This window comes from Paenibacillus apii (assembly GCF_011043685.1).
Classification (GTDB): Bacteria; Bacillota; Bacilli; order Paenibacillales; family Paenibacillaceae; genus Paenibacillus_AQ; species Paenibacillus_AQ sabinae.
In genome coordinates this window covers 171,877-229,547 of the sequence record NZ_JAAKGU010000009.1, presented here as the reverse complement: position 1 = coordinate 229,547, position 57,671 = coordinate 171,877, and the positions used below count along the sequence as shown (strand labels likewise).

Sequence of the window (57,671 nt, the reverse complement as noted above, 5' to 3'; positions counted from 1 at the left end):
GGTCGCGGCGGCGCCTGCCAGGCTGATGTCCCAGCGGGCCGTTGTGGATTATGCCGTACGTTGGCTGGAGCGGAGCCGTTAGGCGTTTCCGGCCGCTCAGGCTACTCATCCGCATGGCAAAAGGTCCAACCGGCCATTCCCGGTTGGACCTTTTGTCTTTGTAATGCAAGCCGGCCGCGCCCGTCCCGGCCCCGATCATCCCGAACCGATCCCTGGAATGGGGCGGGAACCGCGATAGGCCGCCTAACCTCCCGCGCCGTCTTACAGCGCCGTCTGCGGCGCGGGAATAACCTCCCGCCCGTCCATATACTTCCGCAAAGCCTGTGGAATATAAATCGAGCCGTCCTCCCGCTGGTGGTTCTCCAGCAGCGGGATAAGGATGCGCGGCGTGGCCACCGCTGTATTGTTCAGCGTGTGGCAGTATCGCGCCCTGCCGCCCGCGTCCCGGTAACGGATATTCGAGCGGCGGGCCTGGAAATCCAGCAGATTCGACGCCGAGTGCGTCTCTCCGTAGGCGCTGCGCCCCGGCATCCACGTCTCGATGTCATACTGCTTGTGCGTCTTCAGCGACATGTCGCCGGTGCAGACGGCCACGACGCGGTAGGGCAGCTCCAGCAGCTGCAAAATATGCTCGGCGTTCGCCAAAATCTCCTGCAGCATGCGCTCCGAAACCTCCGGGTCGTTCTCGCACAGGACAACCTGCTCGATCTTCGAGAACTGATGCACGCGGTACAGCCCGCGCACGTCACGTCCCGCCGAGCCGACCTCGCGCCGGAAGCAGGGCGATATCCCGGCCAGCCTCATCGGCTCCGTCAACTCAACCATTTCGTCGCTGTACAGCGAGACAAGCGGTACCTCCGAGGTGCCTGCAAGCCAGCGGTTCTCGCCGCTCAGCTCATAGGTCTGGTCCATCCCGCCGGGGAAGAAGCCCGTGCGTTCAAGCGTCTCCGGGCGGACGATTGCCGGCACGTCCATAACCGTGAACCCTCTGGCGGTCAGTACATCAAGCGCGAGCCGCTGCACGGCGAGATGCAGATATACCCCGGTTCCCTTGAGCGTATAGCTTCGGGGCCCGCCCGCCTTGACGCCGCGCGGAATGTCGATAATGTCATGCAGCTCGCCGAGCTCCACATGATCCCGGGGCTTAAAGCCGAAGGCCGGAGGCTCCCCGAAGCGCCGGACCTCCACGTTGTCGTTGTCGCTCTCGCCGATCGGCGTATCCTTCGACACGGGATTTGGAGCCAGGAGCATCAGCTCCCGGCATTTCTTCTCCGCTTCAGCCAGCCGCGTTTCCAGATCAGCCAACCTTCCGCCGATTTCCCTAACCTGTTCCTTGGCCGCTTCACCCTCAGCAAGCTTCTCCTGTCGCAGCAGCGACTCCACTTCTTTGGTCAGCGCATTGCGCCGCGTCCGCAGCTCTTCCGTCTCCCGGCGCCGCTCGCGCCGGCGGTCATCCCATTCCAGCAGCTCACCTAGCGGAAAATCGACCTTTTTCCACTTGGCCGTCTGTCTGACAAGCTCCGCATTTTCCCTGATCCAACCCATGTCCAGCATAACCGTTCGCTCCTTTTTGTAAAAAAATACAAAAAACGCCCTCATCCATGGGACGAGGAGCGTCAGCTCGCGGTGCCACCCAGGTTGACCGAATCCTAGCCTAAATCGGCATGTATTCGATCCTCTTTGGTCTTCGCGGTAACGGGCGAAACCCGGTAAACTTAGAGAGCGGTTATGATGCCGCCCCGGTCGCAAACGCCTCACGGTTGGATGCCGGTCATTGGCCTGATCGGGATGTGATGTTGCCGTTTAGTATAGCGCAGGGAGATGCGGATGGCAAGAAGGGAGGAGCAGAAGTATTGGATTGTCCGTGCAGAAGGCTTGGTAAAATGAGGGCATGACCAATACAGATTCCTATGTTCAATCTGATGCATTAGGGCATGTTTGTTTGGAACTGTCCGTCGGGTTGGCAAAACGGCTCAAGTGAAGTTTTTTTTCATCGAAAGCGTCGGTTATCATGAAGTTCCTGAGATTATGCAGGGATTTCAACTGTGCGGAATGAATTTGAGGTTGAACAAACCCCCAAAACTGCACATTTACAGGCGCGTTACCCGTGGCTGCTTCAAATGGAAAAAAAGATGCACTATTTCAGGTTTTCTGCCCTATCCTGCTCACCCGCGTCTCATTGAAGTTCGTATCGCATGGGTAGGTTTACCCGCCGCTCCGGTTAAAGCCGTAAACCCTTCTTTCTTGCGGAGTGCTATTCCAGACGAGGTTTGTCGAATTCGAACAGCTGTTCAGTAATTGATGCTTAAAGGAGCTTCTCGCCAAGGTCTCATTATTTGCCGACGCTTTCCAAGCTTCAGAGCCCGTCCGCGTTGACATGGGCAGTGTCCCTTTGTTACGATAATTAAAATTTAAGTATTATTGTCGGAATTACGGGCCGGCTAAAGCCCGAGCAGACAGAAGAGGTGGAAAAGTGGCCAAGATTGTGGTAATCAACGGGACGCCGTCCCTTGTATCGCGCATCAATGCGGTAATCGAGCACGCCGAGCATGCGCTTGAAGGCAAAGGGTTTGAAGTCGAGCGGATCAATGTGGCGGAGCTGCCGCCGGAGGATCTGATTCATACGAAGTTTGAGAGCGAAGCGATCGTCAAGGCGAACGGGCTTGTAGCCGAAGCGGATGCGCTCGTCATTGTAAGTCCAGTGTACAAGGCATCCTATACCGGAGTGCTCAAGACGTTCCTCGATCTCATTCCCCAGAAAGGCCTTGCCGGCAAAATCGTACTTCCGCTCTTCATGGGCGGCAGTCTGGCGCATCTGCTGACGATCGACTACGCGCTGAAGCCGGTGCTGTCCGTGCTCGGCGCGCGCCACATCCTGGGCGGCGTATACGCCGTGGATTCCCAGGTCGTGCGGAACGATCAGGGCGTGGTGGAGATCGCGGAGGAGCTGCAGCTGCGGCTGAATAATGTGCTGGAGGAATTCGCAGAAGAGACGGAGCTGAAAGCGGCGCGCAAGGCGCAGGGCTAACCAACTTGAACGAGGGGCCCTTGCCGGAAGCGGCTGCTCCATTTCTACCAGGTAAAGACATCCCGAAAAAGGGGTGTCTTTATTTTTTTATGCCCCGCCTCGCAAACGTATAGTACAAAAAGGATACTACTTAATTCATTGACATAGGAAAATAATCATGCTAGATTTCATAGTAAATTAGTAGGAATAGTATATATTTAAAGAATTGAAGAGGGGTAAAGGTCATGAGTTCATTGGTTAGAGTGCTTAAAGCGAGAAATGCTTGGGGATTTTTGGGACTCCAGCCGGGAATCGCTTTACTCAACAGGTTGTCTTTTCTGGGTAAGTTCACTCTGATCGGGATAGCTGTGCTTGTGCCGGTGTTTGTACTGGCCGGGCAATCCGCGGTCGAATCCCGAAGCTCGGTCGCGGTTACGAAGGTTCAGATCGAGGGACTGAAGGCAGTGGAAATAACGGGAGGACTTTTGAGGCTGATGGAGCGGCATTCGATCGTACAGGCAGGCACTTATGCGGGGGTGCCGGATAACGGAGAGCTAAAGAAGGCCGAAGCCGAGATCGACCGGTCGCTGGAGTCTCTTAAGACCCAACTGGCCGCCTTTCCAAGCGACGCTTCGCTTCAGGAGAAATGGAAGGCCTATCTGGACCAATGGAACGCGGTTAAAAAGGAAGGCCCCAATTTGAGACGCCTGGAAAGCCTCGACGTACATATGCAGCTGTTGAACCGGACGGTGGAGCTGATCGACCTTCTGGGGGTGAAGTCGGAACTCTTGCTGGAGAGCGATCCCGAATTGTTCCTGATCAAAGAAGAGACTCTCCGCAAGTTCCCTTCGTTCCTGCACCAGCTCGGATTGTTTCAGGTGGATACGTTGACCGCTGCAACGCAGACCACCATCGATGATGTGGTCAAGAACACAATAGCCGCCGACTGGGATTCCGTGCAGAGCGGCTGGAACCGTATTTATTCGCCGACTGGCGGCGCCGCAGGCCAGGATGATTCGCTCAAGGCGGTGAGAGCCGGGGATGCTGGGACGCAGGAGAGTGTAGCGCTTGCGCTGGACAAGGTGGAATCCGGAGTGCTGCTGCCGCTTAAGGTCGCTCTGAATCAGGGCGAATGGCTGGAGCTGTCGGAGAATGCGCTGAACCGTTCGTTTGCGCAGTGGGATGCACGAATCGGCTGGGTCAATGACCGATTGGAGCAGGAGGTTCAGGATCGTAACCGCCAGGTCTTCTGGACTGAGCTGATCGGAGGAGCGGCCATTCTGTTCTCGCTGTATCTGTTCACGGCGCTTTACCGGTCGATTACCCGGGTAGTGACCGAGATCAAGCAGACGGCTTCCCGGATGGCCGACGGGGATCTATCCGTCCGGTTTCATGTCAGTACCAAGGATGAGCTAAAGGTGATTGCCGACAGCTTTAATCATATAGCCGAGTCGTTCAAGTCCGTTCTGACCGAAATCGGCCAGTCTTCCAGCCAATTGGCGGCCTCTGCCGAGCAGTTGTCCCAAAGCGCCAAGCAAACCTCCAAAGCGTCTGGACATATCGCGGGAATTACTGAAAAAATCGCCGACGGCGCCGGTCTTCAGGTGCTGAAGGTGGAAGAAAGCGTACATACCATTCATGAGGTTGCCTCACAAATTCAGGAAATCTCTGAGCGCGCCATTTCGGTTGCCGAAACGACGGCCACCGCCTCTCTCAAATCGTCCAAAGGCGGAGAAGCCGTTCGTACCGTCACTGAACAGATGAAGTCCATCAACGGCTCCGTCGACAGGGTAGGGAAGGTAATTGCCCGGCTGTCGTCCATTTCCCAGCAAGTCGGGCAAATGAATGAGGACATTACGCAATTGTCGCAGCAGACCCATTTATTGTCGCTGAACGCCGCCATTGAAGCGGCCAGGGCGGGAGAGCACGGACGCGGCTTCTCGGTAGTCGCCGAGGAGGTCAAGAATCTGGCCGAGCAGTCTTCCCGTTCCGCCGAACAGATCGCCGGTCTCATACAGAGCATTCGAACCGATATCGGCCATGCGGCAAATTCCATGCAGGAGGCAACGAAGGAAGTGGATCTCGGCATGGAGCTTGTCCATACGGCGGGCAGCTTGTTCACCGAGATCGAACATTATGTCGATGAGGTGAAGAATCAGGTTCAGGAAGTATCGGCGGCCACCCAGCAAATCTCAGCCGGTACAGGGTATGTCGTGCAGTCGATTCAAGGCATCTCCGACGTAGCGAATACCACCGCATCCGGAACCCAGGACGTCTCCGCCGCGGCCGAGCAGCAGCTCGCATCGATGGAAGAGATGTCCTCGTCCTTCCATGCCGTAACCGATATGGCGGAAGGGATGCAGGTTCTGGTAAACCGCTTCCGGGTGTAAAAGTCTGTTTCCCGCCGCCCTGTCCCCACCGCCCTGTGAAATAAAGCTTGCAGCGCCGGCAAACGAACCCATTCTTTCGCTTTCAGCGGGAATGGGTCGTTTTTGGGTTTGAGACGTTTTGCGGCTGCGAGCTTTAGTCTAAGGGTTCCGTTGATTGTCTCGTCCCGGTATCGGCAGCTCTTTGTACCGCGTCGATCAATGTATGGACGGCCAGTGCCGTTTGGAAATCGGGAGCCAAGCGGGTGTTATTCTCCAGATCGCTGTAAATTTCCCTGTACAGTCCGGCCAGATTGAATGCGGGACCCGCTGGCAGACCCGAAGGCTGCAAAGCATACTGCGGGGGGATGGGCAGTTCGCCGAAGGCTTTGTTACCCGGCTGCGCTCCCTTCAGCGTGAACGAGTCGATCTGAAACATGAAGTTCTCGTTCGATTGCAGGACCAAGTCGCCTTCCGTCCCGTTTACTTCAATCGAAAAATGTCCGATGTGGGTGTTGCGGATGTGGGTATTTATAATCGCTCCACCCGCCAGTTTGCCGGTGATGACCACATGATCGGGCGAAGTGGCTTGAACGATCTCTCCTGTTTCTATCGTGGGTATCCGGTCGGCCTGCGTCTCCAGAACGGCCGATACTTCTGAGAAGGGGCCAAACAGATATGTTATTCCATCCAGCAAATGCCCGGCGGCTATTGTTAGATGGTTCGCTCCGTTTGTCTTGTCCAGCAAATAGACCCGGGATTGAGGGATCCGCTTTGACCGCGAAGGGAAGAGGGGCAGCGCGTAGCTGCAGTGTACGGCCCGGACTTCCCCGATGTATCCCTCGGCAATCAAGTCTTTCAGGTAGCGGACAGCCGGGTTGGCCCGGGACTGAAGTCCGGCAAAATGACGTACCCCCTTTTCTTCGGATGCATGGAGCAGGTGAGCCGCCTCAGCGGACGATCGTCCGAGCGGAAACTCGCAAAAGACGGATTTTCCGGCCTGCAGCGCGGTTTGTACCAGCTTCTCATGTTCGGGTACCTTAACCGCGATCGTTACCAGATCGACATCCGGATGGATGGCCAGCTCATACGGATCGGTAAAAGCATGGGGGATGCCAAAATGCTTCGCCGTTTCATCAGCGCTGTCTTGACGGGTCGTGCAGACGGCAGCCGCCTGAAATTCAGGAAGCGCGAGCAATGCCGGAAGGTGGGCAAGTGCTCCCCAGGAACCGTTCATATTCGCACCAATGACACCGACTCCCCGTTTGTTTATTTTCATAACGCCCAACTCCTTGTGAATGGAATGTTTGTTAGGTTAAAATGCGGCTATAACGTTACGATAGTACAAGTACTGAGTTAATGTAAGTGGGCACTTTTTTGTTCCCAGGCGGGAGTATGACGAGAAATATAACCGGGGATAGGGTCGAAAGAGGTGCATGCATCCCGGATACCGGAATAGCAGCAAGTATCCAATAACCGGGGACTTGCTGCTATTTTTTATAAACTGCGGTTACTTTGAGGAAATGCCGGCGGATTTCTATTCTTGTGCCACGGCTTCCAGTTCATTTTCAGTTCACATTGAACGGGTAGGATGTAGGCAGGAAGAGAAACGGATAAGTGGAGGATGAAGCATGAAATTATTAGAGATCAAAGATGTAAACAAATCGTACAAGCTGGCCGGAAAGGAAAAAATAGCGGTTCTCCACGGCGTAAATCTAAGCTTTGACAGCGGCGAGTTTGTGTCCATTCTGGGAGAGTCGGGCTCGGGAAAGTCAACGCTCATGAATATTATCGGCGGTATGGATTCGGATTACGAAGGTGAAGTGATCGTACAGGGGAAATCGCTGAGATCCATGAAAGAGAAGGAAATCGATGCGTACCGAAAAAATAAAATCGGGTTTATTTTTCAGAGCTTCAACCTGATTCCGCATCTGACCGTGCTTGAAAATGTAACCATTGCGATGCAGATGATGGATAAAAGCGAGAAGGAAAGAAACCGGCGCGCGCTGGAAATTCTGGAGGAAGTGGGCTTGAAGGGGCATGTGAAGAAGCGGCCAAATCAACTGTCGGGGGGGCAGAAGCAGCGCGTTGCCATTGCGCGGGCATTGGCGAACGATCCGGATATTATTTTGGCGGATGAACCGACAGGCGCGCTTGATCAAGAAACCAGTGAACAAATCCTTGACCTTCTTGATTCTATCGCGCAAAAGGGCGTTCTCATTATTACAGTGACGCATTCCCAAAGAGTGGCGGATTTCGGCAGCCGGATTGTGAGGGTAGAGGATGGGAGCATAAGGGAAGACCAGGCTTTAAAAGAGCGTTATCATTCGGAGAAGAAATTGGTAGATAAAAAAGGGAAGAGCTTAAGCTTTCTGGCTTCATTTAAACTGGCGATCCGAAATATGCAATTAAAGGCCAAAAGAAATATGCTTGTCGCTTTGGGAGCATCAATCGGTATATCCAGCGTCCTGTTGATGCTGTCGCTAGGGAATGGCGTAACCGGCTATATCAACGACCAGATTAATTCCAGCACGAATCCGCTTCTTATTGACGTGGTGAAGTCGACAGGCGGGAACGTTAAGGCGCAAGGTGGCCCCCCCGCTGAGAGGTTGGTAGGAGATCCGTTTACCGAAGAAGATGTGGCGAAGATAAGCGGTATTAAAGATGTGAAGAGCGTAGAGAAAGCAACGACCATCAGAGAGAAATCCAACATGGTATATGACAGTAAAAATTATGCACTTCCGGCCTTGCAGACCGTTACGGATTCGGTTACAGAGAGCAATATCGAAGCGGGAACACTTCCGTCCGGGAATGAGGTACTGTTATCAACGGGTTTTGCGCAGCGCTTAACCAATGAACAATCATTCGGCTCCCTCATAGGGAAATCCGTCAAATTATTTGTGAACGAAATGAGCTCAAGCAATCAGCCCGTTATCGTGGAACAAGAACTTACTGTCTCGGGAATCTATAAGCAGGCGGACCGGGGGCCGGTTGAAGGAGCGGATGCTTATGTGGCTTACAGCATGCTTGAAGAAGCCTATAAGCAGCACAATATCAGTTTGAGTCCGCTGCAGCTTAACGCTTATGCCGCAGATGTGAATGATGTGGAACAAATCAAAACGGATATCGAGAGCGCCGGATTTGTGACATCTCCCACCACCAAGCTAATGAAGCAGCTGACAACCTATATCAATCTGGCCTCCTGGGTGCTCGCCGCCATTGCAGGCATTTCCCTGCTGGTTTCCGGTATAATGATTCTGATCGTTCTGTATGTAAGCGTAGTGGAACGTACACGAGAGATTGGTATTTTACGTGCAATCGGCGCAAGGAAGAAAGATATTCAGCGCATTTTCTTTTCTGAATCGGCCCTGATTGGCCTGCTGAGCGGTGGAATTGCCATTGCGGGCGCCTTGCTGGTCAGCTTTGTGCTTAATATAATTCTTGACCGTGCATTTGGTGTAGAGCTGATTCAATTAACGCCCTCGTATATGCTCTTTGGATTAGGGATCAGCACTTTGATCAGCGTTATGGCCGGATTGCTCCCTTCATCCAAAGCGGCCAAGCTCGACCCTATGGAATCTCTTCGGTATGAATAGCATTTTGGAATCGGATGGAAACTGCAGGACTGGAGGACCCGGGAATGAACAAGATATTGGTTGTGGACGATGAGCCCCATATCCGTAAATTAATCAAGCTTTATCTGGAAAATAGCTCTTTCGATGTCATTGAGGCGGAAGACGGACAGGAAGCGCTGGATTACGTGGCGCATACCAAAGTCGATTTAATGGTTGTGGATGTCATGATGCCCCGCATTGACGGAATAGAGTTAACCGAAGCGATACGCGGATACTTGGATATCCCGATATTGATCGTTTCGGCGAAAGGCGAATCCATGGATAAAGTCAGAGGGTTCACAGCGGGGACGGACGATTATTTGGTCAAGCCGTTTGATCCGGTTGAGCTGGTTCTGCGGGTTAAATCTCTTCTGAAACGGTACAACATGACCGTTACCAAGACCATTCAACTGGATGGGATCACGGTGGACCTTGAATCGTTAACGGTGACTTCGCAGGCGATGACTGTACATCTGAAAAAGAAAGAATGCGAGCTGTTATTTATGCTGGCCGGTTCACCCGGCCGTATTTTTACCCGGACACAGCTAATCGAAAGTTTGTGGGGGATGGATTACGAAGGAGATGAGCGGACGGTCGATGTCCATATCAAACGTTTACGCCAGCAAATGGAGCCATTCCCTTCCGTGCTCATAACGACGGTTAGAGGACTCGGATACCGAATGGAGCCTATGGAGCATGTTTAGAAAAAGCCTGCGGCTCCAAATTATTGCCATTTTTGTTGCCATCGTGTTTATCAGCCTGTTTATAGCGTTCACGATCAGCCGGTTGTTTTCAATGAGAGAAGTGGCTGTTGATCAGCCTTTCCTGAAGATCGCGGAGGATGCTGCTTCGCTCTGGAGGATAACCGCGCCGGAATACCGCGACCGGTTGCCGGATATTTTATCCCATTATCATGTGCAGGCTAAAGTCGTGGAGGAACGCGGCAATCTTCCCTTTTCATTGAACGCCGAGGAGGCATCCCCGCTTTTTGATAAGGAATTGAAGAAGCCTGTATTTTTGAACACGAAGGAGGGGCCGATCCGTTTTATCGGTGTGCCGGATATTGATGGAGCCGGACATTCCATGATTCTTAAGGTGGACTTCAGCCGCTTTTTGGAGAGTATTCTTAAAGTATTGCTCATTGGTCTCATTAGTGTGCTGCTTATCGGAATTTTGCTCATTTTGCTGACCTCGCGTTACTTGGTTGAGCCAGTAAGCCGGTTGACGGGCGCGGCGCGGGAGATGGCCAAAGGAAATTTATCCTATCGTCTTGCACACCGAAGAAAGGACGAGATCGGAACATTGATGGACAGCTTTAATGATATGGCGAGCGAACTCCAGAATATCGATAAAATACGGGAAGATTTCGTCATTAATGTATCCCATGAAATCCAAAGTCCCCTGACCTCGATCCGGGGGTTTACCCGGGCGATGAGAGACGGCGTCATTCCGGCGGAACAGCAAAAAGAGCATCTTGATATTATTTATGAAGAGACCCTCCGTCTTTCCAGATTAAGCGAGAATCTACTCCGGCTGGCTTCACTGGATTCGGAGCATCATCCCTTTCATCCTGTAACCTACCGGTTGGACGAGCAGCTCCGCAGAGTGATTCTGGTATCCGAACCGTTATGGACAGAGAAGAATCTGGACGTGGAGCTGAATCTGCATATTTGCAGCGTTACAGCGGACCGGGATTTACTTGAACAGGTGTGGCAAAATCTGATTGCGAATGCAATACGATACTCCGATGCGAACAGTCTTATTGAAGTGTCGATGGAGAAATCGGATCAGGCCGTCGACATTCATATTAAAAATACAGGCAAAGGAATTCCGGACCGGGACCTTTCGTCTATATTTGAAAGATTTTATAGAGTGGATAAAGCCAGAACGCGTTCAACGGGCGGAAATGGATTGGGATTGTCCATTGTGAAGAAAATTATCGAGCTTCATCATTATAAAATAGCGGTCAAAAGTGAAGAAGGGAAGGAAACCTGTTTTACGGTTTCGATCCCTTTATAGATTTTTCAAGCTGACGGCGCTCAAGAGATTGAGCACCGTCAGCTTTTGTTTTCTGACAGCTTACAGATCGTCAAATCCGTTATCGTCGCCCACTTTGCCGTAGTTGCGGGATTTGGCTTCGAAGAAGTCGGTCTTCGTCGCGTTCAGCGCCTCATCGGAGAAAGGCTTGATCCACGGCATGCAGTTCACATCAACGCCTTCGTACGCTTTGTCCAGCCCCATCAGGGTGAGGCGCTTGTTGGCTATATATTTGATGTAGTCGCTCAGTTCGCGAAGGTCGATGCCGCGCACTTCTTGCAGCGTATAATGCGCCCAGTTCGTCTCAAGCTCAACGGCCCGGTCGATGGTCCGGTACACATAGTCCATATTTTCCTTGGTGTTCAGCTCCGGGAAGTCCTCAAGCAGCTGTTTGAACACTTCGGCAAAGAAGTAGCAGTGCTGGTTCTCGTCACGCTGGATGTAGGAGATCATCTGGCTGGTCGCCATCATTTTCTGGTCTCGGGCCAGGTTGTAGAAGAAGGCGAATGTGCTGTAGAAGAAAATCCCCTCCAGAATCAGGTCCGCCACCAGCGCCTGGAAAAAACTTTGCCGCGACGGGTTATCGCGGAACTCCTGGTAAATCTCCGAAATGAACTGATTGCGTTCCAGCAGAACGGGATCATGCTTCCAGTATTCGAAGATCTCCTTCTGCTCCCGCTCGGAAACGATCGAGGAGAGGACGTAGGAATAGGACTGGTTATGCACGACCTCCTGCTGCCCGATAATCGCCGATATCGCCTCTAAGGAAGAGTCGGTAAAATAACGCTTCACGTCGCCGACGAACATCGTCTGCATCGAATCAAGCACAGCGAGCAGGGAGATGTTGATCTTGAAGACGCGCTGCTCTTCGGCATCCAGCAGCGGGAACTGCTGGGCGTCCTTGGACATCGGGATTTCGTCGGCGATCCAGTGGTTCAGCAGCAGCACCTTGTACAGCTTGTACATGTGCGGCATGCGGATGTCGTTCCAGTTCAGAATGCCGGAGCATTCGCCTTCGATGATGCGGGTGGATTGGTTTGGGGCTTCGGTGTTGAATATTTTTTGCAGCTGCATGGCTGGTCACTCCTCTTATTACCCTTATCTTCTGCGAAGCTGAAAATGGCCGCTCGCAGAGTGGTCTAGATGCTCGGCACCCGGGCACCGGAGGGGAAGCTTGAAGCTGGAGAAGCGTCAGCGGTCGCCTTTATCCTCAGATTTCAACCGCTAAGCGGTTAAATCAAGAAATCAGAGGATAACAGCGATCGGAAGCTCAAGCATTCCCTGTAGGTGCGAAGCTGTGCCGAGTTTTGCTTGAACGGTGTGCTGAATTTTCAGCTTGCGCAGGACTCGCATTCCTCGATGGTCAGCGCGCGGCTGCGCACGTAATAGGTCGATTTGAGACCGCCCTTCCAGGCGTTCAGGTGCAGGTCCAGGAACTCGGTCGCCTTGATGTCCGGGCGCACGTACAGGTTAAAGCTTTGTCCCTGGTCAACATGGCGCTGGCGGGCCGAAGCCATGCGGATCGACCAGTTCTGATCGATCAGGAACGCCGTCTTGTAGTACCAGATCGTCTTCTCGGACAGATCAGGCGCCGGGTTGGCGATTTTGTACGTCGTCTTCTCCTCGTAGGAGAGCAGATCGTACAGCGGGTCGATACTGGCCGTCGAGCCGGCGATAATTGACGTTGAGCCGTTCGGCGCAATCGCGAACATCCAGGCGTTGCGGACGCCGTCACGCGCAACTTCTTCCTTCAGAGCACGCCACTTCTCGGTCGTGACGAATTTGCCTTCGCGTTCGCCGCTGGTGTAGCCGCGCAGTTCAAAATAAGCGCCCGTCTCCCAGTCGGAGCCGGCGAACTTCGGATAGCGGCCCTTCTCGCGGGCCAGCTCCATGCTGGAGCGAACGAGCAGGTAGTTGATGTGCTCGTACAGATGATCGTTATATTCTACGGCTTCCTCGGACTCCCAGCGGATGCCTTCCAGCGCGAGCAGGTGATGCAGGCCGAAGGTGCCAAGGCCGACGGCGCGGTACTGGCTGTTCGTATACTGCGCCTGAAGCACTTCGATATTGTTAATGTCGATGACGTTGTCCAGCATGCGAACCTGAATCGGAATAAGGCGCTCAAGCACCCCCGCCGGAACTGCGCGGGCGAGATGGATCGAGTTCAGGTTGCAGACGACAAAATCGCCGGGGATTTTGGAGATGACGATCCGCGTCTGGCCGTCCTTCGTCACCAGTTCCTCGTGCTCAACCACAGTCGGAGATTGATTTTGCATAATTTCCGTGCAGAGGTTGGAGGAGAACACCATGCCCTTGTGGCGGTTCGGATTGGCCCGGTTGACCGTGTCGCGGTAGAACATGTACGGCGTTCCGGTCTCAAGCTGCGATTTCATGATCCGCTTCATAATATCGATAGCTGGAACGGTGATGCGGGTCAGCTCCGGGTGGGCGGACGCTTCGGCGTATTTCTCGCGGAAGGAGCCTTGCCCGAACTCCTCGTCATAGAAGTCTTCCAGGCCAAGGGCGCGGCCGTTCCCGTCCTTCCAGCCCATGACCTTCTTCACTTCATGCGGGCAGAACAGATTCCACTGCCCCCGCGCTTCCACGGCTTCCATGAACAGGTCGGGCAGGCAGACGCCGTGGAAGACGTCATGAGCGCGCATGCGCTCGTCGCCGTTGTTGAGCTTGAGATCCAGGAAGGCGAGAATGTCCTTATGGAACACGTCGAGATAGACGGCGATTGCGCCCTTGCGGGTGCCGAGCTGGTCAACGCTGACGGCGGTGTTGTTCAACTGGCGAATCCAGGGGATGACGCCGGAGCTTGTGTTCTTGTGGCCGCGGATGTCGGAGCCGCGGGCGCGCACCTTGCCAAGGTAGACGCCGATACCGCCGCCCATTTTGCTTAAGCGGGCCACGTCCGTGTTGGAATCGAAGATGCCCTCCAGCGAGTCGTCAACGGTGTCGATGAAGCAGCTGGACAGCTGGCCGGCGACTTTTTTGCCCGCGTTCGACATGGTCGGGGTGGCTGCGGTCATGTAGATGTTGCTCATCGCCCAGTAGGCTTCCTTCGCCAGCTCCAGACGCTTCTCCGCAGGCTCCTGATGCATCAGGTACATGGCGATGATCATGTAGCGCTCCTGCGGCAGCTCCATGACGCGCCCATCGAAATCGCGGGCCAGATAGCGGTCGGACAGCGTGAGCAGCCCGATGTAGTCGAACAGCAGGTCGCGCGACGCGTCGATGCAGGCTCCCAGTTCTTCAATCTGCTCTTTCGTGTAGGCGGTTAGCAGTTCCTCGCGGTACACGCCTTTTTTGACGAGGCCTTCAATCAGCGGATACAGCGCGCCGTACGGCTCGTCCGGGTAGGCTTTGTAGCGGCGGTTTACCGCCGCTTTTTTGTAGAGGGAGGTCAGCAGGGAGCGGGCGGCGGCGAATTTCCAGTCCGGTTCTTCCTTGGTCACCAGCTCGAGCGCGCTCATCGTAAAAGCACTGCTGATCTCCTCGCCGCTGACCTCGTCGCGCCGCAGCTTGGCATTCACGCCGCGCAGCAGCGTCTCTTTATTCAGATTGTCCAGTCCACTAAGAATACGGTTGGCATAAACGGAAAGACGCATTTCATCAAAGGCAAGCTGACGGTTGTCGGGTTTCACTACGAGTTGGGGCATTCAGATCGCTTCCTTTCACTGCATAAAATTTTTATGGGATAAAGGGTAAAGGTCATGAATGAATAATGGACATAAGTAAGTATGAATGCGGACCTCTTGGGCAGCTGCAGTAGTATATATAATTTTCAATATCAAAAATTGATATATTTAAGCGCATAGTTAGGCCCGGTCCGGACCTATAAACCGGAATTTCTCCCGTTTATAAGCCCTTGAACGAGCATTGCACTGAGTTGAACGGGAAATCTTCCCTCATAATTTGCCGTTTCCGTCCAAAAGGGGAGAAAACGGGCAAATAAGCTGGAGAATTTCCGTCTTAATAACTCAAAGATACTTATATGATAAAAATAAACGGGAGAAATTCCCGCATATCCGCTATTGAAGGGTCCGAGCAAGGCCAAAAAGGGCCCGGGCAAGGTCAAAAGAGTCCACAAGCAAGGTCCAAGCAAACAGGGGCTCCGGCTTCATTTGTGCCTTGGCCCATTTGCCTGTCCCGGTTCAACTTCCGCCGCCAACCCGCCGCGAGTTCTCGCACCGCATGGCCGCTCCGAGGCTCCGGCTTACAGCCTTCCCGGCTCCCACAGCACGGGCTCCGCGCCGCCCGCAAGGCTGGCCTGAATATCGATAATCCGCTGGTTGGAGCTGCCGCGGAAGCGGAGGGTCGTGTCCTTCAGGGCTTCCTCGAAGCGTCCGTCAATCAGCACCTGGCACAGAGACAGCAGCTTCCATTCGGGCGACCCTGGCATGCCCGTCAGCTCTTCGTATGTGTAGCCGGTATAGATCCAGACCGGGAACTCCGGCAGCGCTGCGCGCACTTCATGGATGAACTCCGCCGATTCCTCCGCGGAGAAAAAAGGATCGCCCCCCGCCAGCGTCAGACCGCTCAGCAGCGGGTTGGCGGCCATGTCGCCGATGATCTGCCGCCGCCGCGAAGGGGTGACGGGCTCGCCATACCCGAAATTCCAGGTTTCGGGATTGAAGCAGCCCGGGCAGCGGTGGCGGCAGCCGCTGATAAAGACGACGGCCCGCAGCCCTTCGCCTTCGTTAATGGATTCCGGGTAGTAGCCGCATATATTCATAGATGCTTGACCCGGTCCCTAACCTCGGCCTGCTTGGCCGCGTTGAAGCGGGTCTGGTAGTCTCCGGTCAGGTAGCCCGTGACCCGGCGCAGGCGGCGGATATGCACCTTCTCTTCATGTGCGCCGCAGGAAGGGCAGGTCGAGCCGATGACGCCCTCATAGCCGCAGCCGGAGCAGCGGTCGACGGGATGATTGATGCTGAAATAGCTGATATTTTGCTCCAGGGCGTAACGGATAATTTGGACAAAAGCCGTCGTATTGCTGCGCGCATTGCCATCCAGCTCGACATAAGAGATTGCACCGGCGTTGCAGTATTCGTGGAACGCGGCTTCCAGCTTGATCTTGTTCGCCGCGCCCGTCGGGTAGTAGACCGGAACATGGAACGAGTTCGTATAATACTCGCGGTCCGTGACGCCTTTGATTTCGCCAAGCTCCTTGCGGTCGATCTTGGTGAATTTGCCGGACAGCCCTTCCGCCGGAGTGGCGAACAGGGTGATATTCAGGTCGAGCTCTTCGCTTTTGCGGTCGCAGAACTCGCGCATATGCCGGACGATGGCAAGCGCCTTGTCGTACACCTCGGCATCCTCGGCGTGATGCTTGCCGTACATCGCCTTCATGCATTCGGCTATCCCGATGAAGCCGATGGACAGGCTGCCGTGCTTCAGCAGCTCACTCACTTGCTCCTCGGGTTCCAGCAGTTCCCCGCCTTCCCATACGCCCTCGCGCATCATGAAGTCGGACGCCTTGGCCTTTTGCGCCGCCTGGATGCGGAAGCGGTGAAGAAGACCCTCCAGGGCAATTTCCATATAATGATCGAGATCATGATAGAAGCCTTCCTCATCCGCCGTTTGCCGCAGACCCGTAACGATTCCGTGCCGGACGCCAAGCCGGACAAGGTTGAGCGTATTGAAAGACAGATTGCCTTTGCCGGAGCAGTAATTGCGTCCGAAGCGGTCGCCGAGCACCCGGGTGCGGCAGCCCATGGTCGCGAATTCGGTATCCGGGTTCGCAGGATCGTAGTACGCCAGATTCAGCGGGGCGTCCAGATTCGCGAAATTCGGGTACAGCCGCCGCGCCGAGCATTCCGCAGCTTTCAGGAACAGCTCGTAGTTGGGATCGCCCGGCTGCTGGTTCACGCCTTTTTTACATTTGAAGATCTGAATCGGGAACACCGGCGTTTCTCCGCTGCCCAGTCCATTCATCGTCGCAGTCAGCAGGGAATCGATAACAAGCTGTCCCTCGGGCGAGGTGCAGGTGCCGTAATTGATGCTGGTGAACGGAATTTGTCCGCCCGCTCTGGAAGACATCGTGTTCAGGTTATGTATAAGACTCTCGGAGGCTTGGAGCGTTTCGCTCTCGGTCTCCTTCAGCGCGTAGCGGAAGGCCTTCGGGTACCGTTCCTTCAGATCGGTCCGGCTCATGGTGATTTCCCCGAGATCCTCGCCGGCTTGTCCTTCTTCAAAATAATCCAGGCCCTTGCGGAACTGCTTGGCGAAGGATTTGGCCACATAAGGGGCGAGATCGTGGTCGAGCTTGCTTCCGGATACGCCGCCGTATTGAGCGTTTTGCTGGGATTGAAAAATAATCGCCGTCAGCGCCATAGCCGTCATAATGGAGTTAGGAGGCCGCACGCTGCCGTTGCCGGTGTTGAAGCCCTGCCGGAGCAGCTTGTCAAACGGGATGAAAATGCAGTTCGTCGTTCCGATGGCGTATTGGTCCAGATCGTGCACGTATACGACGTTTTCCTTGATCGCCTGCACAAGCTGTGGCGGCATCGTAAAGCTGCGGGCATACCACTTGGAATACTCGCTGCCGAATTTGCTCATCTTGCCGGAGAAGCTTTCCCCGTTAAGATTGGCATTCTCCCTCAGCAGATCCATGTCCCGGCTGTCGATAATATCGCGCCCCAGACCGATAACTTCCTCCAACAGAACTTCGTTTGCGCTTTGCCCGCTTGTTTGCCGTTTCTCCAGCAGCGTCATTGTGCAGTTCTCCTCTCCGTAACGTCCCTGTCTTAAACTTTGGTTGTCTTGCCTTCGGGTACCTTTCCCGCATTCCAAAAAGGCATTTCCCGCCAAAGAACGCAGAAAATGCCACTATGCAAGCCCGGCCCGATTGAATAAAGCCCGGTCATCTAAAAATACATAGCGGACACCTCTCCTGTTCCTCGCAGGCGCTGGTATGAATGGTGTCTCCTAGAAACAGGCAGGTCTCCTGGCTTCCGTCTGTTCTTCCGGCGCCTTCCCGAAGAGCCGCCTTGCGCTCTCAGTGGCCTTGTGCCGGAAGATGCCGCCCGCGTCCTCGCCTGAGGAGGGGCATCCGGTTACAGTGGCGGGACCGCAGCGGATTCGCACCGCGCTTCCCTATTAAGCTTGGACTCTCCTTCAGAGAGTCAAGCACCTGATTCTACTATATTTTGTTGTCGTTTATTTAAGATAACCCAATATATTGTATCTGTAAATATATTTTTTGATTTTTTGATATCCACAGAACATCCACAAACGGTCCACAGGTAATCCACAAATTCATCCACAAATTCATCCACAAACCTGCCGCTTAGGGGGTGGAAAAGGTGGGCATACGGCTCTGTTAGCCTCCGGATTTGCCTTCAATTTTGCCTCAAACCAATCTCGCATGCTCTCCGGCTACTGATGAATGAGAGCGAATGATTTGTAGCCCGGCTCCCCAGTTGCTACAATATAGGAAAGATGGCAGGGATGTTTCCAAAAGTTCAGCATGGAGAGGGAGGCTATTCAAATGGCTATCGCCGAAATTACCGTAATTCCGATCGGGACCGGCAGCACCAGTCTCAGCAGCTACGTCGCCGGAATGCAGCGCGCGCTGGAGAGCGTGGAGGGCATTACCTTTGAGCTTACATCTATGGGAACCATTATTGAAGGCCCGCTGCCGCGCATTCTGGCGGCCGTCGAAGTTCTGCACGAGACGCCGTTCGCGGCCGGCGCCCAGCGCGTGTCCACTGCGCTCAAAATCGACGACCGGCGCGACAAAGCGGCCAGCAGCAAGCAGAAGCTGGAGTCAGTAGAGCGCAAGCTGCACGGAGAATAAGAGCGGGCGGGGCGCCGCGTCGCGGCAAGATTGCGGCCCTGCGGACCACCGTGCCGCAGGGGAGGCGGCAAACGTTGGCTCCAACCGGACGTATGCAGCACCGACCTGCTCCCCACAGGTTGGTCAGGGCATTCTCTTTCGCAGGGAGCTGAATCCTTACCAATCCGGGGCGGAAAAAGAGTTGATTTTTTCACCAAACGAGGTATAATAGTTTCTGTTGTGACGGAAAATTTAAGTACATGCTGGTGTAGCTCAGGGGTAGAGCAACGCACTCGTAATGCGTAGGCCGGGGGTTCAATTCCCTTCACCAGCATCCTATAAAGGCAAGAATGGCGCAGGTTCCGGGATTTCGGAACTGCGCCTTTTTATATCAGCAATTGGAGAGAAGCCCTTCCTCTGTATGATCAAAACCCCGTTTGATTTGAAGTACACCATTCGTCTGGCGGTTTTTTTTAGTATGGAACTCTCGATATACATCTGGATAGAGCCATTGTTAAAAGTTCTTCGTTGAACACACGGGATTGTCTATTTTGCTCAATTAGCCAATTAGCAAAACCTGCTGCTGCTTGATACTCCTCATAATTTTCAGCATTAACCCGGAACTCAGCCAATTTAACCAATTGTGCGTATTCCTCATCCGATAATTGGATGCCCAGCCCAGAAAGTTGTCTCTGACGGATTCTCCGCGCCGAATCATCTTGTATGGCTCGGTGCGTATTGGACACTTGTCCCCCATGAAGTCGATAATACATTAAATTATGGGGGATATTTGCTAATTGCGCGCATGTGGAAAGCCGATTCCACAGTTCGTAATCTTCGGCGTGGGGATAGTTAGAATCATAACGAATATGAAGACGATTTACTGAACTACGGATCATCACGGAAGGGTGTAATATGCAGCAGTAAAATAATAGCCAGACTTTTATTTCTTCGTGATTCATAGGATTTAACTTGACGGGTCCAAGATAGTTAGTTGTGTATCCTGTTCCGCAAACATCTATGCTGCGATTCTGATCCATAAAATAAGCCTGCACCTCCAAGCGGTTTAGTGCAGCAATATCATCGCTGTCCATACGCGCGATGTACTGACCCCGAGCCAGATCAAGTCCTTGATTCAGAGAAGTTACAATACCCATATTCTCGGAGTGGAATATTTTCCTTACCCTTGTGTCTCTTATTTCATGTATGATTCCTGCTGATCCGTCAGTTGATCCGTCATCGATGATGATCAATTCCAGGTCGGTCAACGTTTGCAATAAGATTGAGTTAACTGCTTCCTGTAAATACAGTGCGTTATTGTAGACCGGCATAATTACAGATATTTTTGGCACCCGGCATTCCTCCTAAGTCCTTGTCTCTCATTAACAGGTTATGATGAGACACACTAATGCGCGATAGAAGAACAGAAAAAAGGCATATGGTCGGAGTGTATTTGTTGTCGGGAGCCAGGGCTGCTTCGACAATACCAACAAGAGAAGCCATTATTCTGCCTTTTTCGAGCAGCGCATTTTTTGGGAGGTCCTGCCGTTCCAACTTTCATCCGGTGTTCATACTCTATTAAAAAGGAGGTGACAAGCGATGGATGACAGAAAGATTCGAAGTCTGCCGGATTCGGCGACGAGTATGATCACAGATGGTGCCTTGCAGCGCGAATACAGTAATCTTTTGCTGAAAGAACCGGTAAATCCGAATATATCCCCGTCAGCCAGGGCGTTATTGTCGTATTTGTACCAATTGCAGGGCAAGGCGATTATTTCCGGGCAGCATGAATATCTGGAATCTCCGAACCAGTTCAGTCCGTACATTTTCAGCGTGACAGGCAAATACCCGAAGCTCAAAGGTGTGGAATTCGGCGCGATCAACGGCCAAAGCGACCAGACCACCTATAACCAGCGGGCCAATGTGGTCAATGCCTGCAAGGATTGGGTGCTGAATAAAGGCGGCATCATCACGGCTACCTACCATGCGACATTCCCCGGAACCGCCAACACTTGGGCCAATGTACAAGCCGACTGTACGCCTGAACAGTTTGAGCCCATCATCACGCCCGGTACGGATCTGTACAACGCGCTGATTGAGGATATCGATCAAGTTGCCGTGCATTTGAAAGCGCTTCGCGACGCGGATGTCCCGGTTCTCTGGCGTCCTTATCATGAAATGAACGGAACGTGGTTTTGGTGGGGCGGCCAGCCGAAGTTTAACAATCTGTGGGAGATCATGTACAGCCGGTACGTGAATGTTCCGGTCAGGATTACTTTGTTCGACACATTTGTTGATCGGCACTTGCGTTGCATCGTTATGCAAGTAGACCAGCAACTCAAACGTATAAAATTCTGCTCGAGCGAGAATAATTGGGACCGGATTGAGGGTGGAGGAGATTCATTCTGTAGATACATAAAAGTAAATAACATAACATCATGTAATAAGATACTAAATAAGCATGATTATCAGTTAATCCTCTCGAGTGCTGTCCAAATGAAACTAAATAACATAACTAAGGCCCCCCATAGCGCAAAGCCAAGTGAGGAGCCGTTTAGGTTGAACAGTTTACAAGACAAAAACTCTAATAAGTAAGTAAAAGATGTCCCTCGTAGACGATAGGGTAAGGTTCTATAATACACTCAAATAGAATTACCAAACGCGAGTATAGATGTCTCCAGCTAACATACCTGTTGCGAGTTTAACAGGTGAATACCCTGAAGTAGTTTCGCTTCCAACTAATTGCCCGTTAACATAACCTCTTAATGTACCTGTAGTTTTGTTGAAAAGGGGCATAAATCTAATTTCTCCTGATTTACCGCCGGGTACAGTTAAAGTATAAGTAGTAGTAATCGTAGCAGAAGAATTCCAAGTAAATGATGCGCCCAATTTAATAGCACTCTTTATAGCTTCCGTTGTTGCATTAGCCGAAAATGATTGACCTTCTGTTTTACTGAAACTGATAGAGGCACTACAACTAGTTGCTCCTGCAGCACAGGTCAAAGGATTGGTTACTGGATAACTGGCCATATAAATCTGTGCGGCAGAACCCTCAGTATAGTAGTACTCAGTAAGTACTGGTGTAGAAGCTATACTTGAAGATTTTTGGTTGTTATCTGAAGAATTCACAAGCGCAGAATTTAAAAGCAAAGCTTCATCCAATTTTGCCTTTTGAGTTGCAGCTTCTTGGCTTTCCTTTCTGTGTTTTTTAAAATCCTCAAAACTAAGTTTCTTAATGCCGCTATCAGTTATAGTGAACAAATCTGTAATAATTTCTCCAGTCTCTTCATCAAAATAATATTCTTTTTGATCTGCCTCTAAAGTCTCGGTTAGTTTGTTACTTTTGATATCATTTGTTCCCACGTTTACATCTTGTGCATTAGTTTGTTGAGGGAAAAATAGAACTAATGAAAGAGCAGATGTACATAAAGTAGCAGCATAAACTTTTTTCATAAACTTAACTCCTTCCAATATAAGGGTAAAATCTAATTATCATCCATATTACACCATTAAAATCCAGGTAGTCAATTGATATTTATGGGAAAAAACGTTAAAATTATTATGGAAGTAGTTTGAAATGGATATAATAATCTAAGGGGTGTTAGCTATGTCTAGACGTTTAACAGGAACTATTTTTGTATTTATTTCAGCTTTTTTACATGCAGTTCGTTATATTAGTGCAGCAATATTTGGTTCTAGTACGGTTTCCTGGAATAAGGAGATTTTCGAATCCTTATTAGCAAGCGTAGGAAATAAGTTGGAATTTGGGGCCAACTTATGTATGGTTATTGGAATAATATATTTGATATGGGCTGAGGTAGAAGGGAAGAAAAAAAAATAAACTTGTAAAAGAATATCTCGACAAGAACTAGATGTTCTTGTTTTTTCTTTGTTGGAATAATTTTTGTAAAAAGTGAATCCACGGGATTTTTTTAACAAACAAAAAATTCGATTATAGTAATAAAATAATAATTATACATAACGGGGTGAGAGTGTGAATAAAAAAATATTGTTATCTATTGTTATTTTAATTTTATGCTTAGGCATTACCTCTATTATTACAACTTTTATAGTTAAAAATCAGAGTTCTGATATAACCGATTTACCAACCTTGATGGATGCATCTGGAAAAATTGATTTGGAAGTTGGTGATTTTAATTTGTCATACCAACCTTATATAGGAGATTCCAATGCTCCTATAAAGGTGATAGAATTTGCAGATTTTAAATGTCCTGCTTGTCGAAACTGGGACAGGTTGTATTTTGATAGCTTTAAAGAAGAATTTATAGATACTGGTAAGGTTCAATTTTATTTTATTAATTTTCCTTTTTTAGGACCGGATTCAATTGAGGCTGCTGTTGCAGCGGAAGCGATGTATAATCAAGAACCAGGTAAGTTTTGGGAATTCAAAGAAAAACTATTTCAAAAACAAGGTGAGGAAAAAACTATTTGGGCAACCGAAAAATTTCTTCTTGATTTTGTAAAGGATAATATAAGCGGAGTTGACTACAATCTTTTTGAAAGTAACTTAAAGAATCGTAAGTATCTCTTTGATGTAAAGAAAGATTTTAAAATTTCTGCAGCAAATGGTATCTATGGGACTCCATCGTTTATTGTTAACGGAGAGAAGGTTGGTCCTGATAAGTTAGAAAATAAAGTGAATGAGCTAATAGACTAATATATCATTTCAAACATCACTCAGTCATAGTAATACAATATTCGTAATATTTGACATAGTAAACTGAGTTAAGAGAAAACCCGGAAATTCCGTTTTTTTCTCATTATATTAGACTGGCTAAACTGCGAATAGCCTTTTTAGTGCTTACTGAGTGTACGCTTCTATAACACCTCGGTTATGGCACCAATACAACGATTGATTCTGCGAAGGAATTTCACGCAAGTAGACAGACAGCTCCAATGGATAAACTCAGATGGTCGGAGGATGATCAGGATTGGATGTACATGTCGGAGACTATCGCATGCAACTTCACAAACAGGAAACCCCGGAGAAGAAGCTACGGGGTATTTTCGTATCAGAAATCAAACTCTTCCCATCCGGAAGGCAATGGCTCGTCCGGTACCGGCTCCAAGGATTCTGGATCGATTATAGCCAGTAGCGGCTCGCCAATATCGACCAGGACGCCGATCTGCAACGGCTGCCCTCGAAGATACCGATGGCAACAACTATGCCGGAGTGATCGTCGTAATCGCTTGGGAATCGGTGGTAATCAGGACGCGATGGCCCGGGGTTACCGGATTGATCAATCACATCAATTCGCGTGTGAAGGCTTCGCGGCGTTATAGATGAGATTGGCGGCTTCAAATAGGCGTTGCATGAAAATTCTTTAACCTCGACGAGAATTTAAGGTCCTTTTCAGGCTTGGGGTGTATATTGGATCTACCAAACACTCCCAGTGTTTTTTTAACATATTTCTTTTATGGTCTTGCCGACTCCCAAGGCAGGGCCAGTTTTTTTTGGAGGCCCTAGCCTGTCTAAAACATCATAAAGGAGTGCGGATAGATGGAGAAAACCTTATTTCTGAAAAAAGTGGAGGAAGCGTTGGATCAGCAAACTCTTCAAATGACCGAGTGGGCCTCACACGCCTTCTGGAAAGCGGGATTTACCACGGAGCATCTCCGTCAGCTGCTGCTTCACCCCCGGAAAATGACGGAAGATCAAGAAGACGGCTGCGAGGCCAGCTATATCATCTTCGGAGAAAAAACGAAAAAAGCCAAGGTATGTATTTCAGGAGGCCAAGTAATCTTAGTATGGCTGGAGTACAATAAGGTTCCTTTTATAATGTAACCTGGAGGCGGCACCCCTTGTGCATATGCGGTGAAGCTTGCTCGGCTATCCCTAACCCTGAAAGCCGAAGCAAGTGGCCTCGCAGGAAGGGGTCTCGCCTTATTTTTTTTTGGCCCCCTATCCTGCCGTTCCAACTTTCATCCGGTGTTCATACTCTATTAAAAAGGAGGTGACAAGCGATGGATGACAGAAAGATTCGAAGTTTGCCGGACTCGCCGACTAGAATGATCACAGATGGTACCCTGCAGCGCGAATACAGTAATCTTTTGCTGAAAGAACCCGTAAATCCGAATATATCCCCGTCAGCCAGAGCATTGCTGTCGTATTTGTACCAATTGCAGGGCAAGGCGATTATTTCCGGGCAGCATGAATATCTGGAATCTCCGAACCAGTTCAGTCCGTACATTTTCAGCGTGACAGGCAAATACCCGAAGCTCAAAGGTGTGGAATTCGGCGCGATCAACGGCCAAAGCGACCAGACCACCTATAACCAGCGGGCCAATGTGGTCAATGCCTGCAAGGATTGGGTGCTGAATAAAGGCGGCATCATCACGGCTACCTACCATGCGACATTCCCCGGAACCGCCAACACTTGGGCCAATGTACAAGCCGACTGTACGCCTGAACAGTTTGAGCCCATCATCACGCCCGGTACGGATCTGTACAACGCGCTGATTGAGGATATCGATCAAGTTGCCGTGCATTTGAAAGCGCTTCGCGACGCGAATGTTCCGGTTCTCTGGCGTCCGTATCATGAAATGAACGGAACGTGGTTTTGGTGGGGCGGCCAGCCGAAGTTTAACAATCTGTGGGAGATCATGTACAACCGGTACGTGAATGTTCATGGCCTTAACAACTTGCTGTGGGTCTGGAGTCCGAACGCGAACAACCAGTGGTGTCAGAACGCCGCCGATTTCTACGTGGGCCACAACCGCGCGGACGCGCTGGGCATGGATATATATAACAACGACTTCAGGGCTTGGCATCATCAGGAGCTGCTGCGGATCGGTGAAGGCAGGATCATCGCGATTACCGAGAACGGCCAGAATCCGGACCCGACCACACTTCGGCAGAAGCAATATATGTATTCGTGGTTCATGACCTGGGGCAGCTATGTAAAAGATGGAAGCCGCAACCCGGCGGATAAGCTGCAAGCGCTATATAATGATCCTTTCGTGCTGACCCTGGATGAACAATACCCGCCGGAAAATGCCGTGTACCCGCCCGATACATCCATTGGAAACGGTTTATGGGGAGATTATTACGTCGGGCCAAACTTTGAAAAGTACTATCTGGGCAAAACGGTGCCCACAATCGATTATAACTGGATGAAGGGAACGCCGGTGGGCAATTACAGTATGTCCATCAAGTGGGCAGGATACCTCCGCCCCAGATTTACCGAAGATTATACGCTGTACACGAAGGCCTCAGACGGCGTAAGGCTGTATCTGGACAACAGACTTCTTCTGGATGACTGGACGGTGCACAGCACGCAGGAGCATTCCGTTACCATCCGTCTGGAAGCTGGGAAATATTATTTTATCGAGCTGCATTATTTCAACGGAGGCGATCCCGAGGCTGCCGTAAGCCTCTCGTGGTCCAGCCCCAGCCAGCCGAAGGAAGTGATTCCGCAGTCGCAATTGTATACTGGGTAACTCCGGATAGCTGCCCAGTACTTATCTTAAGCTGCCTTAATACAATGGTGTGATGTTCCATACAGATTTAAGGAGGATGCTGGGATTGCAAAAGAAACGGCTGGCGGGAAAGAAGAGAACCGGATCTTCCAGACAAAGACATGTGCATGAATTTCAAGGCAGCACCAGGCTGGCGGAAGAAGGCGCAGACCGGCACAATCACCGGTTTGCCGGCGTTACAGGGCAAGCGATCCGTTCGGGAAACAGTCATGTCCATGAAATTAATCTGGAAAAAACGGATTTTCTGAATCATTTTCACAATCTGAAAAAGATCAGAACGGGACCGGCCATTCCGGTTGGAAACGGCAAGCACGTACACTTTGTAACCGGCCGGACGACGCTGAACGACGGTCATACCCACCGGTTTCATTTCGCGACCCTGATTGAATCGCCCCTTATTTGATGAACCTGTCTGTGTAAAAGAAAAAGATCGGCGGCGAGATGAAGCAAATGACCTCGCCGCCGCTTTTTTCATGCCCCTTGCACACATACATAAAACGCTTGTCCATTACAAAGCTTCTTGTTGTGACTTTAGCGAACTTGGCAAAATAAGAGCCTACTTTTGAAGTAGACTCTTATTTTGGGCGATTTGACTAGAAAGTTTTGAGGACAATGACCAAGAGGATATAAAGCACCAAGATTACAGTTGTAGAAGTGAACATTTTTCCATAGCCTTCGCTCATTACTTTTACCTCCTTTGGTTTTCTTAGACTAGTGTATGCATCGTTTTGAATCGTGTTAGTGTTATCGCCTAACCCGTGGTGGTTCCTTTTCCATTTTTCCGTCCGGGTAAGTTAGACAAACAGCCCGGCTCCCCGCTTTTGCGGGAGACCGGGCTTGTATAGGGCGATGACGTAAAGAGATGAGGCTATTGAATCAGCTTGACTGAGCCGCCCCGCAGCTGAACTTGGCCGCCGACCGAATAGAACGACAGGCGTTCGAGAGGTTTCTCCGGAAAGATCAGGCTGGTAATGGAGGACAGGCCGTCATTGGCAAAAACCTCGACCGAGGAAGCGTCAATGAGCACGCGGATATCCTTGAGCTGGCCCAGTTCCTCTGTCGTCTGCGGCAGCGGGAACATTGCCGAGAATCCGGTGTCCCCGGATTGCTCTCTCCGCAGAGAGAGGGTCCGCTCGCCGGCCGAGTAGGAGAGAACGGTCCGGTCGGTGCCGGTATGATGAATAACGATACCGAATTCCGCGGCTTCAAACCGCTCCAGATGAAGGCGTAAGTCGGCGCAGTCCGCCTCGGCTTTGAACTCGAACTCTTTCCCCGCGGACAGGAGAAGGTCGGGCAGAGCAACCGATTCTGTAAACTGGAGGTCCAGCTCTTTAACCGGGTGCTGGCGCAGCAGCGTCCGGCCTTCGGACGTCCGGAGCGACAAGGTGCGGGGAATGGTCATGGAGCCGCGCCATCCCGAGCTCGGAATCTGGTTCGCGTACCGCCAGTTGTTCATCCAGGCGACATAGATTCTTCTTCCGTCTTCCTTCGGAATATCCGAGAAGCTGACGCCCGCATAGTTGTCTTTGCCGTAGTCGAGCCACCGGATGTCGCTGTGCTCCGGCGTAAAGACGCTTCCGTCAAAGGAGCCGACAAAATACTGCGTGCGGGAGCCGTGCTCAAGCTCCACGTTGTCGCCGACGCTGACGAGCAGTACCCACTTGCGTTCATCAGTCCCCTCAATCGCAAGCTCGAACAAATCGGGGCACTCCCACACGCCTTCATGCGAACCGGCTCCGTCCCCAAACTCGCTCTCGAACGTCCAATCGATCAGGTTGGGAGAAGAATACAGGGAAATAGTCTGGCCCGTTGCCAGAGTCATAATCCATTTTGAATACGGCTTGGACCAGAAGACCTTCGGGTCGCGGAAATCCGGGTTGCTCGGATGCGTCAGAACGGGATTTCCTTCGTATTTGATCCAGGTTCTTCCGTTGTCATGGCTGTATGCCAGGCTTTGGCTTTGTACGGTAGGAGACGTTTCGCTGCCGCCCAAATGGCTGGTGAAAATGGCCACGATTCCCGGCTGCTCCGGGAAAAAGCCGGTGGTATTGTTCCAATCGACAACGGCGCTGCCGGAAAAGATCGTTCCGTTATCATCGGGGTAAAGGGCGATGTCGAGTTCTTCCCACGTTGTCAAATCCTTGCTGACGGCATGCCCCCAGTGCATCGGTCCCCAAACCGAAGAATAGGGATGGTACTGATAGAACAGGTGATACTCTCCATCGAAATAAACGAGTCCGTTCGGATCATTGATCCAATTTTGCTTGGGAGAAAAATGCAGTACGGGCCTTTGATTGGCTGTTTTTAAAATGCCCATGCGATCTACCGCCTTTACTTTTTTTGTTTAAATAACTCCAATTTCCGGCCTCAGATTTGCAAGTTGAACAGGCTCGGGATTTTACATTTGACAATATGATTAATTTACAATTTAACAAATATACTTTGAAAATGTCAATGAAAATGTAAAGGTGAAATTGTTCATTTGTAAATTATGCATTGAGAATAGCGCTGGAATGCTTTATATTAAATAATTAAGAAGGGTGCTATAAACAAAGGTGGAACAACATTCATGAGGAAACCGAAAGTTACCATTCAACACATCGCCGATTCTTTGGGAATATCCAGAAACACGGCATCCAAGGCGCTCAACGGTGTTGAAAGCATACCGGCAGAAACAAGGAACAAGGTGCTCAGGAAGGCGGCCGAGCTCAAGTATAAGCAATTCGCCTATATGGATATAGACACGGCGGGCCAGGTCCCCGAAAGTCAGGGAAATATCGCTCTTCTGACATCCAATCTTCCCAACAGCTCGCATTTTGGATCACAGCTGATCAGCGGACTGGAGAAAAGGATCAGCGCCGAGGGCTACACCTTGTCGATTTATTTTATCCGCGAGAACGAAATGGGCGGTTTGGCTCTTCCCGGCAACTTTGAAGCTTCCAATGTGGACGGCATCATTTGTATCGAGATGTTCAACAAGGAATACAGCGGGCTGGTTACCGGCCTTGGCATTCCGGCCATCTTTGTGGATTGCGCCGCCGATATTTTCCACCCGGAACTGAAGGCGGATCTGGTACTGATGGAAAATCAGCACAGCGCGTATTCCCTTACCCGGAAATTGATTGCACAGGGCTACCGGAGCTTCGGATTTGTAGGCGATTACAATCACTGCAAAAGCTTTAACGAGCGATGGGCTGGATTTAACAAAGCGTTGAACGACTCCGGAATCGAGCCGGACCCTTCTTACTGCATCGTGGAACCGGACCGGAACTTTTTTTTGGAAGGCGACTGGATGAAGCGGAAGCTGGACGCGATGAAGGAATGGCCCTCCGTCTTTATTTGCGCCAATGATTTCATTGCGATAAGCGTCATGAAGTCCCTGAAACACAAGGGGATCAAGGTGCCGGAAGAGGTTGCGGTATGCGGCTTTGACGATTCTTCGGAGTCGCGTGTCGTCGAGCCTCCCCTTACGACGGTGCATATTTACAGCAATCATATGGGCATTATTTCGGCCGAGATGTTATTATCAAGAATGAAAGATCCATCAAGGCCCTTCCAAGTCACTCATGTGGGCACGGATCTGGTATTCAGAGGCTCCACGCCCGCACTAAATTAAATCCTACATATGAGGTGATCAAATGAAGAATTATGGAACGGTACTTTGCGTTGGTGAGTTGTTAATCGATTTCTTCTGCACGGATGTGGACGTCAATCTTGTTGACGGACAGCATTTCTCGAAGCAGGCAGGCGGGGCTCCGGCCAATGTCAGCGCGGCGATCGCCAAGCTTGGAGGGAAGGCGTCCTTCCTGGGCAAGGTCGGAGACGATCCTTTCGGCAAGTTCCTGAAGCAGACGCTGGATCAGGAACGTGTCGACACTTCCATGCTATTGTTCGAGCAGGGAACGCCGACAACGCTGGCTTTTGTTTCGCTGCAGGGCAACGGGGAGCGCGACTTTGTGTTCAACCGCGGCGCGGACAGACTGGTGACTCCGGAGGATCTCGACAAAGAGCAGATCAAACAGGCATCCATCGTTCATTTTGGCTCCGCAACGGCATTATTGAATGATCCTTTCAAACAGACTTATCTGGATTTGATGGATGAAGCGAAGGAGAACGGGCAATTTATCTCCTTTGACCCGAACTACCGGGGCGACCTTTGGAAAGGCAGAGAAGAGGAGTTTATCAGCCTCTCCAAGGAAGGCATTCAGAAAGCCGATTTCGTTAAACTGAGCGAGGATGAATTGAAAATCGTAAGCGGCGAGTCTGACCGTAAGTCTGCGCTGGATATTTTGCATGGCTGGGGAGCCAAGACGATAGCCGTTACCCTTGGAAAAGAGGGAACACTGATTTCGACCGGCGCCACCAGAACCCTGATCGACAGCATTAAGGTAAAATCCATCGACTCCACCGGGGCGGGAGACGCTTTTATCGGAGCGGTTCTGTTCCAGATCAGCGGGCTTGAGCAGCCGAAGGAATTCGCTCAAGATTTTGAGCAGCTTCAGAAATTTGTGACGCTTGCCAACCGTGTCGGAGCGATCGTCTGCACCAAAGTCGGCGCAATCGCGGCACTGCCTACGCTGGAAGAGGTTGAGCGCTTTGCTTCGCAAGCCGACTCGACGATTGAAGTATAAGCTTTGATAATAACGCGGTTCTCCAGTGGTTGGGGGGCCGCTTTTTTTTTACCAAATGAACTATGAAGCGAACCTATTTTCCGGGTAAACTCTTCTTAAGACAGAACTCGGGAGGCTGTGACATGTTTGGATTCACAAGAAAAAAGAAAGACGCCTCGATCATCGGACTAATGGCCCCGCTAAAGGGAAAGCTGCTGCCGCTGAAGGACGTGCCGGACCTTGCATTTTCAGACGGCTCGATGGGGGGCGGAGGTGCTATTCTGCCCTCGGAAGGATTGGTAACGGCGCCATGTCCGGGGACGGTGGCCCATGTTATGGAGAAGAGCAAGCACGCCCTGCTGCTTGAGCATGAAGCGGGATTTCAGATATTGATTCACGTCGGCATCGAAACCGTATCGTTAAAGGGTGAAGGCTTCTTTCCCCGCGTGGCCGCCGGCGATAAAGTGAAGACCGGGCAGCCGCTGCTTGAGTTCGATCTGGAGACGATTGTAAGGGCGGGGCTGTCGCCGGTTACCCCGATTATTATACCTGGCGGTCAGGATCGGGTCGAAAGCGTAGAATTCAACGGGGATTCGGCCTTCTGGAAGAAGGAGCCTTTTATCCGGGTTTTGCTGAAGAACGGGTAAAAAAATACAGCTTCAAAGGGAAATTTAAGGTATTTTTCAGCTTTTGGTCAGGTTATTTTCAGGTTCGGGGTGTATATTGAATTTACCAAACACCCCCCAGTGTTTTGTGAATATACTTTTACGGCCCTGCCGACTCCCACGGCAGGGCCGGTTTTTTTTAAAAACCGGATTTTTTTCGAAAAAAACAATAAAATTTTTAAACATAAAGGCTTATTGTGATTAAATTCACAACGTTATGCATCAAGTTGATTTATATTAAATTCAGGAATTAAAAATTTAAAATATTGATTTGGGAATGAGGAATGAATAATGAGAACAGAAGGAAACTTCCGTCGCGGATTGGCTTATGGCGTTATGTTCAGTGTTCCTTTGTGGATGTCCCTGATCGGCTGGCTGCATGTGCTGTAACTAACGGTTTTCGAATTGGCGAAAATTAAAAATAGAGGCCGATCGCGAAGGGCTGCCCGGGGAATGACGGCGGCTTTTTTTGCGTGAAAAAAAGCTAAGGCTTAAAGGCGCAGCGACGCCTCGCTAAAGGCCGCCTCATCGCCCGATTATATGCAAGGCCCGGGATCATGCTATACTGCTCACGTAGCTTTAGAAAAACGGAAAAATTTGGGGCCGCGCCTGAAAATGGTGTTTACGAAGAATCCTTGGGGAAGGCCGGGTGAACTTTTATGCTGTGGATGCTGATTACGATTGCTGTAGTTCTCGTTTGCGCCGCCGGCGTAACCTATGCCGGGCTATATTTTTACAAGGTGGCGGTTATGCGCGCCCCGAAAGTATTCATGAGCAATAATCCAGATCTGAGGAGCGATCCGCCTGTGGCGGGGGCCTCCTGGGGAGAAGGGCAGCAGTGGATAGCCGGCCAGACCATCCGGAATATAGAGCTGGTATCGGACGACGGCTTGAAGCTGCGGGGATACTGGATTGCTTCGGACCGCGCGGAAGGGCGGACCGCGATTGTGGCCCACGGCTATTCGGGCAAGGGAAAGGACATGGGGGCGTACGCCAAAATATATCACGACGTGCTCGGCTTCAATGTTCTCATTCCCGACGCCAGAGGGCATGGGGAAAGCGAAGGCGGTTATATCGGCTTTGGCTGGCATGAGCGGCGCGATTATGTGCGCTGGATTCAGCGTGTCATCGAGGAGACGGGGCCGGAGGCGCAGATCGTGCTGCACGGCGTATCGATGGGCGGAGCGACGGTGCTGATGACCTCCGGGGAGGAGCTGCCGCCGCAGGTCAAGGCCATCGTCGCGGACTGCGCCTACACCTCGGTCGCCGCCGAGCTGTCTTACCAGCTGCGGAGGATGTACCGGCTGCCGAGCTTTCCCTTTCTGCAGAGCGCGAGCCTGGTGTCGCGCATCAAGGCCGGATATTCCTTCCGCGAAGCCTCCGCGCTGCGGCAGGTGCGAAGCGCGAAGGTGCCGATTTTATTTATCCACGGGGACGCCGACACCTTCGTTCCTTTTTACATGTTGGACGAGCTGTATGAGGCCTGCGGCAGTCCCAAGGAACGACTGGCGATGAAAGGCGCCGGGCACGGAACGTCCTACGACAAGGATAAGGCGGAGTATATCCGCCGGGTTGCCGGCTTTATCGGCCAATATACACAGGCATCGCCGTAAAAATGGACGCGCCCGGTATCCGCAAACAGCGGTTACCGGGCGCTTGTATGTTGACGGGAACGCCGAGTGTCCGTAAGGGGCAGCGGCGCTTCCCGTGCAGTATATTTAATCCTCCCGCCGTTCGTGAGCAACGGGCTTCTTACTCCTCGTTTATTTCCAGCAGCCGTATGGCGATAGTAGATTCTGCATCCAAAACGACAAAAGCCCTACCTCTCTTTTGCCCTTGCGGCTCCAATGACCGCGCCAGTGTGAGTCGGAAAATAACAGGTTGAATATCGTCTCATAAATAAGGAAGAGTCGCATAAGAAAATGTAAAATTTTCAATAAAAGAAACCGATAAACACAGTAAGTTGCTCCTGTGCCATCCTTTTTTAGCGAATTTTTCATATAGGGAAAATCAAATATTACTATAGTTTAATGCATTGTATACTGAAATGCAAGCGGCATAGTGAGAAAAAAAGGAAAATGGAGGAGACATGAATATATATAAATCTTTCTTAAACAAGCAGATCCTCCATTATTTATTGGGTTCCGGGGTAGCCGTCATAGCGGGAGGCGGCCTGCTGATGGGCTCCACGCTTGAAATCGGCTGGGACGAGTACGGCCGGCTGATCCTTAATCTATGCTTTTCGTTTGTCATTATGGTATTGGCCGAACTGTGGCAGTTCAACAAACATATTGAGCCCATCCGCCACGCTTTTGCCGAAAAGGAACCTTCGCTTGATACGCTGAGGAGCGCCTATTTGCGGACGCACCGGCTGCCGATGCTGGCGGTCAAGCGTATTTTCGGTCCTCACATGCTTGGTCTGTCGGTTCCGTCGAGCCTTGCTGCAGCCTGGATGATTCATTCGGGACTGCTCCATCTTCCTTATTCCTATATTGTCTTTGGTATATTCGGAGCGGTATTAATTACGAGCATGCACGCGCTGATCGAATTCTTTCTGACCGAAGCGTCCATTCCCGTTCTGCTGCGGCACTTTCGGGAGGAGGCGCTGGCAAGGCATGAGTTCGATTTCTCGCTGGAAGAGCACAGCCATGTATCCATCGGCCCCAAATTTCTGATCAGCTGTTCGCTGATTGGAACCTTTCCGCTTTTTTTATTCAGCGTGATGACTCAGGTGCGGCTGGGCAGTCTCAGCGGTACGTCGATGCGCACCTATTGGGCGTGGGCGGGCCTGGTCGTTCTGCTCGGCATACTTTTTTCCATGATTGCGGCTCTTCTCCTTACGAGGAGCGTTCAGCGGCCTATCCAGCAGTTGTACGCGGCGATGAATGAAGTCAAGGACGGCAGCCTGCTGCAGATGCAGAACCATTATTCGGATGAGTTCTCCCGGCTGGTGGCGGGATTCAACATGATGACCAAGGGCCTTGAGGTCCGGGAGCGCCAGAACCGGCAGATGCTGGACAGCCTGTTCACAACGCTTGCGGTGGCGCTGGACGCCAGAGACTCGTACACAGCCGGTCATTCGGTTCGCGTGGCGGAATATTCCGTCATTATCGGGAGGCTCGCAGGGATGCGGGGACAGGAGCTGGACAACCTCCACAAAAGCGCTCTGCTGCATGACATCGGAAAAATTGGTGTGCAGGACAGCGTGCTGTTCAAGGAAGGGAAGCTTACGGACGAGGAGTTCGACCAGATTAAGAGCCATCCCGTGCTGGGCGTGAATATTCTGGGCCAGATTGAGCCGCAGGAGAAAATTGCACCCTACCTCGGCGGCGTGCGCTCGCATCATGAACGCTATGACGGAAAAGGGTACCCTGACGGTCTGAGTGGTGAAGGTATCCCGCTGTTTGGCCGGATTATTGCGGTTGCCGACGCGTATGATGCGATGACCTCGGACCGTCCTTACCGCAAAGGCATGGCCCATGAGCAGGCGCTGGGCATATTGGAGAAGGGAAGAGGGACCCAGTGGGACCCGGAGCTTGCAGCGTTATTTCTGTCCTATTTCGGTAAAATTTGCGGCTCGATAGGCGCGGGTTATCCAGAAAAAACCGGATAGCCCTTTTTTCTTGGACGATAAATATATATTTTGTGAAGTCCGCCCGAAATCGGGCAACCAAACTTTCGCTTTCATTGAAGGATTTAGAGCAGACCGTTATAATTAATAAGTCTGGTTATTATTTAATTAAAAAATAAGGGAGAATTTTATGAAACGCGCAGACGTGCTGCTCGTTGCCGTCGTATTGATCGCTGCGCTCGCTTTTCTTGTTCCCCGTTATTTCGGTAACGATGCCAAGGAGAATGAGCTGGTAGCCAATATTACGGTGGACGGCAAGCATTACCGTACCGTAAAGCTGACCAAAGAAGAACAGACCATTGATATCCGGACGGAACGCGGCTATAACATCCTTAAAGTCCATGATTACGGCATAGAGATGTATGATGCGGATTGCCCTGACAAGGTATGTCTGGGGTTCGGATTTATTTCCCGGCCCAAACAGACGATTGTCTGTTTGCCGCACAGGGTTCTGGTGGAAATCGCTAATCAGACGGGGGAGGACGAAATAGATGGGGTTGTCAGGTAGCGAATCGACCCAGGCGCTGAAGAAGACGGTCATTATCGCGATTTTTTCCGCGGTGGCCGTCGTGCTGGGTATCGTGGAAGCTCAAATTCCTTTATCGGCGATGGGGCTGATGCCGGGGGCGAAGCTGGGCTTTGCCAACATTATGATATTGACCTGCATTTATTTCTTGCGCGGACGGGACGCCTTTATGCTTGTTATCCTGAAAACGCTTCTCACTGCTTTTATTCTGGGTACGTTCTCCAGCCTGCTGTTCAGCTTGTTCGGCTCGCTCCTCAGCTTTGCGGTCATGTTCCTTTTAATGAAGGGAGGACGCAACCGGCTGAGTCTGATCGGGGTCAGCATTGCGGGCAGCATCGCCCATAATATCGGACAGTTGGCGGCAGCGTCGATCGTCATGGGCACCTCCAGTATTCTGTATTACTTGCCGATCCTGCTCGTGACCGGAATTGTCACCGGCATCGCGGTCGGCTATGCGGTCCGCTATCTGGTGTCCTCATTGTCCAAAATATCGCTGTTCGAGGAATTTTTGCGCTAAGCGCCGTCGCAGCCGCAGGGAGGGTGAACAACATGAAGGAATTGGACGGAAAGTGCCATTCCGCAGGGCATGTCACTGACGCCATCGTGCTGGAGGACGTGTCGTTCGGCTATGATCCGGCGCAGCCGATTCTGCACGGCCTCTCGCTGAGCATCCCGCAGGGGCAATGGGTGAGCCTGGTGGGTGAGAGCGGCTCGGGCAAGTCGACGCTGGCGAAGCTGCTGAATGCGCTGCTCCCCAAAAGCGCCGGGGAAATTACCGTGTGCGGCGAGAGGCTGAGCGAAGACACCATCTTAAATATCCGCCGGAAAATCGGCATGGTCTTCCAGAACCCGGATAACCAGTTCGTCGGGGAAACGGTCGAGGAGGATATTCTGTTTGGTCTGGAAGGCCTCTGTTTGTCCCGGGAGGAGATGGACCGCCGCCTGCGGCTCTATGCCGGCAAGCTCGGGATTACCGGGCTGCTGGCCAAGCACCCCGGGGAGCTGTCCGGAGGACAGAAGCAGCGGGTAGCGATTGTCTCCATTCTGGCAATGGAGCCGGGCGTCGTCATCTTTGACGAGGCCTCTTCCATGTTGGACGAAGAGAGCCGGAACGGGCTGCTGGACATTTTGCGGGACATGCATGCCGAAGGCTACACCATTCTGATGATTACGCATGACGCCGATGAAATCATGGCCTCGCAGCGTGTGCTCGCGCTGTGCGGGGGCGGGCTGGCGGGGGATATGACGCCGGCCGAGCTGTTTAGCAGCCCGGGGCTGCTGGAAGCGTGCCGCCTGCATGCGCCGTACGCCTGGGAGCTCAGCCGCGAGCTTGAGGCCCGGGGGATTACGATCGGCGTACCCGCCAGTGAAAAGGAGCTAATCGAAACACTATGGCCATTCAACTCCAGCAAGTAAGCTATACGTATTCGCAGCAGAGTCTGTGGCGGCAGGCGGCGCTGCATGGGATCGATTGCGAGTTTCCCCAAGGGACGATGGTCGGCATCGCCGGAGCCACCGGGTCCGGCAAATCAACGCTGCTTCAGCTGTTCAACGGGATTCTAAAGCCGACAGAGGGAACGGTGTCGGTTCTTGATATTACGCTCCGGGCTGGAGAAAAGCCGCCCAAGCTGCTGCCGCTCAGGCGGCGCGTCGGGCTGGTCTTCCAATTCCCGGAGCAGCAGATGTTCGCCGAGACGGTGGAGAAGGATCTGTGCTTCGGTCCGCTCAACTTCGGCATGAGCCCGGATGAGGCGCGGGAGCGCGCGCGTCAGGCAATGCTCGATATGGGGCTGGACCTTGCGCTGCTGGAACGCAATCCGTTTCGCCTGAGCGGCGGGCAAATGCGCAAGGCGGCCATCGCCTCGGTGCTGGCGGCCGACCCCGAGATTATCGTGCTGGACGAGCCGACGGCCTCGCTGGACCCGGTCAGCCGCAGGGAGCTGATCGGGCTGCTCACGCGCCTCTGCCGGGAGCGCGGGCGGACGGTGATTATCGTCACGCACCGGATGGACGAGCTGCTGCCCCATGCCGACCGCTGGATCATGCTGGACCAGGGCCGGACCGCCTTTCAGGGCAGCATCCGGGAGCTGGCGGCGGACCCGTCTTTGCTGACGCGCTGTGGGCTGGCGGTGCCGGACTCGCTGCGCTACTGGCGGGCGGTTGCCGACCGGCTGGGCCTTGAGGGCGAAGAGCCGCGGCTGACGCCGGAAGGCTTGGCCGAGCTAATTGCGTCGCGGCGAAGCGGCAATTCCGGCCGGGCTGGCGGACAGGGGGCCGGCTATGAATGAGCGTTTGCTGCTCGGCAGAAGCATTGAGACCGGCTCCTGGGTCCATAAGCTGGACCCCCGATCGAAACTCGTCGGCATGCTGCTGTACTCCGCCGCCATTTTGCTGTCCCGGTCCTGGCCGGCCATAGCGCTGATCGCGGCGATCTCGGTGGCGGTGGCGGCGTCCACCCGGATTCCGCTCAAATATTATGTGCTGGCGGCCAAGCCGCTTCGATATTTAATGCTGTTTATTCTTATCGTCCAGCTGCTGACGGTTAAGGAAGGAGCGGTCCTGGTGACCATCGGCTCCTTCTCCCTTTACGAGGAGGGCCTGAGGCTTGGCGCGTTCGCGGCGATCCGCACGTTTCTGCTGGTCGCCTTTACCGCGCTGCTGACCTTTACAACCACGCCGGCAAGGCTGAACCAGGGCCTTGAAGGGATCTTGTCGCCGCTCCGGTTTATCGGGCTTTCACCGGCCCGCTTTACGCTGATGATCAGCCTCGCCCTGCGGTTCATTCCGACGATTCTGGACGAGGCGGAAATTGTGCTGAAGGCGCAGGCTTCGCGCGGAGCCGATTTAAGCGAGCTGCCGCTTAAGGAGAAAGGGCGGATGCTGGTGACGCTGCTTGTTCCGGTCATTGCCGGAGCGTTCCGGCGGGCTCAGGATCTGGTCTATTCCATGGAAGCCCGCGGCTTCCGGATGGATGCCCCCCGTTCGCGGTATCACCGCTTGAAATGGGGCCGGGCGGATTCTTTTTTTATCGCTATATTTATTCTGGCAGGCCTTGCTGCCGCTATCCTGTAACTGGAACGTCACCGGGGGAGTCACATAAGGAGGAACACGAATGACGCGTTATTTTAATGGGAGAGAAATTGAATTGCTGGCTCCGGCCGGCACCTTTGACATTTTTAAAGAGGTTGTGAAGTCCCGCTGCGATGCGGTCTATCTTGGCGGCCCCGTGCTGAATATGAGAATGATGCGAAAGGGCTACAATCTATCTCTGGAGGAGATTGCACAGGCGCTCGACATCGCCCACGGCCTTGGTAAAAAGGTGTACATTACCGTCAACAACCTGTTCAGCGAAGAGGAGATAGAGGAAGCCCGCGAATATCTCACTTATCTGGAGAGTGTCCAGCCGGACGCGCTGATTGTGCAGGATATGGCGGTACCGGAGCTGATCCGGGAAATGGGACTTACGCTGCCCATCCATGCTTCGGTTATGATGAATGTACATAATCTGGAGATGATCCACGCGCTGCGCGAGCTTGGTGTAAGCCGCGTCGTCACCTCGCGGGAGATGGACCTGCAGACGGCGAAGCTGCTGGGATCAGCAAGCGGAATGGAGCTGGAGTATTTCGTCCACGGCGATATGTGCTCCGTCCACGGCGCGAACTGCTATTACAGCTCCCATGTGTTCGGGATGAGCAGCAACCGGGGCAAATGCATGAAGCCGTGCCGCTGGGATTACCGGATTAAAAAAGACGGCTACATCTTCCCTGCGGAATATCCGCTTGCGGTTAAGGATATGTTCATGTACGAGAATCTGCCGGAGCTGATCGAATCGGGAATTACCTCGTTCAAAATCGAAGGCCGCATGCGCGACAAGGATTTCATGGTGATGCTTGTCAACAGCTACGGCGAGGCGATCGACCGGTATATCGACGATCCTGTCGGGTTTGACCGCACGGTGGATTCGAAGCTGCTGTACAATAACCGCAAGCGTGATTTCTCCACCGCTTACGCCTTCGGCAAGCCGGGACTCCGGAACATTAACCGGCGGTTTGAAGGGACCGGCAAGTTCTACAGCACAGGCAAGGTGTTCAGCACGCCGACCGCGGAGCGCGAACTGTCCGAAGAGCGCGTGGAGCAGCTGCGGGAACGGCTGGCGGCGGAGGGGAACCAAGACCGCGCGCGGACGAACCCCGAGCTGGCGGTACGCGTCAACAACATGGCGCAGGCCAAGGCCGCCCTGGAAGCAGGGGTGGAGCATCTGTATCTGTCCGGCGATGTCTTCGAGCCCGACCGTCCGTTCACCAAGCGTGACGTAATGGAGCTGGGCTCGATCAAAGGGAAGACGAAGCTGATTCTGGGACTGCCTCGAATGATGACGGAGCTGCATTTTGACCAATACGACCAGCTGCTCATTCATGGGGAACGTCTCCCGATCGACGGTCTGCTCGTTACGAATCTTGGCGCCATCCGCCGCTATAACGGAACCGGTTATCCGCTGATCGGAGACGCCAGCCTCAACATTTACAACACGCTTTCCGCCGGGCTGTACGCAGGGCTTGGACTTAAGCGGATCAGTGTATCGCCCGAGATGACGCTGGAGCATTTCGCTGCTTTTGCCTCCCGCTCCGACCTGCCGCTGGAAATGGTGGTGCACGGTTCGCCGGCGCTGATGTATTTGGAACATGATTTATATGAAAATACCGAAGTGATGGAGCCGATCGGCGAGGAAGACAACCGTTATGTAAGCAATGATGTGCTTGTCTTGATGACCGATAAAGGGGAAAATCCGGTGTACCGCGACCAGCATGGACGCTGCCATCTGCTGTTCTCCAAAGAGCTGTGCTATTTGCCGGTGCTCAGTGAGCTGTATGCGGCAGGCATCTCCTGCTTCCGCATCGAGGGCGCGACCTATACGCCGGAGCAGCTGAGCGCAATCCTGAATGCCTATCGGAACGCCATAAGCGGCATTTCCGGTACCGGAGAAGAAGCGGCAGAGAGCCTGGAGCCTGTCTATGCGGGCTATACGCTCGGATCGCTGCAATTCAATTAAATTTTAAATATATATAAGCTGAACTTAAGATTTTCTCATCAGATATCAGTCGTAACTACGAGGAACGTTTGGACTTCCGGCCGCTGTTGTCTTCAGATTTCTCGATTTAACCCGCTCTTCGCGGATGAAATCCGAAGACAAAGGCGATCGCTATCGCTCCTACAGTTCCAAACTTCCCCTTCGTTACTCCTTACCCTGATGTCATTTTTTAAAGTTCATCGTATATAGTATCGTAGAAGAAAGACGGGCGGACGAAACTCTCAGAAAAGGGGGACTAGAAGGCATGAACGAGAAGGAAATCATCGGGAGAGAGGCCGTCGCGGCCAAGCGTAAGCAATATTTTTATCCTTGTACACAGCACTTTTACCGGAATTCGCCGCAGCTTGTGCGCGGATCAATGCAGCATGTATATGACGAGAACGGGAAAAAATACACCGATTTCTTCGCCGGGGTGTCGGTGGTCGCCTGCGGCCACTGCAATCCGGCGATTACGGAGCGGACCATTCACCAGCTGCAGCAGCTGCAGCATACGACGACCATCTATCTGACCCAGCCGAACGTCGATCTGGCGGAGCGGCTGGAGAAGGTGCTTCCCGGCGAGCTTAGACGCACGTTCTTCGTGAACAGCGGCTCCGAGGCCAACGAGGGAGCGATGCTGCTGGCACGGCTTCATACCGGCCGTAAAGGATTTATTGCGCTGGAGAGCGGGCTGCACGGCCGGACCAATCTGACAATGAGCGTAACAGGGCTGTCCATGTGGCGGACCGATAAATATCTGGACGAGGATGTCACCTTTATCCGGCGTCCCTATGACCCGGAGCTGACGCCAGCGCAGGCGGCGGAGCGGTCTCTTGAGGATTTGAAAAAAGTGCTTGAAGAGAAGGGAGATACGATTGCCGCCATGATCGCCGAGCCGATTCAGGGCAACGGCGGGATGATCCTGCCGGAGCTATCGTACTTCCGCTCGGTCAAGACGCTGCTTGATCAGTACGGCGTCCTGCTGATTGCCGACGAGATTCAGACCGGCTTCGGGCGCACGGGCGCTATGTTCGCCATGGAGCATTTCGGCGTAGTGCCGGACATCATCACGATGGCGAAGGCGCTCGGCAACGGCGTGCCGGTGGCGGCCTTTGCGACCAACGACGACATCGCCCGTTCCCTGAACACGCCGTCCGCCTCGACGTTTGGCGGTAATCCGGTATCGGCGGCCACGGCGCTGGCCGTGCTCGACTACATCGAGGCGGAGCGGCTTCCCGAGCGGGCGGAGCGGCTGGGCGCGAAGCTGAGGGAAGGGCTTCTGGACCTTCAGCGCAGTTATCCGGGCACAATCGCCGATGTGCGGGGAGCGGGCCTTATGCTGGGCGCCGAGCTGCGCGCCGGCGGAGCGGCGGAAAACGCGGCCTTGACGGATGAAGTGCTCGAAGAAATGAAAGACCGGGGATATTTGATCGGCAAGAACGGAGTGGGCCGAAATGTCCTGGCCTTCCAGCCGCCGCTCGTTATCACCGAAGAAGATATCGGCGGGCTGCTTCAGGCGCTGGCCGGGACGCTGGCCCGCATTCTGGCCGGAGCGGCGCCTTCGGCGGACGTGTAATCAGGCCGGTCTTTGGAAGCTACAAGAGAGAAGAGAATGGGGAAGAAACGCTATGGTCATCATTAACGCCTGCAAACAAGCGGCGCATAAACTCAAATTGTTCGGCGAACTGGTCATGTTCTCGCATACGCTGTTCTCGCTGCCTTTTGCCATCATATCCATGGTGTGGGCCGCCGGCGGCTGGCCTTCCGGCCGAATCATGCTGTGGGGGCTGATCGCTCTGATCGGCGCCCGCAACGGCGCCAACGCGTTCAACCGTCTCGTCGACCGCACCTTTGACAGCCAGAATCCCCGAACGGCGCACCGGCATCTTCCCCAGCGCCTGCTGGCGGAGAAGGAAGTGGCCGTGTTCGTTGCCGTCAACTACGCGATTTTTATATTCGCTTCGGGAATGCTGAATCTGCTGTGCCTGATCCTGTCGCCCGTGGCGATCGTTCTGATTTCCACTTATTCTTATACGAAGCGGTTCACCTATCTCAGTCATTTGTATCTGGGCTTTGTGATTGCTTCCGCCCCGATCGGCGCGTGGTTTGCGGTAACCGGGCAAATCGCCTTTACGCCTTTTGTCATCGGCACGGTCGTTATGCTCTGGATCGCCGGCTTCGATATTATTTACGGCACCCAGGACATCGATTTCGACCGCCGGGCCGGACTGTGGTCCATTCCCAGCTACTTCGGGCTAAAAAATGCGCTGCGCATTGCGAAGGCGCTGCATTTTATCATGATTATGCTGCTGCTCTTCCTGTATGTGTGGCGCGGACTTGGCTGGATATATCTCGTCGGCATCGGCATCGCAACCCTGCTTCTGATGACAGAGCACAACATCATCAAGCCGTCGAACCGGCAGCTTATGAAGGTCGCCTCTTACAATTTGAATCAGGTGATCAGCATGGTCATTTTGGCTTGTTCGCTGGTTGATTTCTTTTATGTAAGCTGAGCTTATCTATACGTTCCGGCACTCTAATGTAGGAAAAAGAATACGAAAAAGGCGGATACTCCCGTGATGGAGTATCCGCCTTTTTCATGGTAAAGAATTAAAAATGGGTCAGCGGTCTCTGCCCGCAAAGAACGCAATCAGCGTCTCCAGATCGGCGTGCGCCGGATAGGAGGACAGCCGCTTCGCGATGGCCGCCGCCTGTTCCAGATAACGGCGGCTCATTTCTTCCGTGCGGGCAAGCGCGCCGCTGCCGGAGATGGCCGCCAGAGCGTCCCGGGCGTCGGCATCCGAAGAGCCGGGGCCGATGCGGCGGATGCGCGCTGCAAGCGCCGGGTCCTGCAGCGCGTAGATTACGGGCAGGGTGACCTGTCCGTGGCGCAGATCGCTGCCGGCAGGCTTGCCGAGCGTCTCGGACGATTGGGTGAAGTCCAGCAGATCATCCTGGATCTGAAAGGCGATGCCGAGCGCCTCGCCGAACGCGTACAGCGCCTCGGCCGTCTCTTCCGTGCTCTCGGCTGACAGAGCTCCCACACGGAGGCAGGTCGCCATCAGAAGAGCCGTTTTGTTGAGTGATTTATCCAGGTACTGCTCAAGCGTAAGATCATAGTCGTAGGCATGCTCCATCTGCTGGTATTCCCCAATGCACAACTGGGCGGTGGCTATGGCCGACAGATCATGCACATAATGGGTCTTATCCCCGGCATGCTTACTTAATAGTTCGATAACCCTTGCAGACATATAATTGCCGATATGGACGGCTGAGAGTACCCCCGTCTGCGTATGCAGGGCGGGACGTCCGCGCCGCAGCTTGGCATCATCGATAATATCGTCATGAACAAGCGAGGCGGCATGGATGAACTCGGCAGCCGCGGCCAGCTGGAGCGTGCGGCGTCTCTGTCCCTTCCGGCCAAAGCGGCTGCCGACAATGACCATAAGCGGGCGAAGCCGTTTGCCTCCGGAATTGACAAGCTCCAGAACGCCTTTGGCCAGCGCCGAGCCTCCGGGCACATCCTTGTCGCGCGTTACCAGCCGTTCGATTTCAAGGTTAACTTCCGCAATGTCGATATTCAAGGCTTCATGCAGCTTCATGTTGGCGCTATCCCACCTGTTCTATCGCTTTTTCCGAACGACGCTTTTTTTTAAATTCGGCATTCAGGAATTGTCCGATTAGTGCTGTGAGGTCCAGCTCGGTGTAGTCTCCATTAGCTCTTCTGACTTGCTGCTGTTTAATATAAGGAGCCAGAAAGACGACGAAATCCAGCTCGCGGTGCTTTATGGCGAACTGAAGGTAAAAGCTGTATAAATAATCTCCATCAAGCACATTACGGATCAAATCGGGATGATCCTCAGCGCATTCCATGTGCCGGCGGGCAGCCAGCACAAGAATGATGTACATGCCCATGAAGTGCATTTTGCGGCTGTATTCCAGGTTATAGCTGTCCATTACCGAGAGCAGACCATCGCCTTCCGCCGGAGAGAAAGGAAGCTGAATTCCGGCGATGGGCGACAATTCAGCCTGAAGCAGCCGAAGAGTATCTCCAATGAGTTGTCTGTTCACAAGATTCTCTCCTTCTTGTCGGTTTTGCGGAAGCAGTCAAACGCCTGGATCATCCTTACAAAACCTCTCTTAAATAAGGAGAGTAATGTGCCTAAAGGACACATTACTCCATTAAAGTTGTTATTAATCTTGTATAAATCAACATAGAAAACACATAGATGACTTATATAATAGCAATTGAAAGTACGGTAATCATTCAGGCGATCAGCTGCTTCAGTCGGTGTACAGATACCATCGTCTTACAAGCGGAATTTTCTTCCACTGCTTCTTAAGCCAAGGCAGAACGTAGTAGTCGAGACCGAAGACGCTGCCGGAACCGCCGATGCAGGCGATTGCCGCCGCCACATACCACAGCATTTCCGTAGCTGCCATTTTGGTCGTCCAGATCATGACGGCCATGCCTATCGTCGCAATGGAGGAAAGGGCGGTAAACAGTCCGACAATCAGCATGATGCCAAAGATGATTTCGGCGCATACCATGCCGAGCTGGAACCACTTGGCAAGGAACGTGTAGTTGCCGTCCGGTTGATAGAACAAGAGATCCATGAACCAGTTCGAAATGTTGTAAATGAACTTCGGAACGGGAAGTGCGGAAACCGCTTCTTTGGCGGTACCGACCGCCGATGCCGCCGATTGGGCGTCAACCGTTTCCTTGACGTTGCTTACCGCTTCGCTGGCCGCCGATGTTGCATCCTTAAGATAAGGGGCCGCCGGGATCAGGAAGATCTTGCTCCAGCCTTGGTCGATAATCTTCCGCAGCTTGTCAATGCCTTCATACAGCCACATGCCGCCGAGCAGCATGCGAAGCGGAACGATCCAGAAGTTCGGCGAGCGCTTGGAGAAATATCCGCCGACGAAGCTTCTGCGGTTCTCCACATGGAAGAACTCATGCATCATGTAAGTCCAGACTTTATTAAATCCGGCTACACCGGACAGATAGTAAATGTTGATCATATGCTTGGCGAACATCGCCATGAATCCGGTGAGCATGAACATTTTGTTCGGAAGACCGACATTCGCAACGCCGTAGCGGCTTCCGATCGAAACCATCGTGCCGTGGAAGGCCGGTTTATAGGCCTTTTTCGCGGTTCCGTTAATGTCGGCGACGATGTTGCCGGCAATCAGCGGAGCGGCAAGCTCGGCGTTCTCGACCATTTGCGGAACGGGACGCTGTTCGCCTTCGACAATGTAGAAGATGTTGTCGCCGACAACGTATACGTTCTTGTGGTCGACGCTTTCCAGATGCTCGTTGGTGACGATGCGCTTGCGTCCTTGCTGCTGGACATCAAGTTTGCCCACAAGCTCGGAGCCTTCGACGCCCGCCGTCCAGACAATGGTGTTGGAGGCTACGACATTCTTCTCGCCGAGAGCCACGCTTCCTTTGCCTACTTCGGTGATCTTGGCGCCGGTTACGATTTCCACGTTCAGCTTCCGCAGATGCGCTTCGGCTTTACGGATTAGCTTATCTGGCAGGATTGGCAGAATTTTCGGCGCCATATCGGCAACGATCAGCCGCACATCCTTCGGATCGATGAAGAATTCTTTGCACAGCTCTTCGCGGTATTCCGCCATTTCGCCCACCAGCTCAACGCCGGTAAAGCCTGCGCCGACGATAACAAAGGTCAGCATGGAACGGCGTACTTCCGGATTTTTTTCCTTCGCCGCCTGCGTGAACATGTCGCGGATTTGGCGCTTCAGCGCAACGGCGTCGTCATAGGACCAGAAAGAGAAGGTGTTCTCTTCAGCGCCGGGAATTCCGAAGAAGGTCGGCTTGCTGCCCGTGCCGATAACGAGATAGTCGTATTCGTAGACGGCCTTCTCGGATTGAAGCTTCTTGCCCTGGAAGTCGATATTGCTGATCTCGTCAAGGACAACGTCCACTTTGAGGCCGGCAAAAATCTTCTTCAGGTCAATCTTGATCGAATCCTCGGGCGCGCGGTTTGCGGAGACCTCATGAAGCTCCGTCAAGAGCGTATGATAAGGATTCCGGTCGATCAGTTTGATTTCAATGTCTTTGTTGTTTTTCAATTTCTTGGCTAGCTTTTTGGCTGTAAGTACACCGCCGTACCCACCGCCAAGAATGACGATTCTCTTCAAAAGGAACTCACCTCATTTGTCTGAATTAGCTGCAGGAAGGATCGTGAATTACTTCGCTTGTTCCAGCGCTTTTTCTGCCAGAGTCCAGTATTCGCCTACGCTGATGGATACGCCGGAGATGGCATCGGTTTTTCCTTCGGCGTTAAACGCGGGAGCTGCGCCTTTGTTGTCGATGTAGTACTGTTCGGCTTTGGCGACTTCCTCATGCCATTCGGCCAGGGCGGACGGATTTTTTTCCTTCATGCCATACTTGCCGTCTTTGGAGAACTGCTGCTTGTCATTGCCGTCTTTGTCGACGCCGGTGAATTTAACCGCGGATACGGCACCGTTCGACACGGTAACTTCGACAGTGGACTTCCAGCCGCTCTTGGCGTCCATTTCGCCTTCGGCCTTATAAACGCCGTCCTTGTATTGTGCTGCGGATGCGTCAGGAGCTGTGCTGGCAGACGGTGCTGTGGATGCGGCAGGAGCCGTGCTGGCAGCCGGTGCTGTGGATGCGGCAGGCGCGCTTTCGTTGCTGTTGCCACAGCCTGCGGCAAGCAAGCCGAGAAGCAGGGCACTGGATACTACTGCAGTTGTTTTTTTCATAGGAAATGACCTCCAAAATAGTTTAAAATATATATATTAAAATGTAAAACATTTAAATATCGCTGGAAGTGATAAAAATCACCTTGTAAATGATGAATGTCACTGAGGTTTGGAGCATTGGCCCATTTATTGTTATCGGCATAAGACCTTCAGAAAGTAATAACGAAAATTTATAATATTTCCGAATTATGTCGACGGAATAGTAGCATAATCCTATCCAATTTAAATGTGAAAATTATCACTTATCAAGATAACGCTTCATTTCCTGCTTCATTATATCGAAGTTTTAAATAAATTGATAGATTAATTTTATGATTTAAGAGAGGTTTATGTGACAAAATCCGACCCGATTCTTTATTTGTTAAAAATGGAAATTGATCCATCGAGCCGATTCAGCCCAAAAATGAAGGGGTAATTTTACTTTAAGGAAATCAGAACATTCCTTGTGATGGTACCGATCCATATTTCTAGGGTAAGGAAGGCGATGTCTATGTATAAATCCCATGTAATTGCCGGGAGAATCCTCGAAATCCGTGATGACCGTGTGCTTACCCAGCAGGGTGACATCATTTGCAGCTACCATTCCCGATACTACTTGCTGCCGGATGAAGAGGCATGGACAGAAGAGCAGATCAGCCCGCAAGACCTCCCCGAAACGCCGGGGGAGCCGGTTAAACAACATCATCGCTTCATGGGGATCGTCAAATACTTGAGCATGGCCAGACCCCGGTTTTTCCATATAAAGAAGAGCGCAAATCGAATCTGATTTGCGCTCTTCTTCTAAAGCTTCTGACGGAGCGCCGCCATAATTAAGGCGCGTGGTTAATTATGGTAGTATATAAACGGTATATCATCTGGTGTTTTGCGGGAGTGAATTCATGGAATATATAAAGATATTTTTTATTAACACGGCGATGCTCATCACATTGGCCTATCTGGCGAACCTGCTGTTCAAGCATACCATTTCCCGCTCTTCCGAACGGACTAAGCAGGCCGCTTGGGTCGTAATGGCGATATTCGCCGGCTGGCTCAGCACGTTTTTCGGGTACAGGCTGGATGACAACGTGATTTTTGATTTGCGCTTCGTTCCGCTGATTATCTCCACCATCGCTTATCCGCAGTCTCTGCTTCTGATTCTGATCGGAGTAAGCACCGGTCTGATGCGCTTTGCGTTCGGCATTACCACGGCGGCGGCGGCGGGAATGCTCAATTTGTCCATTCTGGGATTCATTTGCGCGGCGCTTTCTCCCTGGATTCGCCGTTCCCCCGTATCGATGATTGCCAAGGGTCTGGTTGTCGTTCTGGCGGTCAACTTCTTTAACGCGGTCAATATCAGCATATTCGGAGTCATTCCCTTCTATGAATATGTATCCGAGATCATGCCGATCACTTTCCCGGCCGGGATAGCGCTTAGTATTTTGTTTGCGCTGATTGCCCGCGATTTTCATCTGGAGCACAAGCGGATGCAGCAGATTGAGCAGGTTAATGCGCTGCTCTCCGAGCAGGCGGCGGAGCTTCAGAAGAACAAGATCGTTCTGGAGGAACGGGCGAAGCAGCTTATGCTGGCCTCTCAATATAAGTCGGAATTTCTGGCGAATATGTCGCATGAGCTGCGAACTCCCCTGAACGGAATTATCAATCTGTCAGAGCTGATCGCGGAGCATGACGATTCGGTCACGAGAGAGGAACTCCAGGCTTACGGCAGCCTCATACACCGCTCTGGCGAGGAGCTGCTGCTGCTGATCAACGATATTCTGGATCTGTCCAAAGTGGAGGCTGGCAAGCTTGAAATCGTCAGCGAGGAGGTCAATGTCAGCGAGGTTCCCGCGCTGCTCTTCCAGCAGTTCGATGTGATCGCTAAGCAGAGAGGGCTTGGTTTTACTATCCAGCTGGAGGAGGATCTGCCGGAGACACTGGTCTCCGATCCGCAGCGGGTACAGCAAATTCTGCGCAATCTGCTCTCGAACGCGTTCAAGTTCACCCATCGGGGCGGCGTCTCGCTGACCATTCGGCGGGAACAGCGGCGGCAGGGGGGGCGAGAAGCGTCCTGGATCGTGTGGGAGGTAAAGGACACCGGCATCGGCATACCGAAGGACAAGCATCTGAGCATCTTCGAGGCGTTTCAGCAGGCGGACGGGACAATCAGCCGGCAGTACGGGGGCACCGGATTGGGCTTGTCCATCAGCCGGGATCTTGCCCGACTGATCGGCGGTTTTATTACGTTGCAGAGCCAGGAAGGCGAGGGCAGCGCCTTCTCCCTGTACCTGCCGTTAACCGGTTCGGACCAAGGCATAAAAACTCCAATTTAATTTGTAATTCTGACTTATTGACGCTAGGGCGAAGCGGAGTAGAATGAAGCAAGAGCCGCGTCAAAGGAGTGTTGCCGTTACGATCAACATCATGAGAAACCGCCCCGCAGCCTCTCCTCCCGAAAGAAGGGGCCGCAAGTTTTCGACATACCGGAAAAACCTGCATATGGCCACATGGGAAGGAGTGCCCTCGACTATCTTTCAGGTGCTGCTGCAGGGGCAGTTTCTGACCGGTTTCCTGCTGTATTTGGGCGCTACTTCCGGACAGATCGGTTTTGTAATTGCGCTTACAACACTCGTGAATGTCGCACAGATCGGCGTCGCCTTTCTGATTCAGAGGCTGCCCCGCCGCAAGTGGGCACTCGTCACTTTTGTCTCCATTCACCGGGTGCTGTGGGCCTCTACCGGACTCGTTCCGTTCCTTTTTCCCCGTCCCTTATGGGTCAGCGCTTTCATTATTTTGTATGCCCTAGCATTTATAGCAAACACCGCCGGCGCCGTACTGTGGAGCTCGGTTATCGGGGATTTGGTGCCGCCGCGCGTGCGGGGGCGCTACTTCGGTATCCGCAACACTCTGCTGAACGCTCTGGGGAGCCTTGTCGTCTATGGGGGCGGCGTCGTTCTGGACCGCTACCCGGGAGCGCAGGGGTTTCTGATTTTGTATATCGTGGTGTGGATATTTTCCACAGCCAATATTATAGTATTCTTCTTCTATCCGGATGTGCCCTTTGAGAAATCGGAGGAAAGAAAGTTTTTGCCGATGTTTAAGAAACCGCTTCACGACGGACTGTTTATGAAATCGACGCTGTTTCTCTCACTATGGCTGCTGCTGCAAAATGTGACCGTTCCGCTGTATTCCTATGTCATGCTGCAGCTGCTGCACATCAATTACCAGACGCTTTCGCTTCTTAACGTGGCCCAGACCGTGTTCATGATGGCCAGCTTCTATTTCTGGGGGAATCTGAACGCGCGGTACAGCAACAAACGGCTGCTCTTCTGGACGCTGCCCATCATCACGGTTTCCTCGCTGCTGTGGGGGCTGCTGTCCGTGCTTCCGTTGTTTCCGGTGCTGTTCGCCGCACATGTCGTGTTCGGAGTAGGAGTCGGAGGTTTTAACCAGCTTGCCTTCAACTTCATCATCGGGGATACGCCAAAAAAAGAGCGTCCAATGTACATGGCAATGTACGCGGCGCTAACCGGGCTGGCCTCATTTATCGGACCGGTGATCGGCGGCAAAGTGTACGAGTGGATTGACGGCTGGCCGCACGGGTTCCAGGTGTACGGGATGCAGCTTATCGTAGGAGGGCTGATGATCATACTGATCGCGCTGCTCGGGCGCCGTATTTTGAAGGATGTTTAAAAAGGAGAATAGTCATGAATAGAACGGCAATGGTGCTTGGAGCCACCGGACTCGTTGGGAAGGCGGTCGTGGAGCAGCTCTTGCGTGAAAACTGGAAGGAAGTGCGGGTGCTCGTCCGCAGACCGCTTGCACTCCAGCACGACAGGCTCAAGCAGACGGTAGCCGACTGGGAGCGGCTGGAGCGTTACGGCGATCTGTTCGAAGGAGCGGACGCCGTATTCTGCTGTCTCGGGACGACGATCAGGAAAGCCGGATCACAGCAAAATTTCGAGCGAGTCGATCTGGAATACCCGCTAACGGCGGCCAAGCTTGCAAGGAAAGCCGGTGTGAGACAATTTCTGGCGGTATCGTCCATGGGGGCGAATCCGGATTCGCGCCAATTTTACAGCCGGACCAAAGGCCGGATGGAGGAGGCTTTAAGCGGCTTGGGCTTTCCGGGGCTGCATCTGTTCCGCCCGTCCCTGCTGCTGGGGGAGAGGGAGGAGTTCAGACTGTTGGAGCGCTCCGCCGCCTGGCTTATGACCCAGCTGGATGGTCTTATGGTCGGCAGGGCGGCTAAATACCGTGCCATCAAAGGGGAGACTGTTGCCCGGGCCATGGTCCATATCGCGGCGGCTGATCCGAAAGGGCTGCATATATACCCGAACGACGTTATTCAGGTGCTTGGAAAAGACTTTGCTGCCGAGGCCGCTCCGGCTTGGGAGGATGAGAAAGGTTTGCAATAAAGAGAGATTACGATTTAAAATGATGACATAAATAGATGAATGGGAGGAAATTGAGAGATGAGCAAAAAGCAGGTAGCCACGTCAAAAGCGCCGGGGGCCATCGGTCCGTACAGCCAGGCGATTATCGCCGGAAATTGGGTATACACCTCGGGCCAACTGGGGCTGAATCCGGAAACGGGCGAGCTGGCGGGAGATGTACAAGCCCAGGCGCGCCAGTCGCTGGCGAACGTACAGGCCATTCTTGAAGAGGCGGGAACCTCGCTGGACCATGTAGTGAAGACGACGGTGTTCCTTAAGGACATGAACGATTTCGCGGCCGTAAACGAGGTATACAGCAGCTTCTTCAGCGAGCCGTATCCGGCGCGCAGCGCGGTTGAGGTTGCCCGTCTGCCCAAAGACGGACTCGTGGAGATTGAAGTCGTAGCTCGCAGAAAATAACGCGGCGCTCTGTTCACGTATTGAAATCCGTACCCCGCTTCCGTTAAGGGCCGGATTCGAATAAGCCTTTCCCGAGTACAGTCCTCCGGTAACCCGGAAGACTGGCGGGAAAGGTTTTTTTATAAAATGGGTTTCCGGCTGTTGACATTCTACCTACTAGTAGGTATACTCAAGTCAAGAGGTGAAGATATGAACCGATCCGATCATATTATGAACGTTGCTAATCGTCTGATTCTGGAGAAAGGGTACAGTGCTTTCAGCTATGCGGATGTCGCTGCCGAAATCGGTATCCAGAAGGCAAGCATTCACTACCACTTTCCGTCCAAAGCCAACCTGCTGCAAAATGTGGTGCGCAGGTACCGGCAGGAAGTGCGGGCTAATCTGGCCAAGCTGGACTCCATGACGGACGATCCCCGGGTGAAGCTTGAGCGGTATTTGTCGTACTGGGAGTCATGCCTGCGGAGCAAGGCGATCGACATGTGCCTGTGCGCGCTGCTTGCCTCCGAGATTCCGATTCTGCCTGAAGAAGTAATCGGCGAGATTCGCGGGCATTTCCGGGATTTAACAGACTGGCTGGCCCGGCTGCTGAAGGATGCGGCTGAAGAGGACCGGTTCGCGGGGGAAGGCGAAGCCGCCGCCATCGAGGAAACGGCTCATGCCATTCTGGCCTGTGTGCACGGCGGGATGCTCGCTTCCAGGACATTTAACGATGCCGGGCAGTTCGGCAAGGTGAAGAATCGTCTGCTGGGATTGATTACGGAGAAGGCCGTCACAGTGTAATGTTTTTTTGCAAGGGAAAGAGATAAATTTTTTTCAATTATACCTACCTACTAGTAGGTAAATATCAAACCAAAGGAGAAGATTACAATGAAAAAACCGACGATTGTATTTATTCACGGAGCTTTTGTTACACGGGCGAGCTTCGAACCGCTAATGGGGTATTTCAAGGACAGAGGGTTTGAAGTTTTGGCGCCGGCCTGGCCTTTCCACGATCAGCCCGTCGCCAAGCTGCGGGACCGTTCCGAAGCCGGTCTCGGCAAGCTGGGACTTGAGGACCTGACGGAATACTATGCCGGAATTATCAAGGCGCTGCCGGAAAAACCGATCATCATCGGCCATTCCTTCGGCGGGCTGCTGACGCAGCTGCTGATGGACCGCGGGCTGGGTCTAGCGGGAATCGCCATTAATTCCGCGGGCGCCAAAGGAGTAGTGTCGGCTGCCTATCCGACTACGGCTCGTTCCATCTTCGGCATTTTGTCCAAGCCTTGGCGCAAAACCTTCATGATGTCGCTCAAGGAGTTTAAGTACGCCTTTGTTCATACGCTGAGCAAAGCTGAGCAAGAGCGCGCTTACCGGGAGCATGTGGTCCCGGAGACGACGCGCATTTTCTTCCAGGGAGCCGTCGCTCCGTTCGCTTCGAGCAGCCCGTTCAAAGTGGACTTTAACAACGGCAGCCGCGGACCGCTGCTGATGATTGCCGGGGAGGTCGACCGGATTGTGCCCGCCAGCCTGGTGCGCAAGAATTACAGCTTATACAATCAGCGGTCCGGAGCCGTGACGGATTACAAGGAATTTCAAGGACGCAGCCACTGGATTATCGCGCAGCCGGGCTGGGAAGAGGTGGCGGACTTCATCGACCTTTGGCTGAAGAAACAACTGCCCGTCTATGAGGGGTAAGCTTTGACATCATAGCCGAAGGCAGAACGGCACAAGAAAATCAGCGGCAATTCGGCCGGCCAGGCAACCCTGGACGGCTTTTTGCTGTTCTAGGCTCTCCCTGGCGGTGAACGGCCGGGCGAACCGAAGCGGAGATTTGAAAGTCGCGATTTGGGGAGGCTGACGATTTTGGGCGAAACCGGGTCGGTCGTCACGAATTCGATTAGCTGAAAATCGCTTAATTTGCCGTAAATTCGCCGGCGGCCAGATTTGCGGACCGCGAAATATGCAGAAATGTTTTTAAATCCGGGCTTTTTCGTATAAGATGGAGATAAAACCTTTTTTTGAAATTCGGAGCTCTGCATCTGCAGAAATGGATATAGAATGAGAACTTTTCCGGCGAAACGGCTGCTGCCTCGGGGCATCGAAGCGGGATGTCCGTTTTGGCCTGTTCAAAAAGACAGGAGATCACGATGACAAAGCATCTGTATGCAATGTGGCTGGGGGATGTTTTATTTTGCTTCTCCGGTGAGACTTCGGAACCCAAAGTAGATGCCTGGACTCGCGTGGTCAAGAGGCTGGAGCTGGGCGGGGGGCAGCGGCCGTTCGCGGGAGCCGCGCTTCGCTTGGCTGAAGTAAGGTACCCTGCGGCCAGAGCCGAAGGCAGAGCGTCCCGCCGGCCGATGGCCGGACGAATGCTCGAAGGGCTTGCCCTGTCGCCAAAGGACGCGTTCGAGCTGCTGCTGGCCTGGGACGAGACGCTATGCGAGCGGCAGGGAATCGTTCCCGGAGGGGAGATGGGCTACTGGGCGGCTGCGGCGCGCTTTGCGCTGGAGCTGCTGGCTACAGGCGGCACCGCTCCGGGAGCCGTGCTTCCCCGGCCGGCGGGCTCGCGGCGGCGCGGCGGGGAACAGGCGGCGGAAACGTGCTGGATTCCCGTCTTCAGAGAGCCGGGTCAGCGGGAAGCCTTTTTGCAGTTCTCCGCCTCCATGCCGGTGCTGGCGCTCAGCTCGTCAACCCTGCAGGGGAGCGAACCGGCCTCGCGGGAAGAAGCGGGGGCGGCGGTGCTGTACTCCTTCCTTCAAGCGGTAATCAACGCGGAAGTCAAAGGGGTCGTGGCCGGAATGGAGCAGGAGCTTGCCCCATACAAGGCCAACTACCGGCGGGGCCGGTCGCCATTGACGGAGCTGTGGTGGAACAGCCTGCTTACGGGCAGCCGCGACATCCCGGTACAGGGTACGCCCGCCGAGGTCACGGAGCTGCTCGGGGCGGTTAACGCCCCGGCAGCCGGCAATATTCCCAGCTTCGGAGCGGCGGAGGAGCAGAGCGGCCAGCTCGCTCTCGGACTGAGGCTGGAGCCGCCGAAAGAGGACGAAGAAATATGGCGATTGTCCTTCTGGGCTGAGGGACGGGAAGAGAGCGGATTCTGGCTGCCGGCAGAGATGATCTGGAGCAGCGAGGACCGGGAGTTTACGCTCTGGGGCAAACGCTACAGGGGGATTCAGGAGCAGCTCCTTGCGGCGCTGGGCCGGGCGGCCGAATGGTCGCCGGACATCTCGCAGGCGCTTGCGTCTCCTGCCCCGACCGGTGTGAACCTTGAGCCGGAGCAGCTGTATGTTTTCCTGAAGGAGACGGTGCAGAAGCTGACCGCCCGGGGAATCACTGTTCAGCTGCCTTCGCGCTGGAGCAAGGAGGGACGCCGCCGGATCGGCATGAGGCTGAAAATGCAGCTGCCGGAACTTCCGGCAGGACCGCAGGCGCTTGCGCTCGGCATGGAAGCGCTGGTGTCCTTCAAGATCGAGGCTTCCCTCGGCGACAGTTCCGTCAGCGCGGAGGAGCTGGGGGCGCTGCTGGCCGCCGGGGTTCCTTTTGTAAAATTCCGGGGGGAATGGATCGAGGTAGACCCTAAGGAAATCCGCCAGGTCCTCCGGTATATGAAACGCCATCAGAGCGGCGAAATGTCCACTTCGGACTGGATGCGCCTTGAAGCCGAGGCGGGAGAGGAACGGCTGTGGAAGGGAATGCCCGTTACCGGCATGGAAACGACCGGCCTGCTGGCCTCGCTGCTGCGCGGGGATGCCGCACAGAGCCCGCCTCTGCTGCCGGTTCCCGGGGAACTGAAGGGAACGCTTCGCCCATACCAGGAACGGGGCTACCAATGGCTGAGCGTTATGGGAGAGCTCGGCTTCGGCGTCTGCCTCGCCGACGATATGGGCCTTGGCAAGACGATCCAGGTCATCGCGAGCCTGCTCAGACGCAGGCACTCGGGGGCAAAGCCCGGGGAGGTCAAGGCGATAACAACCGCCGCAGGACAAGGTGCCAACCGGAAGGCGAGCGGCGGCCGGGCGGGCCACGGCCTGCGCCAATGGACGGCCGCAGACAGCGATCCGGTGCTGATCCTGTGCCCGACCTCGCTGCTCGGCAACTGGCAGCGGGAGCTGCGGCGGTTCTCGCCCACGCTAGGCGTCTACATCCATCACGGAAGCCGCCGGGTGCGCGGCGCGGCCTTCCGGGAGCAGGCGGTCAGCCATGATATCGTGCTGACCACGTACCATTTGGCCGGCAGGGACAGCGAGGACCTTGCCTCGGTGTCCTGGTCGACCGTGGTGCTGGACGAAGCCCAGTATATCAAGAACTACCGGACCAAACAGGCGCAAAGCGTCATGCGGCTCGCCGCCCCCCACCGGATCGCTATGACCGGAACGCCGGTGGAGAACAGGCTGGGCGAGCTGTGGTCGATTTTTCATTTTCTGAACCCGGGGTATCTCGGCACTTTTCATTCCTTCCGCGAGCGTTACGGGACCGGCGAAGGGATGGAACGGCTGCGGGAGCTGCACCGGCTTGTGTCGCCTTTTTTGCTGCGCAGACTCAAGAGCGACCCCGACATATCCAAGGATCTGCCGGAGAAGCTGGAGCTGAAATCGTACTGCGCGCTGACGGAGCACCAGGCAATATTGTACCAGGGCGTCGTGAACGAAATGCTGGATACGATCGGGGAGAGCACGGGGATGGCCCGGCGGGGACTGGTGCTGTCTTCCTTGACCAAGCTGAAGCAAATCTGCGACCATCCCCAGCTCTTTCTCAAGGAAGAAGGCCGGGCCAGCCGAAACGATCAGTCCGGCAAAATGGAGGCCATGTTCGAGGTGCTGGACAGCATTTCAGAGCTTGGAGAGTCGGCGCTCATTTTTACCCAGTACGTGGCGATGGGCGAGCTGCTGGTTAACAGATTGGCCAAGCGCTACGGCAAGACGCCGCTGTTCCTGCACGGAGGGGTGTCGAAGCGGGATCGCGACGAAATGGTGCGTTCTTTTCAGGAAGGGGAGGGAACGGCTTTCTTCGTTCTGTCGCTTAAGGCGGGCGGAGTAGGGCTGAATCTGACCCGTGCCAATCACGTCTTGCATTACGACCGCTGGTGGAATCCCGCAGTGGAGAATCAGGCGACGGACCGGGCCTTCCGGATCGGGCAGCTGAAGAACGTGCAGGTACACAAGCTGATCTGCCAGGGAACGCTGGAGGAGAGAATCGACGAATTGATCGAGCGGAAAAAGAATCTCTCCGAGCAGGTGGTCGGCTCCGGCGAGAACTGGCTGACCGAGATGTCGGATCGCGAGCTGAAG

47 protein-coding genes, 1 tRNA gene and 1 riboswitch (2 of these 49 only partly in view) are annotated in these 57,671 nt (G+C 53.3%); of the genes, 35 read left to right on the top strand and 13 right to left on the bottom strand.

Annotation, left to right across the window (positions count from 1 at the left end; all coding sequences use genetic code 11):
* On the top strand, positions 1-82 hold the 3' end of the coding sequence (locus G5B47_RS18815; protein ID WP_165101278.1) for an aminoglycoside N(3)-acetyltransferase. Its footprint begins 719 nt before the window's first position; only the last 82 of its 801 coding nucleotides appear in the window; its start codon lies beyond the left edge, outside the window; it ends in the stop codon at positions 80-82.
* A 179-nt stretch (positions 83-261) separates the two neighbouring features.
* On the opposite strand, the gene serS is transcribed toward G5B47_RS18815, so the two are convergent.
* The gene (gene serS / locus G5B47_RS18810) at positions 262-1,554 is read right to left on the bottom strand and encodes a serine--tRNA ligase (protein ID WP_165101275.1); all 1,293 of its coding nucleotides are present in this window, start codon (positions 1,552-1,554) and stop codon (positions 262-264) included.
* 919 nt (positions 1,555-2,473) lie between these two features.
* Between serS and ssuE the strand changes: the two genes are divergently transcribed.
* Together ssuE and G5B47_RS18800 are read left to right on the top strand one after the other, a co-directional pair.
* On the top strand, positions 2,474-3,028 hold the full coding sequence (gene ssuE / locus G5B47_RS18805; RefSeq protein WP_165101272.1) for an NADPH-dependent FMN reductase: 555 nt from the start codon (positions 2,474-2,476) through the stop codon (positions 3,026-3,028).
* 224 nt (positions 3,029-3,252) lie between these two features.
* Positions 3,253-5,397, top strand: coding sequence for a methyl-accepting chemotaxis protein (locus G5B47_RS18800; RefSeq protein ID WP_165101270.1), 2,145 nt, complete (start codon positions 3,253-3,255; stop codon positions 5,395-5,397).
* A 133-nt stretch (positions 5,398-5,530) separates the two neighbouring features.
* Here the strand turns inward: G5B47_RS18800 and G5B47_RS18795 are convergent, their stop codons facing one another.
* Positions 5,531-6,652, bottom strand: a complete 1,122-nt coding sequence (locus G5B47_RS18795; protein WP_165101267.1) for a Gfo/Idh/MocA family protein — start codon at positions 6,650-6,652, stop codon at positions 5,531-5,533.
* 352 nt (positions 6,653-7,004) lie between these two features.
* Between G5B47_RS18795 and G5B47_RS18790 the strand changes: the two genes are divergently transcribed.
* The 3 genes from G5B47_RS18790 to G5B47_RS18780 are packed head-to-tail and all read left to right on the top strand — an operon-like array spanning position 7,005 to position 11,006.
* Positions 7,005-8,969 (top strand): ABC transporter ATP-binding protein/permease, encoded by a 1,965-nt coding sequence (locus G5B47_RS18790; RefSeq protein WP_165101264.1) that lies wholly within the window; start codon positions 7,005-7,007, stop codon positions 8,967-8,969.
* A gap of 44 nt (positions 8,970-9,013) precedes the next feature.
* Positions 9,014-9,691: a response regulator transcription factor gene (locus G5B47_RS18785; protein ID WP_165101261.1), complete on the top strand. Its 678-nt coding sequence runs from the start codon at positions 9,014-9,016 to the stop codon at positions 9,689-9,691.
* Positions 9,684-11,006, top strand: coding sequence for a HAMP domain-containing sensor histidine kinase (locus G5B47_RS18780; RefSeq protein ID WP_165101258.1), 1,323 nt, complete (start codon positions 9,684-9,686; stop codon positions 11,004-11,006). The genes G5B47_RS18785 and G5B47_RS18780 overlap by 8 nt, the downstream gene beginning before the upstream one ends.
* 60 nt (positions 11,007-11,066) lie before the next feature.
* Here G5B47_RS18780 and G5B47_RS18775 read toward each other — a convergent pair whose 3' ends face one another.
* From G5B47_RS18775 to G5B47_RS18760, 4 genes are all read right to left on the bottom strand, one after another.
* Positions 11,067-12,098 (bottom strand): ribonucleotide-diphosphate reductase subunit beta, encoded by a 1,032-nt coding sequence (locus tag G5B47_RS18775; RefSeq protein ID WP_165101255.1) that lies wholly within the window; start codon positions 12,096-12,098, stop codon positions 11,067-11,069.
* Positions 12,099-12,355: 257 nt separating this feature from the next.
* Positions 12,356-14,689 carry a ribonucleoside-diphosphate reductase subunit alpha gene (locus G5B47_RS18770; RefSeq protein WP_165101253.1) on the bottom strand — a complete coding sequence of 778 codons (2,334 nt, stop codon included), beginning with the start codon at positions 14,687-14,689 and terminating at the stop codon, positions 12,356-12,358.
* A 557-nt stretch (positions 14,690-15,246) separates the two neighbouring features.
* Positions 15,247-15,765, bottom strand: a complete 519-nt coding sequence (gene nrdG, locus G5B47_RS18765) for an anaerobic ribonucleoside-triphosphate reductase activating protein (RefSeq protein WP_165101250.1) — start codon at positions 15,763-15,765, stop codon at positions 15,247-15,249.
* Positions 15,762-17,747, bottom strand: a complete 1,986-nt coding sequence (locus G5B47_RS18760; RefSeq protein ID WP_165101247.1) for an anaerobic ribonucleoside triphosphate reductase — start codon at positions 17,745-17,747, stop codon at positions 15,762-15,764. The genes nrdG and G5B47_RS18760 overlap by 4 nt, the downstream gene beginning before the upstream one ends.
* 205 nt (positions 17,748-17,952) lie before the next feature.
* A riboswitch (cobalamin riboswitch) is annotated at positions 17,953-18,184 on the bottom strand.
* Between the two features lie 338 nt (positions 18,185-18,522).
* On the opposite strand from G5B47_RS18760, the gene G5B47_RS18755 reads away from it, so the two are divergent.
* Both G5B47_RS18755 and G5B47_RS18750 read left to right on the top strand, forming a co-directional pair.
* The gene (locus G5B47_RS18755; RefSeq protein WP_025332906.1) at positions 18,523-18,831 is read left to right on the top strand and encodes an MTH1187 family thiamine-binding protein; all 309 of its coding nucleotides are present in this window, start codon (positions 18,523-18,525) and stop codon (positions 18,829-18,831) included.
* Positions 18,832-19,072: 241 nt separating this feature from the next.
* A tRNA-Thr gene (locus G5B47_RS18750) sits at positions 19,073-19,144 on the top strand.
* A 139-nt stretch (positions 19,145-19,283) separates the two neighbouring features.
* Here G5B47_RS18750 and G5B47_RS18745 read toward each other — a convergent pair.
* Positions 19,284-20,162: a glycosyltransferase family 2 protein gene (locus G5B47_RS18745; RefSeq protein ID WP_165101244.1), complete on the bottom strand. Its 879-nt coding sequence runs from the start codon at positions 20,160-20,162 to the stop codon at positions 19,284-19,286.
* 247 nt (positions 20,163-20,409) lie between these two features.
* On the opposite strand from G5B47_RS18745, the gene G5B47_RS18740 reads away from it, so the two are divergent.
* Positions 20,410-21,405 carry a glycosyl hydrolase gene (locus tag G5B47_RS18740; protein ID WP_165101241.1) on the top strand — a complete coding sequence of 332 codons (996 nt, stop codon included), beginning with the start codon at positions 20,410-20,412 and terminating at the stop codon, positions 21,403-21,405.
* A 57-nt stretch (positions 21,406-21,462) separates the two neighbouring features.
* Here G5B47_RS18740 and G5B47_RS18735 read toward each other — a convergent pair whose 3' ends face one another.
* Entirely contained in the window at positions 21,463-22,263 is an 801-nt protein-coding gene (locus G5B47_RS18735) for a hypothetical protein (RefSeq protein ID WP_165101239.1), read from the bottom strand.
* Positions 22,264-22,417: 154 nt separating this feature from the next.
* On the opposite strand from G5B47_RS18735, the gene G5B47_RS18730 reads away from it, so the two are divergent.
* The 5 genes from G5B47_RS18730 (at position 22,418) to G5B47_RS18710 (ending at position 26,713) form a co-directional block, all read left to right on the top strand.
* Positions 22,418-22,651 (top strand): hypothetical protein, encoded by a 234-nt coding sequence (locus G5B47_RS18730; RefSeq protein WP_165101237.1) that lies wholly within the window; start codon positions 22,418-22,420, stop codon positions 22,649-22,651.
* Positions 22,652-22,804: 153 nt separating this feature from the next.
* On the top strand, positions 22,805-23,488 hold the full coding sequence (locus tag G5B47_RS18725) for a DsbA family protein (RefSeq protein ID WP_165101234.1): 684 nt from the start codon (positions 22,805-22,807) through the stop codon (positions 23,486-23,488).
* An 843-nt stretch (positions 23,489-24,331) separates the two neighbouring features.
* Positions 24,332-24,616, top strand: a complete 285-nt coding sequence (locus tag G5B47_RS18720; RefSeq protein ID WP_165101231.1) for a hypothetical protein — start codon at positions 24,332-24,334, stop codon at positions 24,614-24,616.
* A 179-nt stretch (positions 24,617-24,795) separates the two neighbouring features.
* The gene (locus G5B47_RS18715; RefSeq protein WP_165101228.1) at positions 24,796-26,271 is read left to right on the top strand and encodes a glycosyl hydrolase; all 1,476 of its coding nucleotides are present in this window, start codon (positions 24,796-24,798) and stop codon (positions 26,269-26,271) included.
* Positions 26,272-26,356: 85 nt separating this feature from the next.
* On the top strand, positions 26,357-26,713 hold the full coding sequence (locus G5B47_RS18710) for a YmaF family protein (RefSeq protein ID WP_165101226.1): 357 nt from the start codon (positions 26,357-26,359) through the stop codon (positions 26,711-26,713).
* Between the two features lie 465 nt (positions 26,714-27,178).
* On the opposite strand, the gene G5B47_RS18705 is transcribed toward G5B47_RS18710, so the two are convergent.
* A complete protein-coding gene (locus G5B47_RS18705; protein WP_165101223.1) occupies positions 27,179-28,627 on the bottom strand; it encodes a glycoside hydrolase family 32 protein in 1,449 nt (482 codons plus the stop codon).
* Positions 28,628-28,879: 252 nt separating this feature from the next.
* Between G5B47_RS18705 and G5B47_RS18700 the strand changes: the two genes are divergently transcribed.
* The 13 genes from G5B47_RS18700 (at position 28,880) to G5B47_RS18640 (ending at position 43,323) form a co-directional block, all read left to right on the top strand.
* A complete protein-coding gene (locus G5B47_RS18700; protein WP_165101220.1) occupies positions 28,880-29,926 on the top strand; it encodes a LacI family DNA-binding transcriptional regulator in 1,047 nt (348 codons plus the stop codon).
* A 22-nt stretch (positions 29,927-29,948) separates the two neighbouring features.
* Positions 29,949-30,941 carry a carbohydrate kinase family protein gene (locus tag G5B47_RS18695; protein WP_165101217.1) on the top strand — a complete coding sequence of 331 codons (993 nt, stop codon included), beginning with the start codon at positions 29,949-29,951 and terminating at the stop codon, positions 30,939-30,941.
* A 122-nt stretch (positions 30,942-31,063) separates the two neighbouring features.
* A complete protein-coding gene (locus G5B47_RS18690) occupies positions 31,064-31,567 on the top strand; it encodes a PTS sugar transporter subunit IIA (protein WP_165101214.1) in 504 nt (167 codons plus the stop codon).
* Between the two features lie 677 nt (positions 31,568-32,244).
* Positions 32,245-33,198, top strand: a complete 954-nt coding sequence (locus G5B47_RS18685; protein ID WP_165101211.1) for an alpha/beta hydrolase — start codon at positions 32,245-32,247, stop codon at positions 33,196-33,198.
* 476 nt (positions 33,199-33,674) lie between these two features.
* Positions 33,675-35,198: an HD-GYP domain-containing protein gene (locus tag G5B47_RS18680; protein WP_165101209.1), complete on the top strand. Its 1,524-nt coding sequence runs from the start codon at positions 33,675-33,677 to the stop codon at positions 35,196-35,198.
* A gap of 148 nt (positions 35,199-35,346) precedes the next feature.
* Positions 35,347-35,724: a NusG domain II-containing protein gene (locus G5B47_RS18675; RefSeq protein ID WP_165101206.1), complete on the top strand. Its 378-nt coding sequence runs from the start codon at positions 35,347-35,349 to the stop codon at positions 35,722-35,724.
* A complete protein-coding gene (locus G5B47_RS18670) occupies positions 35,708-36,259 on the top strand; it encodes a Gx transporter family protein (RefSeq protein WP_025332917.1) in 552 nt (183 codons plus the stop codon). The genes G5B47_RS18675 and G5B47_RS18670 overlap by 17 nt, the downstream gene beginning before the upstream one ends.
* A 32-nt stretch (positions 36,260-36,291) precedes the next feature.
* On the top strand, positions 36,292-37,158 hold the full coding sequence (locus G5B47_RS18665; protein ID WP_165101203.1) for an ATP-binding cassette domain-containing protein: 867 nt from the start codon (positions 36,292-36,294) through the stop codon (positions 37,156-37,158).
* Positions 37,134-38,030 carry an energy-coupling factor transporter ATPase gene (locus tag G5B47_RS18660; RefSeq protein WP_165101200.1) on the top strand — a complete coding sequence of 299 codons (897 nt, stop codon included), beginning with the start codon at positions 37,134-37,136 and terminating at the stop codon, positions 38,028-38,030. Before G5B47_RS18665 ends, G5B47_RS18660 begins: the two co-directional genes overlap by 25 nt.
* Positions 38,023-38,814, top strand: a complete 792-nt coding sequence (locus G5B47_RS18655) for an energy-coupling factor transporter transmembrane component T family protein (protein WP_165101197.1) — start codon at positions 38,023-38,025, stop codon at positions 38,812-38,814. Before G5B47_RS18660 ends, G5B47_RS18655 begins: the two co-directional genes overlap by 8 nt.
* A gap of 40 nt (positions 38,815-38,854) precedes the next feature.
* Positions 38,855-40,792, top strand: coding sequence for a peptidase U32 family protein (locus G5B47_RS18650; protein ID WP_165101194.1), 1,938 nt, complete (start codon positions 38,855-38,857; stop codon positions 40,790-40,792).
* Positions 40,793-41,075: 283 nt separating this feature from the next.
* A complete protein-coding gene (locus tag G5B47_RS18645; RefSeq protein ID WP_165101191.1) occupies positions 41,076-42,386 on the top strand; it encodes an aspartate aminotransferase family protein in 1,311 nt (436 codons plus the stop codon).
* Between the two features lie 52 nt (positions 42,387-42,438).
* A complete protein-coding gene (locus tag G5B47_RS18640) occupies positions 42,439-43,323 on the top strand; it encodes a UbiA-like polyprenyltransferase (protein WP_165101188.1) in 885 nt (294 codons plus the stop codon).
* 108 nt (positions 43,324-43,431) lie between these two features.
* Here the strand turns inward: G5B47_RS18640 and G5B47_RS18635 are convergent, their stop codons facing one another.
* From G5B47_RS18635 to G5B47_RS18620, 4 genes are all read right to left on the bottom strand, one after another.
* Positions 43,432-44,412 (bottom strand): polyprenyl synthetase family protein, encoded by a 981-nt coding sequence (locus G5B47_RS18635; protein ID WP_165101185.1) that lies wholly within the window; start codon positions 44,410-44,412, stop codon positions 43,432-43,434.
* A gap of 7 nt (positions 44,413-44,419) precedes the next feature.
* Positions 44,420-44,881, bottom strand: a complete 462-nt coding sequence (locus G5B47_RS18630) for a hypothetical protein (protein ID WP_165101183.1) — start codon at positions 44,879-44,881, stop codon at positions 44,420-44,422.
* Between the two features lie 213 nt (positions 44,882-45,094).
* Complete coding sequence (locus G5B47_RS18625; protein WP_165101180.1) at positions 45,095-46,978, bottom strand: FAD-dependent oxidoreductase; 1,884 nt, start codon at positions 46,976-46,978, stop codon at positions 45,095-45,097.
* A 48-nt stretch (positions 46,979-47,026) separates the two neighbouring features.
* Positions 47,027-47,566, bottom strand: a complete 540-nt coding sequence (locus G5B47_RS18620; RefSeq protein ID WP_165101177.1) for an FMN-binding protein — start codon at positions 47,564-47,566, stop codon at positions 47,027-47,029.
* A gap of 490 nt (positions 47,567-48,056) precedes the next feature.
* Here G5B47_RS18620 and G5B47_RS18615 point away from each other — a divergent pair, with 490 nt between their 5' ends.
* The 8 genes from G5B47_RS18615 to G5B47_RS18580 form a co-directional block, all read left to right on the top strand.
* Positions 48,057-48,332: a hypothetical protein gene (locus G5B47_RS18615; RefSeq protein ID WP_165101174.1), complete on the top strand. Its 276-nt coding sequence runs from the start codon at positions 48,057-48,059 to the stop codon at positions 48,330-48,332.
* A 112-nt stretch (positions 48,333-48,444) separates the two neighbouring features.
* Positions 48,445-49,875, top strand: coding sequence for a sensor histidine kinase (locus G5B47_RS18610; protein WP_165101171.1), 1,431 nt, complete (start codon positions 48,445-48,447; stop codon positions 49,873-49,875).
* Positions 49,876-50,041: 166 nt separating this feature from the next.
* A complete protein-coding gene (locus G5B47_RS18605; protein ID WP_235949691.1) occupies positions 50,042-51,235 on the top strand; it encodes an MFS transporter in 1,194 nt (397 codons plus the stop codon).
* Between the two features lie 14 nt (positions 51,236-51,249).
* Entirely contained in the window at positions 51,250-51,960 is a 711-nt protein-coding gene (locus G5B47_RS18600) for an oxidoreductase (RefSeq protein ID WP_165101169.1), read from the top strand.
* Between the two features lie 57 nt (positions 51,961-52,017).
* The gene (locus G5B47_RS18595) at positions 52,018-52,398 is read left to right on the top strand and encodes a RidA family protein (RefSeq protein WP_165101166.1); all 381 of its coding nucleotides are present in this window, start codon (positions 52,018-52,020) and stop codon (positions 52,396-52,398) included.
* Positions 52,399-52,587: 189 nt separating this feature from the next.
* Positions 52,588-53,178: a TetR/AcrR family transcriptional regulator gene (locus tag G5B47_RS18590; protein WP_165101164.1), complete on the top strand. Its 591-nt coding sequence runs from the start codon at positions 52,588-52,590 to the stop codon at positions 53,176-53,178.
* Positions 53,179-53,265: 87 nt separating this feature from the next.
* Positions 53,266-54,075, top strand: a complete 810-nt coding sequence (locus G5B47_RS18585) for an alpha/beta hydrolase (protein ID WP_165101162.1) — start codon at positions 53,266-53,268, stop codon at positions 54,073-54,075.
* Positions 54,076-54,527: 452 nt separating this feature from the next.
* Positions 54,528-57,671 carry the 5' portion of a DEAD/DEAH box helicase gene (locus G5B47_RS18580; protein ID WP_165101159.1) on the top strand. Its footprint extends 36 nt past the window's final position, so 3,144 of the gene's 3,180 nt are visible here — the first part of the coding sequence; its start codon is at positions 54,528-54,530; its stop codon lies off the right edge, out of view.

Bases quoted from the DNA above. Each gene is read 5' to 3' on its own strand.
- G5B47_RS18655 (WP_165101197.1), top strand. From the start codon at position 38,023: ATGAATGAGCGTTTGCTGCTCGGCAGAAGCATTGAGACCGGCTCCTGG.
- G5B47_RS18800 (WP_165101270.1), top strand. From the start codon at position 3,253: ATGAGTTCATTGGTTAGAGTGCTTAAAGCGAGAAATGCTTGGGGATTT.
- G5B47_RS18610 (WP_165101171.1), top strand. From the start codon at position 48,445: ATGGAATATATAAAGATATTTTTTATTAACACGGCGATGCTCATCACA.
- G5B47_RS18730 (WP_165101237.1), top strand. From the start codon at position 22,418: ATGTCTAGACGTTTAACAGGAACTATTTTTGTATTTATTTCAGCTTTT.
- G5B47_RS18720 (WP_165101231.1), top strand. From the start codon at position 24,332: ATGGAGAAAACCTTATTTCTGAAAAAAGTGGAGGAAGCGTTGGATCAG.
- G5B47_RS18740 (WP_165101241.1), top strand. From the start codon at position 20,410: ATGGATGACAGAAAGATTCGAAGTCTGCCGGATTCGGCGACGAGTATG.
- G5B47_RS18605 (WP_235949691.1), top strand. From the start codon at position 50,042: ATGGCCACATGGGAAGGAGTGCCCTCGACTATCTTTCAGGTGCTGCTG.
- G5B47_RS18770 (WP_165101253.1), bottom strand. From the start codon at position 14,689: ATGCCCCAACTCGTAGTGAAACCCGACAACCGTCAGCTTGCCTTTGAT.
- G5B47_RS18785 (WP_165101261.1), top strand. From the start codon at position 9,014: ATGAACAAGATATTGGTTGTGGACGATGAGCCCCATATCCGTAAATTA.
- G5B47_RS18780 (WP_165101258.1), top strand. From the start codon at position 9,684: ATGTTTAGAAAAAGCCTGCGGCTCCAAATTATTGCCATTTTTGTTGCC.
- G5B47_RS18755 (WP_025332906.1), top strand. From the start codon at position 18,523: ATGGCTATCGCCGAAATTACCGTAATTCCGATCGGGACCGGCAGCACC.
- serS (WP_165101275.1), bottom strand. From the start codon at position 1,554: ATGCTGGACATGGGTTGGATCAGGGAAAATGCGGAGCTTGTCAGACAG.
- G5B47_RS18650 (WP_165101194.1), top strand. From the start codon at position 38,855: ATGACGCGTTATTTTAATGGGAGAGAAATTGAATTGCTGGCTCCGGCC.
- G5B47_RS18665 (WP_165101203.1), top strand. From the start codon at position 36,292: ATGAAGGAATTGGACGGAAAGTGCCATTCCGCAGGGCATGTCACTGAC.
- G5B47_RS18675 (WP_165101206.1), top strand. From the start codon at position 35,347: ATGAAACGCGCAGACGTGCTGCTCGTTGCCGTCGTATTGATCGCTGCG.
- G5B47_RS18635 (WP_165101185.1), bottom strand. From the start codon at position 44,412: ATGAAGCTGCATGAAGCCTTGAATATCGACATTGCGGAAGTTAACCTT.
- G5B47_RS18660 (WP_165101200.1), top strand. From the start codon at position 37,134: ATGGCCATTCAACTCCAGCAAGTAAGCTATACGTATTCGCAGCAGAGT.
- G5B47_RS18790 (WP_165101264.1), top strand. From the start codon at position 7,005: ATGAAATTATTAGAGATCAAAGATGTAAACAAATCGTACAAGCTGGCC.
- G5B47_RS18640 (WP_165101188.1), top strand. From the start codon at position 42,439: ATGGTCATCATTAACGCCTGCAAACAAGCGGCGCATAAACTCAAATTG.
- G5B47_RS18695 (WP_165101217.1), top strand. From the start codon at position 29,949: ATGAAGAATTATGGAACGGTACTTTGCGTTGGTGAGTTGTTAATCGAT.
- G5B47_RS18705 (WP_165101223.1), bottom strand. From the start codon at position 28,627: ATGGGCATTTTAAAAACAGCCAATCAAAGGCCCGTACTGCATTTTTCT.
- G5B47_RS18760 (WP_165101247.1), bottom strand. From the start codon at position 17,747: ATGACGCTGCTGGAGAAACGGCAAACAAGCGGGCAAAGCGCAAACGAA.
- G5B47_RS18700 (WP_165101220.1), top strand. From the start codon at position 28,880: ATGAGGAAACCGAAAGTTACCATTCAACACATCGCCGATTCTTTGGGA.
- G5B47_RS18680 (WP_165101209.1), top strand. From the start codon at position 33,675: ATGAATATATATAAATCTTTCTTAAACAAGCAGATCCTCCATTATTTA.
- G5B47_RS18600 (WP_165101169.1), top strand. From the start codon at position 51,250: ATGAATAGAACGGCAATGGTGCTTGGAGCCACCGGACTCGTTGGGAAG.
- G5B47_RS18590 (WP_165101164.1), top strand. From the start codon at position 52,588: ATGAACCGATCCGATCATATTATGAACGTTGCTAATCGTCTGATTCTG.
- G5B47_RS18585 (WP_165101162.1), top strand. From the start codon at position 53,266: ATGAAAAAACCGACGATTGTATTTATTCACGGAGCTTTTGTTACACGG.
- G5B47_RS18595 (WP_165101166.1), top strand. From the start codon at position 52,018: ATGAGCAAAAAGCAGGTAGCCACGTCAAAAGCGCCGGGGGCCATCGGT.
- G5B47_RS18615 (WP_165101174.1), top strand. From the start codon at position 48,057: ATGTATAAATCCCATGTAATTGCCGGGAGAATCCTCGAAATCCGTGAT.
- G5B47_RS18795 (WP_165101267.1), bottom strand. From the start codon at position 6,652: ATGAAAATAAACAAACGGGGAGTCGGTGTCATTGGTGCGAATATGAAC.
- G5B47_RS18620 (WP_165101177.1), bottom strand. From the start codon at position 47,566: ATGAAAAAAACAACTGCAGTAGTATCCAGTGCCCTGCTTCTCGGCTTG.
- G5B47_RS18645 (WP_165101191.1), top strand. From the start codon at position 41,076: ATGAACGAGAAGGAAATCATCGGGAGAGAGGCCGTCGCGGCCAAGCGT.
- G5B47_RS18670 (WP_025332917.1), top strand. From the start codon at position 35,708: ATGGGGTTGTCAGGTAGCGAATCGACCCAGGCGCTGAAGAAGACGGTC.
- nrdG (WP_165101250.1), bottom strand. From the start codon at position 15,765: ATGAATATATGCGGCTACTACCCGGAATCCATTAACGAAGGCGAAGGG.
- G5B47_RS18715 (WP_165101228.1), top strand. From the start codon at position 24,796: ATGGATGACAGAAAGATTCGAAGTTTGCCGGACTCGCCGACTAGAATG.
- G5B47_RS18685 (WP_165101211.1), top strand. From the start codon at position 32,245: ATGCTGTGGATGCTGATTACGATTGCTGTAGTTCTCGTTTGCGCCGCC.
- G5B47_RS18690 (WP_165101214.1), top strand. From the start codon at position 31,064: ATGTTTGGATTCACAAGAAAAAAGAAAGACGCCTCGATCATCGGACTA.
- G5B47_RS18775 (WP_165101255.1), bottom strand. From the start codon at position 12,098: ATGCAGCTGCAAAAAATATTCAACACCGAAGCCCCAAACCAATCCACC.
- G5B47_RS18735 (WP_165101239.1), bottom strand. From the start codon at position 22,263: ATGAAAAAAGTTTATGCTGCTACTTTATGTACATCTGCTCTTTCATTA.